The sequence below is a fragment of the Phytohabitans kaempferiae genome (genome assembly GCF_042433955.1).
In the GTDB taxonomy this organism is placed as follows: Bacteria; Actinomycetota; Actinomycetes; order Mycobacteriales; family Micromonosporaceae; genus Phytohabitans; species Phytohabitans kaempferiae.
Genome location: NZ_JBHLUH010000011.1, coordinates 1 through 57,671, shown reverse-complemented (window position 1 = coordinate 57,671; position 57,671 = coordinate 1). Strand labels below are relative to the sequence as shown.

Sequence of the window (57,671 nt, the reverse complement as noted above, 5' to 3'; positions counted from 1 at the left end):
GACGCTGGCCCGGGCCAGCGCCTCCGCGCCGGCCCACTCGACCAGCGCGCGCCGCAGCTCCGCCACGCCGGTCAGGTCGGGACCGACGTCGAACGTGGTGGCGGGGCCGCCGGAGCCGGCCACGAAGACCGCCGCCCCCGCCTCCGACACGCGGGCGAGCAGGCCCTGCTCGGGGACGCCGAGCGGGCGGTCACCTCCCGGCACGTACAGCAAGGCGCCTGCGCACCGGACCACGTCGAGGAGAATCCGCGTGCCTGCGGCATCCATTGTGGACATATCGGGCGTATGGATCAGCGCGAAGTGCCGCAGCAGCGGGTCGGGCAGCGACAGCTCGACCCGGCGGGGCGGGCGGACGAAGCCACCGGAACGCGGGCCGGCCAGATCGTACGGCTGGGGCAGCCGCGCCCCCGGCACGTATGCCCAGGCGGCGACCCGGAAAGCCGGCTGCACCACCAGGTAGGCCGCATCGGGCACCTCCGGCGCCGGCCCGTGCGCGCCGAGCAGCGCGTCGAGAAGCGGGCCGCGGCCGGCACCGGCGACCACGACCGCGGTCGGCTCATCCGGCACGGGCGCCACCGGGTCGACGTGTAGCCGGATCCTGCGCCGCCCCCCGGCTCCCGACTCAGCATCCACCGAGTCCACCGCTGCCCTCATCTTTAATTCACGCCTCCCCACGAGCGCATCAACCGCGCAACGGAACGTTATGGGCTCGCGGAGGCGCATGGCAGTCTAGCCGCTACTCACCGGTGACCGGTCCGCTACTCAACTTGGCACATATGGCGGTCCGCGTGTCGCGGAGAGGCTCTATATGCTCCGCGAGTGGGTCCGTGGCAATTCGTCGGCCGTGCCGATGAGCTGCGCCGCATCGTCGCGTCCGCCACGAGTTGCGACCGCCGCGGCCTAATCCTCAGCGGCACCGCCGGCATTGGAAAGACCCGCCTGCTGCGCGAGGCTGTGACCGACCTCCCCTCAGAGCGGTTCGCGGTGTGGACGGCGACCGCCAGCATCGCGGTGGCCGGGCTGCCCTTCGGCGGGCTGGCCCAGGTGCTCCCCGGTGACCAGCCGGTCGGCGTCTCGCCCGCCGGGCTGCTGCGGTGGGCGGTCGAGGCGCTGCACCGCGAGGCCGCGGGCCGCCCGATGGTGCTCGCGATCGACGACGCCCACCTGCTCGACCCCTCTTCGGCGGCGCTGGTCTACCTCGTCGCCCGCGACGCGCACGCCACGGTGCTCGGCACGCTGCGCACGGGCGAGCAGGTGCCGCTGCCCGTGCGTGCACTGTGGACCGACGATCTGGTCGACCACGACGAGCTGACCCCGCTCTCCGCCGCCGACACCAGCGCGCTGCTGACCGAGATGCTCGCCGGCCCGGTCGACACCGCCTCGGCCGACCGGCTGTGGCGCCTCTCCGCGGGCAATCCGCTGCTGCTGCGCGAGCTGGTGATCGCCGCCTCCGCCACCGACGAGCTGACCCGGCTTTACGGCGTGTGGCGCTGGACCGGCGAGTTCGATCTCGCGCCCCGCCTCACCGACCTCATCGACGCCCGCATCGGCGACCTCGGCGACGAGGTGCGCGAGGTGATCGAGCTGGTCGCGTTCGGCGAGCCGATCGGGCTGTCGCTGCTGATCCAGGCGGCCGGCGAGGCCCCAGTGGAGAGCGCCGAGGAGCGTGGGCTGATCCGGGTCGCGGCCAGCGACCGCCGCCACCACGTGCGGCTGGCCCACCCCCTCTACGGCGAGGTGGTGCGCCAGCGCTGCCCGGTGACCCGCGCTCTGCGGCTCAAGGCCCGGCTCGCCGCCCTGGTCGAGGGGGCCGGCACGCGTCGCCGCGACGACCTGCTGCGCGTGGCCGAGTGGCGGCTCGACTCGGGCACCGCCACCGACCCGGTCATGCTGCTCCGGGCGGGCGAGCAGGCGTTCAGCCGATACAACATGCATCTCGGTGGCCGTCTCGCGGCCGCCGCGCTGGAGATCGGCGGCGGCTTCGACGCGGCTGACCTGCTCGCGGCCGTGATGATGTTCATGGACCGCTCCGAGGAGGCGCTTCCGGTCCTCGAGTCGGTGCGCGGCGAGATCGACTCCGACCAGCGGCTCAGCCGGTGGCTGGTGGTGCGCGGGCTGGTCTCCTACTGGGGCCTCGGGCGAAAGTCCGCTGTGGACGAGATCGCCAAAGACGCGGCCACCGTCGCCGACCCGGCGTTCCGGGCGCGCGTGCACTCGTTCGAGGCGATCATGCGGCTGCACCGGCTCGACACCGCCGAGGCGGGCCGGCTCGCGCGGTCGATCGTGGACAGTCCGGTCGCGCCGGTCTCCGCCCGCAACCTGGCCCAGTGCGTGCTCGCCCACGCGCACGCCGTTCGCGGCCAGATCGAGGCCAGCGCCCGCATCACCGACCAGGTGCAGGCCGACGCGCCGCTGTGGCGGGCCGAGATGCCCTACCTCCAGCTCGCGCTGGAGCTGGCCCGGGGCACGCGCCTCGCCATCGCCGGCGACCTGGCCGGGATCGACGCGATCGTGGCGGACGAGTTCGCCGACCTGGCCGACGCGGGCGACTTCCGGCTCGGCTCCGGCTACCTCTCGGTCATCCGCGCCCAGGCCGCCCGGCTGCGCGGGCGCACCGCCGAGGCCCTGCACGGCAGCCTCCAGGCCTGCGCCGTGCTCGCCAGCAGCCGGGTCTTCGCCGGCCTCGCGCACGCCGAGCGGGCCCACGCCGCCGCGCTGCTCGGTGACGCGGAGGAGGCCCGGGCCGCGATGGCCGACTCCGACCGGACCCACCGCCCCGTCATGGCGGTGCTCTACCCCTGGCGGGAGCAGGCCAGGGCCTGGGTCGCGGCCTGCGGCGGCGACGTCGAGCAGGCGATCACCGGGCTGGTCTCGCTGGTCGAGCGGCTGCGCGCCGACGGCTTCGCTGCCCACGAGTCGCTCGTCCTGCACGACCTGGTGCGGCTGGGCTGCGCCACGCTCCCGATCCGCTGGCCCGAGGGAGAGACCGAGGCGCAGACCGTCGCCGGGCGCCTCGCCGAGCTGGCCACGGTCGTCGACGGCCCGCTCGCGGCCCTGATGGCCCGCCACGCGGCCGCGGTGGGCGACGGTGCCGAGCTGCTCGCCGTCGCGGACGCGTTCGCCGAGCGCGGGCTGCTCCTCTTCGCCGCCGAGACGGCCGCGATGGCGGTGGTGCGGCTGCGGGCGGCGACCGGCGCCGAGCGCTCCGAGGCCAGTGCCCGCCTCGGCGACCTCCTCGCCGGCTGTGACTCCCTCCGCACGCCCGCGCTGCGGGCGGCCCGCCCCGCGCTCACCGAGCGGGAGCGCCAGGTCGCCCACCTCGCCGCGGCGGGCGTGGCCAGCAAGCAGATCGCTGACCAGCTCTTTCTCTCCACCCGCACGATCGAAAACCATCTCCAGCGGGTCTACGGGAAACTCGGCGTGACCAATCGAAGCGAGCTTGCTCACGCCCTACAGGCCCTGCCCGAACAATAGGGTGGTGGCGTGACCGCCCTGCTGACCGACCACTACGAGCTGACCATGCTCAGCGCCGCACTCAAGGATGGCACCGCCGGCCGCCGCTGCGTCTTCGAGGTCTTCGCCCGCCGTCTCCCCACCGGCCGCCGCTACGGGGTCGTGGCCGGCACCGGGCGGCTGGTCGATCTCGTGCGCGAGTTCCGGTTCACCGAGGCCGAGGTCGACCACCTGCGGAGCAACGGCGTGGTCGACGACGAGACCGCCGAGTGGCTGGCGGCCTACCGCTTCACCGGCGACATCGACGGATACGCCGAGGGCGAGCTCTACTTCCCCGGCTCGCCGATCCTGACGGTGAGCGGCACGTTCGCCGAGTCCGTACTGCTGGAGACCCTGATCCTCTCCGTGCTCAACCACGACAGCGCGATCGCGGCGGCGGCCGCCCGCATGGTCACCGCCGCCCGGGGGCGAGCCGTGATCGAGATGGGCGCCCGCCGCACTCACGAGGAGGCCGCGGTCGCCGCCGCGCGCGCCGCATACCTGGCCGGCTTCGAGTACACGTCCAACCTCGCGGCCGGCTACCGCTACGGCATCCCGACGGCGGGCACGGCCGCGCACGCGTTCACGCTGCTCCACGACGACGAGCCGGCGGCCTTCGCCTCCCAGGTGGAGGCGCTGGGCAAAGACACGACGCTGCTCGTCGACACGTACGACATCAGCCAGGGCATCCGCAACGCCATCGCGGTCGCCGGCCCCGAGCTGCGCTCCATCCGCCTCGACTCGGGCGACCTCTCGGTGCTCGCCCAGCAGTCCCGCGACCTGCTCAACTCGCTGGGCGCCACGGAGACCAAGATCATAGTCTCCGGCGACCTCGACGAGTACGCGATCGCCGCGCTCGCCGCCGAGCCCGTCGACATGTACGGCGCCGGCACCGCGGTCGTGATCGGCTCCGGCGCCCCCACCGCCGGCCTGGTCTACAAGCTTGTCGAGGTCGAGGGGCGCCCGGTGGTCAAGCGCTCGGAAAACAAGGCCACGGTGGGCGGCCGCAAGACGGCGGTACGCCGCCACAAGCCCACCGGCACCGCCACCGAGGAGATCGTGGTCTCCCAGGGCGTGCCCGACCACCAGCTCGGCGACCGGCTGCTCCAGCACACTTACATCGTGGCCGGCGAACCCGCGCACCTCCCCGAGCTGACCGAGTCGCGGGCCCACCTGCGGCAGTGCCTGATCTCCATCCCATGGGAGGGGCTCAAGCTCTCCGCCGGTGACCCCGCCATCCCCGTCACCATCGTCCCCGCGTCTTGAGAGGTGTCGTATGAGCCGGGCGCTCATCATCGTGGATGTACAGAACGACTTCTGCGAAGGCGGCTCGCTACCCGTCAGCGGTGGCGCGGCGGTGGCGGCCGGCATCTCCGGCGCGCTGACCAACGGCCCCTGGGACCACGTCGTGGCGACGAAGGACTACCACATCGACCCGGGCGCCCACTTCGGCGATCCGCCCGACTTCGTCAACTCGTGGCCCCGCCACTGCGTGGTGGGCACCTCCGGCTCAGACTTCCACCCCGCGCTCGCCACCGGCCGCATCGAGGCGATCTTCCACAAGGGCCAGCACGCGGCGGCCTACTCCGGCTTCGAGGGCCACGACGACGAGGGCAGCGGCCTCGCCGACTGGCTGCGGGCCCGGGACGTGACGCAGGTCGACGTGGTCGGCATCGCCACCGACCACTGCGTGCGCGCGACCGCGCTGGACGCCGCCCGGGAGGGCTTCGCCACCACCGTCCTGGTCGACCTGACCGCCGGCGTCGCCCCCGCCACCACCGAGGCCGCACTCCGCCAGCTCCGGGCGGCGGGAGTCACGCTGACGCCCTGACGCCGGCTGGCGTGCGGAATGCCTTGGCGGCGCTCATCTGCGGGCGGCCCCGAACGCGAAGATCGCGGTACCCGGCAAGTGGGTACCGCGATCTTTTCGCGCGTGTTCGTCTAGCGGTCGATCTCGGTCGAGGTGTCCTCCTGGTAGGAGGCGCCGCCGCGGGACTCGCTGGTCAGCGGCTTGGCCCCGCCCTCGGGCGGACCAGCCAGCGACTGCCCACCGGCCGCCAGGTGCGGGAACTTCGCGTCGAAGGCCGGCCGCTCGGAGCGGATCCTCGGCATGCGGTCGAAGTTGCGCAGCGGGGGCGGCGACGACGTGGCCCACTCCAGCGAGTTGCCGTGGCCCCACGGGTCGTCGACCTCGACCACCGGGCCGGCCTTGTACGACTTCCACACGTTGTAGAGGAACGGCAGCGTGGAAGCGCCGAGCACGAACGACCCGACCGTGGAGATCGTGTTGAGCGTGGTGAAGCCGTCGTCCGGGAGGTAGTCGGCGTAGCGCCGGGGGAAGCCCTCGTTGCCGAGCCAGTGCTGCACCAGGAACGTGGCGTGGAAGCCGACGAACGTCAACCAGAAGTGGATCTTGCCCAGCCGCTCGTCGAGCATCCGGCCGGTCATCTTCGGGAACCAGAAGTAGATGCCGGCGTACACCGCGAAGACGATCGTGCCGAAGAGCACGTAGTGGAAGTGGGCCACCACGAAGTACGAGTCGGAGACGTGGAAGTCGACCGGCGGGCTGGCCAGCAGCACGCCGGAGAGGCCGCCGAAGAGGAACGTCACCAGGAAGCCGATCGCGAACAGCATCGGTGACTCGAAGGTCAACTGGCCGCGCCACATGGTGCCGATCCAGTTGAAGAACTTCATGCCGGTGGGCACCGCGATCAGGAAGCTCAGGAAGCTGAAGAACGGCAGCAGCACCTGGCCGGTGGCGAACATGTGGTGCGCCCACACGCTCATCGACAGGGCGGCGATGGCGATCATGGCGCCGACCATGCCCTTGTAGCCGAAGAGCGGCTTGCGGCTGAAGACCGGCACGACCTCGCTGATGATGCCGAAGAACGGCAGCGCGACGATGTACACCTCGGGGTGGCCGAAGAACCAGAAGAGGTGCTGCCACAGCATCGGGCCGCCGGTGGCGGGGTCGAAGACGTGGGCGCCGAGGAGGCGGTCGGCGGCGAGCGCGAAGAGCGCGGCGGCCAGCAGCGGGAAGACCAGGATCGCGAGCAGCGCCGTGATCAGGATCGACCACGTGAAGATCGGCATCCGGAACATCGTCATGCCGGGGGCGCGCAGCGTGAGGATCGTCGTGATCATGTTGACGCCACCGAGGATCGTGCCCAGACCGGAGATGGCCAGGCCGACGATCCACATGTTGGCGCCCACCCCGGGCGAGTGGACCGCGTCGTTGAGCGGCGAGTACGCGAACCAGCCGAAGTCGGCGGCACCGCCCGGCGTGACGAAGCCGGCCAGGGCGAGCGTGCCACCGAAGGCGTACAGCCAGTAGGCGAAGGAGTTGAGCCGCGGGAACGACACGTCCGGCGCGCCGATCTGGATCGGCACGACGAAGTTGGCGAAAGCGAACACGATCGGCGTCGCGAAGAACAGCAACATGATCGTGCCGTGCATCGTGAACAGCTGGTTGTACTGCTCGGGCGAGAGGAACTGCATGCCCGGGCGAGCCAACTCGGCGCGCATCAGCAGCGCCATCACGCCACCGATCATGAAGAACACGAAGGACGTGATCAGGTACATGATCCCGATCTGCTTCGCGTCCGTCGTACGCAGCAGGCGCGCGATCGCGGAGCCCTTGACCGGCTCTCGGACCGGCCACGGCCGCGTCACGATCGGCTTCGGTGCGACGGTGGTCACGCAGGGCCTCCGGATGTGTGCTGGCTCTTGATCTGGCGTACCAACGGGCAGGATAGCCTTCCGCCAGTCGCCTCCCACTACGGGGGTTAGTAGGAGAGCCGAACCGGGGTCAGTGCGGGCCCACCAGAGCCCGGTAATGGTCGGCGAAGATGTCGCCACCACGCTGGCGCAGCTCCGGGTCGCGCGTCTCCGGCGACACGTCGCGCAAGCGGTCGCGCTCGTGCGTGTGCTCCAGGACCCAGCTCGTGCGGGGCCGGCGGCGCCGCTCGTACTCGCTCAGGGCCTCGGGCACCGACGCGCACCGCCGCAGCGAGTCGGCGAGCACCACGGCGTCTTCCATGGCCATGGCGGCGCCCTGGGCGAGCGTCGGCGCGGTGGCGTGGGCAGCGTCTCCGACCAGCACGACCGGCCCGCGCGACCAGCTCCTGATCTCGACCTCGTCGGTGACCGCGACCTGCACCTTCTCCATCGCGTCGAGCACCGCGGGCACCGGGCCGCCGAACCCGCCGAACAGCTCGCGCATGCGGGCCAGCCCGTCGGCCGGCGCCGCGGTGGCGGCCTCGTCGGCGCAGACGAAGAGCCGCCCCGCCCCCATCGGCATGACCACGAACGCGGCCCGCTCGCCGAGCACCGCGGTCCACTCTGTGATCTTCGGCCCACCGGTCACCACGCTGCGGTACATCACCTGGCCGACCGGCACCGCGGCACCGCCAAGCTCGGCCATCAGCCGGACCGGGGAACGGCGGCCGTCGGCGCCGACCACCACGTCGTACTCCGCGGTCGAGCCGTCGCCGAACGCCACTTTGGCCGAGGCGCCCTCCACCAGGTCGACGCGGGTCACCTCGGTCTCGTGGCGCACCGCCCCGCCCGCGCCGCTGAGCATCACGCGGTGCAGGTCGGCCCGAGGCAGGGCACGGCACTCGCCGACGCCGTGCCACAGCCGGGCCAGGTCGACCTCGCACAGCTCGCCCCCGCGCGCGTCGAGGAAGCGCTGCCGGGTCACCACCTCACCAAAGGGGCGCACCGGCGCGTCGAGATCGAGCTCGCGCAGGGCCCGGGTCGCGTTGCCGGGCAGGTAGATGCCAGCTCCCGCCACTGTGGACGCGGGGAGCTTGTCGACCACTTCGGGGCGGAAGCCGACAAGGCGCAGTGCGCGGGCGGCTGCCAGACCGGCGATGCCGGCACCGACAACGAGGATCCGCAGACTGGATCCAAGCATGTGGGAACGCCTCCGGAGGTTTCGAGCCCCGGCGCCGGGGTAGGGGGCACGCTTTGAAGCCAAGAGACTACTCGGAGCGACCGACCAAGGGTAGGCCCCGATCGCGTCTAAGAGTAGTCCTCCAAACACGCAATTGCGCTACGCAAGTCTCACGTTTCGCGCGCCCCTGCCCTGACAAAACCCCACACACCGTCACCTTTGGACTCTTGCACTACCTCCACGCACCAACGCTTCCACCTCTTTGAGGCTCGCCATCGACGTGTCGCCGGGCGTCGTCATGGCGAGCGCGCCGTGCGCCGCGCCGTACTCCACGGCGGTCGCGAGGTCTCCGGTCGTGATGAGCCCGTAGATGAGGCCGGACGCGAAGCTGTCGCCGCCGCCGACCCGGTCCAGGATCTCCAGCCCCTGGCGGTGGGTCGCCTCGGCGAACGCCCCGTCGGCCCAGGCGATCGCCCCCCAGTCGTTGACCGTGGCGCTGTGGACGGTGCGCAGCGTGGTCGCGACGACGGCGAAGTTGCCGTACTCCTTCGTGACCGCCTCGATCATCCGGCGGAAGTTGGCAACCTCCAGCGTGGACAGTGACTCGTCGGTGTCCGGCACCTCGAAGCCGAGCGAGGCGGTGAAGTCCTCCTCGTTGCCGATCATCACGTCGACGTACCGGGCGAGCCGCTGGTTGACCTCCTGCGCCCGCTCCTTGCCACCGACCGCCTTCCAGAGGCTGGGCCGGTAGTTCAGGTCGTACGAGATCACGGTGCCGTGCCGGCGCGCGGCGGACATGGCCGCCTCGATGGTGTCCGGCGTGGTCTCCGACAGTGCCGCGTAGATGCCGCCGGTGTGCAGCCAGCGCGCGCCGAGCGTGCCGAAGAGGTGGTCCCAGTCGACGTCGTCGGCGCGGAGCTGGCTGGCCGCGGTGTGCCCGCGGTCGGAGGTGCCCACCGCGCCCCGCACGCCGAAGCCCCGCTCGGTGAAGTTGAGCCCGTTGCGCACCGCGCGGCCGATCCCGTCGTAGGGCAGCCACTTCACGAACGAGGTGTCGACGCCGCCCTGCAACACCAGGTCTTCGAGCAGGCGGCCCACCTCGTTGTCGGCGAACGCGGTCACCACCGCGGTGCGCATGCCGAAGCATCGGCGCAGCCCACGGGCCACGTTGTACTCCCCGCCGCCCTCCCAGGCGCGGAAGCTGCGGGCGGTGCGGACCCGCCCCTCGCCCGGGTCGAGGCGGAGCATGATCTCGCCGAGCGAGACCAGGTCGTAGCGGCACTCCTCGGCGGGCCGGACACGCAGCATCAGTTGCCTCCTGGTGACGTGAGCGCTACCGCCTCGGCGGTGAGCCGGGTGACCTCGTCCCACTTGCCGGCGGCGAGCAGGTCGGGCGCGACCATCCAGGTGCCGCCGACCGCGAAGACCGCGCCGAGCGCGAGGTAGTCGGGCAGGTTGCTGATGTTGACCCCACCGGTGGGGATGAACCGGACCGACCGGAACGGCGCGGCCAACGCCTTGATCATCTTGGCGCCGCCGACCAGCTCGGCCGGGAAGAACTTGACGGTGGAGAGACCCGCGTCGAGTGCCATCTGGATCTCGGTCGCGGTGGCCGCCCCGGGGTAGACCGGCACGCCGATCTCCTGGCAGTGCGCGACGACAGCGGGGCCGAAGCCCGGGCTGACCACGAACTTGGCGCCCGCCTCGACCGCCGCGTCGACCTGGGCCGGGGTCAGCACCGTGCCGGCGCCGACCAGCAGCTCGGGATTTGCCGCCATGATCCGGATCGCCTCGGCGGCCGCGTCGGTGCGGAAGGTCACCTCCACGCTGCGCAGACCTCCCGCGGTCAGCGCGGCGGCGAGCGGCTCGGCACCGGCCGCCTCCTCCAGGACGACGACCGGCAGCAACCGCGCCGCACCAATTGCCTGTTCGACATGCTGAACGTTGGTCACATCCTCGACCATAATGGAAAGCATGACTCCAGGCCAGCCAGTCAAGTCAGCCGACCGGACCCTCGAGGTGCTGGAAGCGCTGGCGGCATCCCCCGCCCGCCGCTCGCTCGTCGACCTCTCCCGGGAGCTCGACATCCCCAAAAGCAGCCTGCACGGCATCCTCCACACGATGGCCCGGCGCGGCTGGGTCGAGACCGACCCGACCGGCACGCGCTTCGGCCTGGGCGTGCGCGCACTGGCGGTGGGCGCGGCCTACCTTGACGCCGACGACGCGGTCGGCCTTGTGGCCGGCGTGCTCGACGACCTGTCGCGGCAGTTCGGGGAGGCGGTGCACCTCGGCCGCCTCGACGGCCCCGACGTGGTCTACCTCGCCAAACGCGAGTCGGTGCACCGGCTGCGGCTCTACAGCGCGATCGGGCGCAAGCTGCCCGCGCACGCCACCGCGCTGGGGAAGGCGCTACTCTCCCGCGGCACCGACCCCGAGGGCCAGTTGCGCTGGCCACTCCCCCGGCTGACCGCCCGCACCATCACCGACCGGAACGCACTCCGCGCCGAGCTGGCCGAGACGCGGGTACGTGGTTACGCCGTCGACCGCGAGGAGAACACCGAGGGGATCGTCTGCTTCGCGATCGCCGTACCTCTCGCCGACCCGCCCACCGACGCGATCAGCATCTCTGTGCCGGCCGCCCGGATCGGGCCGGACAGCGAGGAGCGGATCGCCGGCGCGCTGGCCCGGGCCATGGATCAGCTAAGGGCCGCGCGCAGCATATTTTCATACTCGTGAATATGTCCTAATCTCATGGGAGCGCTCCCGTCCCGACCCACCCGGACCCGTCCCCACCACGTGAAGGAGCACCCCATGAAACGCCCGATGCGCGCACTAGCCGCGATCGGCCTCCTCATCGCGGGCACCGCCGCGGTCATCGGCGTGGCCGCCGCACCGGCCCAGGCCGACGTCCGCATCTGTGAGCAGTACGGCACGACCACGATCCAGGGCCGCTACGTCGTGCAGAACAACCGCTGGGGTTCCAGCGCCGAGCAGTGCATCAACGTCACGGACACCGGCTTCTCGATCGTGAGCCAGCAGGGCAGCGCGGCGACCAACGGGGCGCCACTGTCGTACCCGTCGGTCTTCCTGGGCTGCCACTACACCAACTGCTCGCCGGGCACCAACCTGCCGATCCAGGTGAGCCAGATCGCCAGTGCCACCAGCAACATCAACTACACGTACTCGAGCGGCACCTACAACGCCTCGTTCGACATCTGGCTCGACCCGACGCCCAGGCGCGACGGGGTCAACCAGATGGAAATCATGATCTGGTTCAACCGCCAGGGCCCGATCCAGCCCATCGGCTCCTCGATCGGCACCGGCACGGTCGGCGGCCGCACCTGGGACGTGTGGCGCGGCAGCAACGGCTCCAACAACGTCATCTCGTACGTCGCGCCGTCGCCGATCACCAACTGGAACTTCAGCGTCCTGGACTTCATCAACGACATCCGCAACCGGGGCGCGATCACCAACTCCTGGTACCTGACCAGCATCCAGGCCGGCTTCGAGCCGTGGAACGGCGGCGTCGGCAACGGCGTCACCTCGTTCTCCGCCAACGTCACGCAGGGCACCCCGCCCACCATCCCGACCACGAGCCCGCCGGCCACGACCCGGCCGCCGGTCACCACGCCCCCGCCGGGCGGTGGCGGCGCCTGCCGCGTCGCGTACACGGCGAACTCGTGGAACAACGGCTTCACCGGCAGCGTGACCGTCACCAACACGAGTTCCAGCACAGTCAACGGCTGGACGCTGGGCTTCTCGTTCCCGAGCGGCCAGCAGATCACCAACAGCTGGAACGCGACCGTGACGCAGAGCGGCTCGTCCGTGACCGCCCGGAACGCCGGCTACAACGGCACGCTCGCACCGGGCGCCACCGCCTCGTTCGGCTTCCAGGGCACGCACAGCGGCACCAACGGCACACCGACCGGCTGGGCGCTGAACGGCACCGCCTGCACCACCTGACCTCGCTCCCTCCTCTGATCGGGGCGCCCTCACCGGGGCGCCCCGATCGTCTTTCAGGGCCCGCTGACAATGCGATAGCGACGCAAGGGGGACCTGGCCGGCGCGGTCGCCTCGACCTTTCCCACTGCGATCAAGGCGTCGAGCGTACGAAGTACGGTGATCTGCCCGAGTCCGGTCGCCACCTCGATGTCCCGCCGGGACATGTCCGGCCGCGCGGAGAGAACGGCGAGGACGATTCCTTCCCGATCAGTCTGCGAGACGTCCGAGATAGACGGCCGACCGGCGGACGGGACGAGAACGTATCGAGCGTGCCGTCGTTCACCAAGGCGCACCGCGAGTCCTCGCCCCACCAGGTCAGCCAGCTCGATCGTGGCACGGCGCCCTTCCAGGCCGAAGTTCCTCATCGATTGGTTGGTGATGGTGCGTCCCTCGCGCATCTGTGCGAGGGCCATCTGCTGCGTGGCCGTCAGCCCGGTCGCGCCCAACCCCTCGATCCACTCCATCGTCTCCGAGGTGAGCAGCGCATGGCGCGGAAAGATGACCTTGAAGCGGTTGATGCGGTTGTGAAATTCCGGAGGCGCCGAGCCCGCCCTGCGCATCTCCCTCAACATCGTCGGAATCCCACTCGCCCGGTTCTCGCAGACAGTTCGGTCGCTATCCGGCAGTTGTACGTCCTGGAGGAGCTTCACCAGGACCGGGTTTCTGGTGGAGGACACCCCCTCGCCGCCTAGGTCGTCCTCGGTCACCGCGCCGAACAGGCCTCCGGGGTTGGCTACGGCCAACCGGTCGGCGTACAGGACGATCTGCACCGGAGTTCCACGGGAGTAAGGCGAATAGTCGCGATGGATCAGGGCGTTGACGATGACCTCGCGCAGTGCCTCGACCGGGTAGTCGTAGACGTCACGCCGACCAGCGCCCTCGACGAACGACCTCAGAGATGTGTTCCGCAGCACCGCCGCCACCGCTTCGTCGACGATGTTGGGGATGGAGCCCTCGAAGGTGCGGTTGTCGAGAAACCGCGGGCCGCCGGCCGGAATGTCCTCCGCGGAGACGCCGGGATACACGGCGAAGGTCGCATTCAGCTGTGGGAAGAACTGCTGCGGGTACTGTCCGAGCGCGAGCAGGCCGCCAAGTGTCGGCACCAGGCGGTCGCCGGAGTCCGGTGTCAAGACGTTCAGTCGACGGAGGACGGCCTCATCACCGAGTCCGTCGAAAGCCCGGCGCTGGCGCTGGCGCACGCGACGCAGAAGAGAACCCAGAGACGCACCGTCGAGGTCGTCGATGGTCGCATCTGGGACAGGACGCCTGTCGTCGTCGGGCTGGCCTCGATTGGTGTGCAAGAGGTGGATCTCGAAGTCCGTTAGTTTTCGATCTCCGTCCCCACCTCGCGTGAAGGATCCGTTGTACTCCCCCCGACTCTTCACATAACAGGGCTTGAAGCGCGGATCCAGCTCGGGGACCTCGGCGACGACGACAGCCCCCTCACCGAAATCGACGATGTCGATGTCCGCTCGGACAGGTGGTTCGAGCTCGCCGGCGCAGGCACTGGCGAGAGCGTCTCGGATGGCAGCGGCCCGGAAGCCATCCGCCAAGGAGAAATCGGTGCGCTCGTCCAAACCCAGGATGATGGTGCCGCCTCGATCGTTGCTGAACGCGCTGATCGTGTCACGCAGAGATTTCGGCAGGCCCCCGACGGCACTCTTGGCCTCGAGGTCGGTCAGGTCTGTCGCGCGTGCGCGCAAGAGCGCGACAAGCCCGCGGAGCTCGACAAGGTCCATGCCACACCTAATGATCTTGATAAAGACTTTGCGATAAAGACTTTATCAGGATCGTACGGTGCCCTCAGCCGACGCGGTGATGCCGCCGGCGGGCGGCATCACGGTGAACGTCGGATGGTCAGGCGGCGGTCGGGTAGGCCCGGCCCATCACCTGGCGCAGCTGCGCCGCACCGGTCACGGTGAAGCGCTGCCCGGCGGCCAACCGCAGCTCCAGCCCCCGACCCTGCTGCGCCGCGCGCGAGGCGGCGGCCGCGAGGGCGGTGACGATGCCGTCGTTGACGGTGGGTACGCGGACGAGGTCGATGACAATCGGAGTGGCCTGCTCGTCGACGGCGTCGGCGAGCGCGTCGTGCAGGCTGGCGGCAACGGTGGCGTCGAGTGGCCCCTCGGCGTAGACCAGGGCGGCATCGCCGAGACGGATGACGGTGAAGAAGGACAACGCCCTCACCCCCGGGACTGGGTTTACTGTGCTCGCTCCGCCCCGGGATGCCGGCCGCGTCCCGCCTCGTCGCCGTGCTCCTCGGTCGGGGCGTCGCCTGTCCTGGGGCCCTTTGGCTGGGTACTTTCCACCGTACCCAGATACACCGCACGCGATACGCCTGCGACGCGGCGACAATTGCGACTATGGGCGACCGGCTCGACGAATACCGCCGTAAGCGGGATGCCAACCGCACGCCCGAGCCGGTGCCGGGAGGCCGTCCGTCCGAGGGCCGGCCTCCCCGCGATGGATGATCCACCGGATGGACCCGCCGCCGGCCGGGTTCAGCCCGACCGGGCGCGGAGATAGGCGGCCACCGCGCTCATGTCCCGATCGCCCAGCGCGGCGGCGATCGCGGCGGTCGCCACGCCCAGGTTGGCCCCGGCCTGCGGCATCGGCGCGCCGACCCGCTCGGCGAGCTGGCGTACCAGGTCGAGGTCCTTGGCGACCAGGTCGAGGCTGAACGCGACCGGCGTCTCGTCCGGCCGCTCGAAGGCCGCCCGCTTGTACGACACGAACGCCGAGCCGACCGCGCTGTTGACGAGCACCTCGTACGTGGTCTCGGGCGGCACGCCGGCCCGCTCGGCGAGTACGAGCGCCTCGGCGAGCGCCTGGTTGAGCGCGAGCACGACGGTGTTGACCGCCAGCTTGACCACCGCGCCGGAGCCGGCCGGGCCGACGTGGAAGACCTGGCGGGCCAGCCGGTCGAGCACGGGCCGCACCTGGTCCACCGCGGAGTCGGGGCCGCCCACCATGAAGGTCAGCTGCCCCTTCTCCACCAGCGCGATGCTGCCCGAGACCGGTCCGTCCAGCAGTGTCGCCCCGCGCGCGGCGACGAGCGGCTCGACCCGGCGTACCGTCTCCGGGTCGACCGTGCTGGTCTCCACGACGACCGTCCCTTCGCGGAGCCCGGCAACGACGCCGTCCGGGCCGTCGTAGGCTGCGTGCACCGCCGCGTCGTCGGCGAGCGACACCAGCGCGACGTCGGCCTGCGCCACCGCCTCGCGCGCCGTCTGCGCTACCGCGCAGCCCGTCGCCGCGGCCTTCTCCCGGGTACGGTTCCAGACCACCACGTCGGCGCCGGACTCGCGGAGCCGGACGGCCATGCCGGCGCCCATCCGCCCCGTGCCGATGACCGCGACCTTCGATGCGCTCACTTCAGCAGCCAGCCTCCGTCGACGGGCAGGTTGACGCCGTTGACGGCGCCGTTGCGCAGCAGGAAGACCACGGCGTCGCGGACCTCGTCCATGGCGGCGAGCCGGCCGAGGGGCGTACGCGCGACGACCCCGTCCAGCGGCTTGTCCCGCCAATACGGGCTGTCGCCCACGATCCCGGGATGGATGCCGTTGACCCGGATCGGCGCCAGCTCGCAGGCGAGCGTGTGCACGAGCCCCACCACGCCGCCGTTGACGGTGGAGACGGTCGTGGAGCCCGGGTACGGCCGCCGCATCGCCTGCCCGCCGAAGACCACGATCGAGCTGCCCGGATGCATCTTCGGCACGAGCGCGTGCACGACCTCGGTGTAGCCGACCAGCTTGAGCGTGACCAGCCGGATCGCCCGCTCGATCGCGTACTCGGCGGCGGTGTTGTGGTCCCGCTCGATCGCGGCGAGCACGAGGTGGTCGACGCGCTCGACCCCGGTGAGCGCGCCGGCGATCGTCGCCGGCTCCGCGAGGTCGAGTGCGACCCCACGCGCGCCCACCTCCTTGGCGACCCGCTCGGCCCGGCCGGCGTCGCGGCTGGTGAGCAGGACGTCGTCGCCGAGGTCGGCGAAGAACCGGGCGACCTCCAGGCCGATGCCGGACGAGCCGCCGACGACAACAACGCTCATGCCCTCTCCTCCTCCTGGAGAACATCCTTCAGGTACGTCCAGTCGCGCGCGAATCGGTAGGAGTGGCGCGGCGGGGGCTGCGGTGCCTGGGTCTCCAACCACCGCACCGGCCCGTCGCCCGCGTTGGCGAAGCCGTGCACGCAGCCGACCCCGGCCCACGCCACGTCGCCCGCCTCCAGGCGGTACGTCTCGCCGTCGAAGGTGGCGTCGGTGGCGCCTTCGAGGATCAGGTAGGTCTCCTCGAAGGGATGGTCGTGCGCGCCGGCCACGCCGTCCGGCTCGTACCGCACCATGAACATCGTGGACAGGTCGGCGCCGAGGTCGCTGTCGACCATCATCTTCACCGTTATACCGCTGTAGACGAGCAGCGCGGTACGCATACTGGCGGAGACGGCGAGCAGGTCCTGGCTCTGCTTGCCGGGGTCCATGTGCCGTGGCGAGATGTGCCCGAACGACTGCGTGCGCGGGTCGCGGGGGTCGACCGGTAGCACCGGACCGGAGGCCGCCAGTGCCACCGGCAGCGTGTCGCCGTCAAGCCGCCCGCGCGGCTGCGGCGCCTGCATCTGTGCCCAGCGGGCCGGCTCGTCGCCCAGGTTGCGCCAGGCGTACGGCACGCCGGTGTTGACCAGGCCGTAGTCGCCGGGCTCCAGCCGGTACGAGCCGCCCGGCGTGTCCAGCACGGCCGAGCCGCTGAGCAGGAAGACCGACTCCTCGAACCAGTTGACCCGGCTGGGCACCGAGCCGCCCGGCGCCAGCTCGCAGACCGCGAATCCGGTGTGCACCGCGCCCGGCACGCTCTCGTCCACAATGGACCAGCGCGAGTAGCCGCCGGAGACGGTGGTGAACACCGCCTCCGACGCCCGGCGTACGACGTGACGCGAAATCAAGCTGGGACCGCCTTCTTGTCGACCACCGCGCCGACCAGGCGGTCGCGGGAGTTCTCCACCAGCGTGCGGGCCCGCTCCACGTCGGCCAGCAGCCTGCCGTCGCGCTTGCGGAACTGCCCGGCCACCAGCACCGCCTCCACATTGGAGACGTCGGCGCAGAGGGTGACCGCGGTGACCGCGTCGTGTACCGGCGCGACGTTGATCGCCCGAGCGTCGATGAGTACGACGTCGGCCTGCTTGCCCACGGTCAGCGAGCCGGTGCGGTCTTCCAGCCCGGCCACGTGCGCGCCGTTGAGCGTGGCGATCTCCAGCATCTGGCGGGCGGTGAGGTGCCCCTCGGCCGGCTCGTCGCGCTCCCAGAACTCCGCGTTGCGCCGCGCCCGGTCGGTGCCGAACGCGCTGCGGATCTGCGTGAACATGTCGCCCGGCACCGTGGTGACCACGTCGATCGAGAGGCTGGGGCGCAGGCCGTACTCGATGGACTTGGCCACCGGCGGCCAGCCGTGCCCCATCTGCACCTCGACCTGCGGCGCGATGGAGACCGTGCCGCCGCTGCGGGCGACGAGCTGCCACTCCTCCTCGCTGAAGTAGCAGCAGTGGATGTACGTGGTGTCGGCGCCGAGCAGGCCCAGCCCGTCGAGCTGCTTGACCATGCCGAAGCGGCCGGCCAGCCGCCCCATCGCCACGTGCACCGTGATCGGGATGCCGAGGTCGCGGGCCATCTCCCACTCGGCGCGCACCACGTCGTCGGTGCAGAAGCCGGGGCCGCGCGTGGCGAGCGCCATCGTCAGGAGACCGTCCGATGAGGAGAAGTAGGTGTCCCGGATCCGCTGGACGTCCGCCCTCGGGATCACGATCCGGCTCTCGAACCAGTAGTCGGCGAGCGAGGTGTTCGCGCTGCCGTACGCGTACTGCGCCCGGATGCCCGCCTCCTGGAGCCCGCGGATGCCGGCGTCGGGATGGTCGGGCGTGTTGTTGATGTGCGACCAGTCGACGAGCGTGGTGATGCCCGCGTTGAGGCACTCCAGCGCGCCGGCGAGGTTGCTCGCGTACACGTCCTCCGGCGTGTAGACCGGCGCGAACGTGTCCAGGATGTCGACGAAGTAGTCGTCCAGCGTGGCGTTGGGCGCGACGCCGCGGATCGCCGACTCCCAGGTGTGACGGTGCGTGTCGACGAAGCCGGGGATGACGATGCGCCCGCTGGCGTCGACCACCTCGGCGTCGACGTCGGCGGCGATGCTCGGCGCGACCGCCGCGATCTTGTCGTCTTCGATCAGTACGTCACCGCTCGGCAGGTCGCCGAGGAGGGGGTCCATCGTGATGATATGTCCGCCACGGAGCAGGATTCGGTTGGGCATGTGGGGTCTCCCTAATACGCGGAAAGCCTCCGGATCGCCTCGGTGACCTTGTCGACGGTCGGGATCACCTCGGCTTCGAGCGAGTCGGCGAACGGCAGTGGCACGTTGGCGCCGGCGACCCGCTTGATCGGGGCGTCGAGCAGTTCGAAGCCCTCGTCGGCGACGACCGAGACGACGGTGCCGCCCCAGCCGCCCTGGTACGGGTTCTCCTCCACGACGACGAGCCGGGAGGTGCGCTCGAGCGAGCGCAGGACGGTGCGCATGTCGAGTGGGATGAGGCAGCGCAGGTCGATCACCTCGACCGAGATGCCCTCGCCGGCGAGCTGGTCGGCCGCCTTCAGCGACATCGGCACGGTGGAGGCCAGCGCCACGACCGTGACGTCGGTGCCCTCCCGCACCACCGCCGCCTCGCCGAGCTCGATCAGGTGACCTTCCGGCGGGCGCGGCCCGGAGCCCGCGAGCAGCGCCTTGTGTTCGAAGAAGACGACCGGGTCGTCGCTCCGGATGGCCGCCGCCATCAGGCCGATCACGTCGGCCGGCGTGGACGGCGCCACGATCTTGAGTCCGGGTACGGTGAGCGCCCAGTTCTCCACCGCCTGCGAGTGCTGGGCGCCGAAGCCCAGCCCGCCGCCGTTGGCCGTGCGCACCACCAGCGGCACGGTCACCTGGCCGCCGGTCATGTAGCGCGCCTTGGGGATCTCGTTGGCCAGGTAGTCCCAGCAGCAGGCGAGGAAGTCGCTGAACATGATCTCGGCGACCGGCCGCATCCCGGTCATCGCCGCGCCCATGGCGGCGCCGACGATCGCCTGCTCCGAGATCGGCGTGTCCCAGATCCGCTGCGGCCCGAACTCCTTGTACAGCCCGACAGTCGTCTTGAACACGCCCTCCGCGGCACCGATGTCTTCGCCGAGGCAGACCACGGTGGGGTCCCGCCGCATCTCGCGCGCGATCCCCTCCGCGACGGCGTCGCGATACGAAATCAGGTCCGCCATGCCGCTCCCCCGTCCGCCCACACGTCGGTGAAAGCCAGGGCCGGCTCCGGCTCCGGCGCCTTCCTGGCCGCCGCGACCGCCGCGTCCACAGTGGCCACCGCGCGCTGGTCGCGGTCCGCGATCTTTTCCGGTGGTACGCCGAGCGCCTCCAGCCGCGCCCGGGCCACGTCGAGCGGGTCGTGCTTCATCCAGCGCTCGACCTCGTCGGCGGGGCGGTACTTGGCCGGGTCGGCCCGGCTGTGCCCGAAGTGGCGGTAGGTCTGCGCCTCGATCAGCGTCGGCCCGTCGCCCTTGCGCGCCCGCTCGGCCGCCCGCGCCACCGCCTCGTGTACGACCACCACGTCGTTGCCGTCGATGATCTCGGCGGGCATGTCGTATCCGCCGGCCCGGTCGGCGGCCGGGTTGGGCACCGCGGTCACCGCCTCGATCGGCGTGTACTCCATGTAGAGGTTGTTCTCGCAGACGAAGATGACCGGCAGCGACCACACCGCGGCGAGGTTGAGCGCCTCGTGGAACGCGCCGATGTTGGTCGCGCCGTCGCCGAAGAACGCCACCGCCACCTGGCCGCTGCCGCGCAGCTTCGCCGACCACGCGGCCCCGGCGGCCATCGGCAGGTGGGCGCCGACGATCGCGTACGAGCCGAGCATCCCGCTGGCCGCCTTGGTCAGGTGCATCGAGCCGCCCTTGGCCTGGCACAGCCCGGTGGCCCGGCTCATCAGCTCGGCCAGGCACTCCTCCGGCGTCGCGCCGCGGGCCAGCGCGTGGTGGTGCCCCCGGTACGTGGCGAACACGTAGTCGTCCGGGCGCAGCGCGGCGCTCGCCCCGACCGCCACCGCCTCGTGCCCGGCCGCGAGGTGCGTGGTCCCCTTGACCAGCCCGGACATGAACAGGTCGTGGGCCGCCTTCTCGGTGCGCCGGATCAGCACCATCTCCGCGTACGCGTCGAGCAGCTCCTCCGGCGTCATCGGCTTCCCCCATCGAGCGTGTTGAGGTGGGACTGGGCCTCGCGCTCGCTCGGCAGCGGGCCGTCCACCGCCCAGTACCGGCGACCGGCGACCAGCAGCTTCTCGGCGGGAAACTTCGTGATCACCTCGCAGCCGTCGGCGGTGACCACGACCTCCTCCTCGATCCGGGCCGCGGAGTAGCCGTCCCCCGCCGGCCAGTACGTCTCCAGCGCGAAGACCATGCCCTCTTCGAGCACTTCCGGATGGTCCAGCGAGACGAGGCGGCTGAACACCGGCTTCTCCCAGATGGAGAGCCCGACGCCGTGCCCGTACTGGAGCGCGAACGCGGCCATCTCGTCCGGGAAGCCGAACTCCTCGGCGCGCGGCCACAGCGACACGATGTCGGCGGTCGTGGTGCCCGGCTTGACGAGCGCGATCGCCTGGTCCATGTACTCCCGGCACCGCGTGTACGCGTCACGCATCCCGCGCGACGCGCTGCCCACCGCGAAGCAGCGGTAGTAGCAGGTGCGGTAGCCCATGTGGCTGTGCAGGATGTCGAAGAACGCCGGGTCGCCGGGGCGGATCAGCCGGTCGCTGTAGACGTGCGGATGCGGGGCGCACCGCTCGCCGGAGATCGCGTTGACCCCCTCGACGTACTCGCTGCCGAGGTCGTAGAGGACCTTGCTGACCAGGCCCACGCACTCGTTCTCGCGGACGCCGGGCCGAAGGAACTCGTACAGCTCCTCGTAGGCCGCGTCGACCATCGCGCACGCCTGGGCCAGGAGGCTGATCTCGTCACGGGTCTTGATCCGGCGGGCCTCCAGGAAGAGCTGCTGACCGTCCACAACGGTCAGTCCCTCGGCCTGGAGCGCGGCGAGCACCGGCATCTCGATGAGGTCGACGCCGACCGGCGCGTCGGCGAGGCCGTGCTCGCGCAGCACCGTGGCGACCTTCCTGGCGACGTCGGCGGCGATGCCCGCGTCCGGATGGAACGCGCCGCGCAGCGTGGAGATGCCGGCCCGGGCCCGCTCGGCACCGTCGAGCCACGGGTTGTAGAGCTGGTGGTGGCGGGCGGCGGAGCCGAAGTCCCAGATCACCGGCTCGCCGCCGCGCGGAAGCACGGCGAACCGGATGAGCTTGTCCATCGCCCAGGTGCCGATGTGCGTCGACGTCAGATAGCGGATGTTGGAGAAGTCGAACGTGAGCAGTGCGCCGAACTCCGACGCGTCCAGCTTCGCCTTGAGCCGGTCCAGGCGCTCGCGGCGCAGCCGGCCCAGGTCGACGCGCTCTTCCCAGTCGACGGCGTTTGTCCCGAACGTACGGATAGCCACCGCGTCCTCCTCACTGAGGCGACACCTCAGTGAAGGACGTGTTAAGGGCTTGTGTCAAGCGTCACTTAACGGTCGCCCGGCGTTCAGGGCTCTTCGTGCACGTACCAGACGCCGATCGCGGGCGTCACGCCATCGTTGCGGTAGCGGTGCGGAGTGCTCGACGGGAACGAGACCGCGTCGCCGGGACGCAGCAGGTGCTCCTCGAAGCCGAGCGTGAGGGTCAGCTCCCCTTCGACCAGGAAGCCATGCTCCAGGCCGGAGTGGCGCATGAGCTGGTCGCCGCTGGACGAGCTGCCTCCCGGCGCGTACGTCACCAGCAGGAAGTCGACCCGCGTGCCGGGCAGGTGGCCAAGCCGCTCCCAGGTCACGCCGGAGTCGAGCTGGAGCACCTCGCGCGCCTCCGGCCGCACGACCGGGCCGATGCGATGCCCGGCCGGCTGGGTCACCCCGTGCGCCGCCTGGAGCATCACGCCGGAGAGCGGCCCACCGACCGGGCCGACCCGCACCTGGGCGCCGGTCGCCTCCACCTCGCCACCGTCGAAGACGTCCTCGACGGAGATCCCCAACGCCTTGGTGATCGCGTACAGCGTGCTGACCGACGGGCGGCTCTTGCCCGTCTCGATCTGGGAGATCAGGCTCGCGGAGACGCCCACCGCCCGGGCCAGGGCGCGCAGGCTCATGCCGTGCCGCAGCCGCGCCTCGCGGATGCGCTCGCCGACCGGCGGAAGAGCAGTGGCCACGCCCGCATCGTACAGCGCTGTTGAACAAAATCACGGAGCCCATAGATCGCTTTGAGTCATACAATGGCTACGCATCGGATAGGAGGTGGAGGTGGCCGGCGAGAAGCGATATACGCCAGTCGTCGGCATGCGCGCCATTTTCACCGCCGCCGCCGCATTGTCCCTCCTGTTTGGATACATTGGGCTTCATCAGTATATGGGCGATTCAGCCCAGTTCACCGACGTGCTGTACGCCTCCTTGCAGCTCTTCGTGCTCGAGTTGCCCGCGTCCGGCGACACCGGCCCCTACCCGGTGCCCCTGGAGATCGCCCGCTTCGCCGCGCCCGGCGTCACGTTCTACGCGCTGGTCGAGGCGCTCCGGCTGCTCTTCGCGGCGGAGGCGCAGCGGCTGCGCGCCCGACGTGCCCGCGGTCACGTGGTGATCTGCGGCGACGGCCCGATGGCGACAAGCCTCTCCCGGCAGCTGCGAGCGACCGGCCACCGGGTCGTACAGATCGCCGAAAGCCGGGTCGAGAGCTCCGGCCGCCGGGCTCCGTTGCAGGTGCTCGGCGACGCCCGCAACCCCGACGTGCTCCGGGCGGCCGGCGTCGCGCACGCCAGCGCGCTGTACGCCTGCACCGAAGACAGCGCCACCAACACCGCCATCGCGCTCGCGGCCGGCCGGCGGGATCGTGGCGAGCGCCCTCTGGCGGTGTACGCCCAGGTGCAGGACCCCGAGCTCTGCCTGGCCCTCCAGGCCCGCCACCTCGGCACGAGCGAGCCGCCGGCGATCCGCCTCGACTTCTTCAACATCGACGACCTGGCCGCGCGCCACCTGCTCGCCAAGGAGCCGATCATCCCGCCGCTCGACCGGCCACCGCGGTTTCTCGTCGTCGGCGCCACCACGTTCGGCCGCGCCATCATGGTGGAGATCGCCCGGCAGTGGCGCGTGCTCGCCCCGGCCGGGATGTGGCGGGTCGAGGTGGCGGTGGTCGACGACGCGGCCACCTCGGTGATCGACGAGCTGACCTTCCGATACCCGTTCCTCAGCAAGGCGTGCGAGCTGACGCCGTACGACGAAAACCTGCTCGCGATGCTCGCCGAGAAGACCGCACCGGAAGCCCCCGACCGGGTCTTCATCTGCTACGAAGACGAGCAGTTGGCGCTGAAGACCGCGCTGATCGCCGACCGCCTGTGGCAGGGCGGCCGGGGCTCGGTGATCGTCCGGCAGGATCAGCTCGCCACGTTGCAGACCGCCTTCGACGGCGCCCGTGACGAGCGGATCTTCGACGAGGTCTCCGGCACGCTGCGCCTCTTCGGCGTGGTCGACGCGGCCTGCGCCCCCGGCCTGATCCGCGACGACCTCGGCGAGCGACTGGCCCGTGTGATCCACGAAAGCTACCTGGTCGCCCGGCAGCGGCGCGGTGAGGGGCCCGACGAGGCACCGTCCATCGTGTCCTGGGGGCGCCTGCCCGACCGGCTCAAGCAGGAAAACCGCGCCCAGGCCGCCGACATCGGCCGCAAGCTGCGGGCGATCGGCTGCGTACTGGCGCCACGCGTGGCCGCCGGCGGCGAGCACACGCTCACCTCGCCCGAGCTCACCCTGCTGGCCAGCATGGAGCACGAGCGGTGGCTGGCGGCCCGCCTGCGCGACGGCTGGCAGTTCGCCGAGGAGCGCGACGACGCCCGTATGCTTCATCCGGCGATCCGAGGTTGGGCCGATCTGCCGGACAACATCCGGGCGGTCAACGCCGACGCCATCCGCGAGCTGCCCTCGATGCTCGCCGACTCCGGCTTCCGCATCGTGCGGATGAGAAAGGGATCGTGATGGCGCGCATCGGGATCACCGGACACGCCCGCCTGGCCAGGGGCACCGCCGAGCTGGTGTACGACGCACTCACCGCCGAGCTGGCGCGGTACGCGGGAGACGGGCTCCGCGGCATCACCTGCCTGTGCGACGGGGCCGACCAGATCTTCGCCCGTGCGGTGATCGAGCGCGGCGGCGAGCTGGCGGTCGTACTCCCCGCCGACGACTACCGCGAGCGACTTGTCGACCAGGACGACTTCGACCGTCTGCTGGGCAAGGCGACTCACGTGTCCCGCATGCCGTTTCGCAGCTCCGACCGGCGGGCCTTCAAGGCGGCCAGCGAAGAGGTCGTACGCCAGAGTGAGCTGCTCCTCGCGGTGTGGGACGGCCGCCCGTCACGCGAGCTGGGCGACACCGCCGACGTGGTCGGCACCGCGCACTCCGCGGGCCTGCCGGTGGTCGTGCTCTGGCCCGCGGGAGCCCGCCGGGCCTGAGCATTTTGGGGTCTGTCGCCCTTGGTTCCGGCATTTATACTCACCGTTAAGCGTCTCGCTGCCGGAGCGCTTCAGGCACGGCGGAGCCGGGCTGACCGGCTCGACCCGAGCTGAGCCCCGCCCTCGACTGGCCCACCCGTCTCTGGCCGGAGACGGGTCCCCGGTCGAGGCTCTGTCGAAGGCTCGGAGGTGCGGTTGCTGTACTTTTTTCTCAGCTACGCCCGAGGCGACGAAGACGATCTGGTCCGGCAGTTCTACAACGATCTGAGCGTGGAAGTGCGCGTCCGCGCGGGTCTGCACAAGGACGCCGAGGTGGGGTTCATCGACTCCCGCATGAAGGCGGGCACCGTGTGGTCGGCCGAGCTCGCGGATGCCCTCTCCCAGTGCCGTTCGTTCATCGCGCTGCTGTCCCCGCGCTACTTCCTGAGCCGCCCCTGTGGGCAGGAGTGGCAGATCTTCGCCGATCGCGCCGCGCGCTACCAGGAAGAGATCGGCATCGAGCCTTCAGCGCTCAAGCCGTTACTCTGGGTTCCTCTCGCGCCCGGCAAGATGCATCCCGTCGCGGCGCGCATCCAGTTCTCCTCCGACCTGCTCGGCGACACGTGCGTACGCCAGCTGATGCGGCTGCAACGCCATCAGGACGCCTACCGCGAGTTCGTCTTCGACTTGGCCGGCCAGATCGTGGAGAGCGCCGAGACACATCCGATCCCAGAAGGACACCGATACGCCGACCTCGAAAGCGCACCGAGCATCTTCCACGCACCACCGCCCAGCCGCACCGAGTCGCTCAACGGATCTGAGGGGGCAGCCGCCCTCGACCCTCTCACGGTCCACTTCGTCGTCGCGGCCCTGACCCGGAGCAAGGCGCTGTCCGTCCGCTCCGACCGCCAGGTCTACGGTGACCGCCCGCGCGACTGGGCTCCGTACCATCCCGTTCGGTCCAGCCCGCTCGCCGAGTACGCCTCCGGCATCGCGGAGAGCCGCAGCTTCGCCTCCCGGGTCGCCGACCTGGAGGAGCTGGCCGAGCGGGCCGAGCTGGCCAGCCAGCACAACCAGATCGTCGTGTTGCTGGTCGACGCGTGGGTGACCGAGTTGGAGGAGGCCAGCCAGGTGCTGACCGCCTACAACGCCCGGGAGATCCGCGAGCGCGAGCCGACCACGGCCGTGCTGATCCCGCGGAGCCTCGAAGACCGGGAGACGGTGCAGCACTGGCGGCGCCTGTCCGAGGAGTGCCGGCGGATCTTCCGCCGCACCTCCGACGACGACGAGCTCTACCGGTCCAACATCCCCACCTTCCAGGCGTTCGAGCACGACCTGCCGGCCGTGCTGGAGGTGGCGATGAACCGCATGTTCGTCAACGGCACCATCCAGCGCCAGCCCGGTGGGGAGACCAGCGCCGACCGACCCATGCTCGACGCGCCATGACGGCGGGGTCCACACGACAGGAGGCACGTTCGTGACGGAGAGCAACGGCGGCACCATCGTCACGTTCTACTCGTACAAGGGCGGCACCGGCCGCACCATGGCCCTCGCCAACGTCGCGTGGATCCTGGCCAGCCAGGGCAAGCGCGTGCTCGCGGTCGACTGGGATCTCGAGTCCCCCGGGCTGCACAAGTACTATCACCCGTTCCTGCTCGACAAGCACCTGCGCACCTCGCCGGGCGTGATCGACATGATCCGCGACTACGCGACCGCGATGATGCAGCCGATCCACGACTCGGAGACCACCGAGTGGCTGGCGTCACACGCCGACGTCCTGCGCTACGCGGTCTCGCTCGACTGGCAGTTCCCTGACAAGGGGTTCCTCGACTTCCTCCCGGCCGGCCAGCAGGACTCGTCGTACACGCGGATCGTCAGCACGTTCGACTGGTCGGCCTTCTACGAGCGGATGGCGGGCAACACCTTCCTCGACGCGCTGCGCCGCAACATGCGGGAAAACTACGACTACGTGCTGATCGACAGCCGCACGGGCGTCAGCGACAGCGGCGGCATCTGCACGGTGCGCCTGCCCGACGTGGTCGTCGACTGCTTCACCATGAACGCGCAGAGCATCGACGGCGCCCTCTCCGTCGCCAAGTCGATCAACCGGCAGCGCGCCGATCGCCCGGTGCGGCTGCTCCCCGTGCCGATGCGGGTCGAAGACGCCGAGCAGGTCAAGCTGGAGGCGGGTCGCGACTACGCGCGGCAGAGCTTCGCGCCCTTCCTCGGGCGGCGCTCCGCCGAAGACGTCAACGAGTACTGGGGCGACGTCGAGATCCCGTACAAGCCGTTCTACGCGTACGAGGAGATCCTCTCCGCGTTCGGCGACCGGTCCCGGCAGGAAAACTCGCTGCTCGCGGCGTACGAGCGGCTGGCCAATGTGATCACCGAGGGCGAGGTGCAGCAGCTCGCCCCGCTCGACGAGCGCGTACGCCGGCGGTGGCTGGCCGCCTTCGAGCGGCGCCGCCCCGCGGGCACGTCCGACGTGTTCATCAGCTACACGGCGGTCGACCGGATGTGGGCGGAGTGGATCAGCGGCGAGCTCGACGACGCCGGGCTGCGGGTCGCCATGCGCGAGGTCGACTTCCCAGCCGAATCCGACTCCGGTGGCGACGTCTCCGCGATCCTCGCCGACGCGACCCGGGCGATCGTGCTGCTCTCCCAGGACTACGTGCAGTCGCCCAACGCCGCCGACCTGTGGAAGCTGGTCGCCAGCCGCGACCCGGTGAGCGGCACTCCGTTCCTCGTACCGGTGCGGCTCGACAACGTGCGGGTCGGACCGCCCTTCCACGACCGTGTGCCGGTCGACTTCGCCGGGCTCACGGAGCAGCGCGCGACCGAGGTGCTGCTGGAAGCACTCGACCAGCCGATCTACCCGCGCCCCACCACCTCGCCGGCCGGGGAGGAGGGCCAGACCCCGCGCCGCCGCTTCCCGGCCCTGGAGCCACCACTGTGGAGCGTGCCGCAGCGCAACGGCACGTTCACCGGGCGCCGCCGCACGCTGGAGGCACTGCGCAACCGCCTCTCCGCGACCGGCACGGCCGTGGTGCCGCAGGCGCTGCACGGCCTCGGCGGCGTGGGCAAGACCCAGATCGCCCTGGAGTACGCGCACCGATTCCGCGCCGACTACGACGTGGTGTGGTGGGTCTCTGCCCAGCTCACCAGCGTCGTGCGCTCCTCGCTGGCGTCCCTCGCCGATCAGCTCGGCCTCCCCACCGGCGACAGCGTGACCGAGCGCGTGCGCGCCGGGCTGGAGGCGCTGCGCCAGGGGCGTCCCTACCGGCGGTGGCTGCTCATCTTCGACAACGCCGACGATCCGGCCCAGCTTCGTGAATACCTCCCGCAAGGCCCGGGCCACGTGCTGATCACGACCCGCGACCAGGCGTGGGCGCGCGAGGCGCACGTGGTGGAGGTCGGCGTCTTCACCCGGGAGGAGAGCATCGCCTTCCTGCACCGGCGCATCCCACACCTGTCCGACACCGACGCCGAGCTGGTCGCCGAGCGCCTGGGCGACCTCCCGCTCGCCATCGAGCAGGCCGGCGCCTGGCTGGCCGCCACCGCGATGCCGGTCGCCCACTACCTGGAGCTGCTGGAGACCCAGCCGCTGAAGATGCTCGAAGAGGAGCTGCCGCCCGACTACCGCTCCAGCTCGGCGCAGCCGTGGCTGGTCTCGCTCGACAGCCTCCGCCAGCGCAGCCCGGCCGCCGCCAAGCTGCTGGAGATCTGCGCGTTCTTCGCGCCGGAGCCGATCCCGGTGTCGCTCGTCTACAGTGACCGGTTCATCGAGGCGCTGCTGCCATACGACCCGTCGCTGCGCGAGCGGATGCTGGTGGGGCGGGCCATGCGGGAGATCAGCCGCTACGCGCTCGCCCGCGTCGACTCCGGCCGCCCCGGCCCCACCTCCTCCGTCCGCCGCCGGATCGCCGACCGCGGCGACGACGGCGGAGGCCAGAGCATCCAGTTGCACCGCCTGATGCAGACCATCATCCGGGCCACGCTCACCCCCGAGCAGCGGGCGGAAAACCAGCACCAGGTGCACGAGATCCTCGCCGCGGCCAATCCGGGCGACGCCGACAACGCCGAGCACTGGCCGGTCTACGCCGACCTGTGGCCACACCTGATCCGCTCCGGCGTGCTCGACTCCGACTCGCCGCACGTCCGCCAGCTCGTGCTCGACATGGGCCGCTACCTGTGGAAGATCTCCGACTACCCGACCGCGCAGGCGTTCGCGGAGCGGGCGATCACGCAGTGGGACCGCACGCACGGGCCCGACGACCAGCCGACGCTCATGATGCGCTACAACCTCGCCTGCGCGCTGCGCCTCCAGGCCGACTACACCGCGGCGTACGCCATCGACGACGACGTCTACGGCCGGCTGACCCGCACCGCCGGCGACGACCATCCGTACACGCTGATGGCGGGCGGCGGGCTCGCGGCCGACCTGCGCGCGCTGGGGCAGCTGGCCCGGGCCCGCGACCTCGACGAGCAGATCGAGTCGCGGTGGCGGGAGGCGTTCGGCGAGGAGCATCCGCGTACGCTCACCGCCGGCCACAACCTGGCGATCTCGCTCCGCCTCGCCGGCGACCTGCGCAGCGCGCTGATCCTCCAGGAGCGCACGCTCCAGCGCCGCCGGGCCGTACACGGCGAGCTGCACCCCTGGACGCTCTACTCGGCCGGCAACTACGGGCGCGACCTGCGCGACACCGGCGACCTGCGGGAGTCCCGCCGCGTGCTGGAGACCGCGCTCAACGGTCACCGCCGCGTGCTCGGCGAAGACCACCCCGAGTCGCTGCGGGCCGCGAAAAACTTCGCCGTGACGCTGCGCAAGCTCGGCGAGTTCGAGCAGGCGTACGCGCTCAGCGCCGACACGCTCGCCCGCTCGCTGCGCGTACACGGTCCGCAGCATCCCGACTCGCTCGCCTGCTCGATCAACCTCGCCTCCGACGAGTCCGCCCTCGGCCAGGATCTGAGCGCCCGTCGCCGGGCCACTCCGGTGTACGAGTGGTACCGCTCGACGATGGGCGAAGACCACGCGTTCACGCTCGCGTACGGCAACAACCTCGCCATCTTCATGCGCAAGGCGGGCGACCTGGCGGCCGCACGCGAGCTGACGAGCATGGTGGTCGAGCGCTTCACCGCGACGGTCGGGCCGGACCATCCGTACACGCTGGTGGCCGCGGTCAACCTCGGCGACGAGCTGTTCCAGTCCGGCGACTTCGGCGGCGCCCGGGCCAGCGACGAGCAGGCGTACCCACGGATCCGCCAGGTGCTCGGCGCCGAGCATCCGGACACTCTCGCCGCGGGCAGCAACCTCGCGATCAGCCGGCGGGCCGACGGCGATCGGCCCGGCGCCAACGCGCTGATGGAGTCGCTGATGGCCAGCTACCGCCGTGTGCTGGGCAACGACCACCCCAACACCGTGGCGGCGGCCAACTGGTCCCGGCTGAGCTGTGACCTCGAACCGCCGCCCACGTGACGCGTCCCGCGTGTCGGTCAGCCGACTCTCCCCGCCCGAGGTTGATGGCAAGGTGCCTGCATGCCAGTTGACGTATTTGTCAGCTACGCGGGTCCGGACCGTCCGTGGGCGGAGTGGGTCGCGTCCCAGGTGGAGGCCGCCGGCCGCACGGTGGAGCTGGATGTGTGGGATTGGGCGCCGGGCAGCAACGCGGTGCTGAAGATGAACGACGCGCTCACCGCGGGCCAGGTGGTCGCGCTGTACTCGAAGGCGTACTTCGAGCGTGACCGGTTCACCGGCGACGAGTGGACCGCCGTGCTGGCGCAGCGCCCGGACGCGGAGGGGCGGCGGCGCCTGGTGCCGCTCCGCCTGGAAGACGTGAAGCCGCCGCCGGTCCTCGCGCCACTGGTCTATGTGGACCTGTTCGGGCTCGACGAGGCGCACGCCCGCGACGCCGTGCTCTCCGCGGTGCTCGGCCCGAGGCGCCCGACCGGCCCGGTGCCCTTCCCGGGCGCGGTAGCGGTCTCGCGGCTGCCCGGCTCGCTGCCCCAGGTGTGGAACGTGCCGCCCCGGCTGAGTGCCTTCACCGGGCGTACCGCGCTGCTGGCCGGGCTGCGCGAGCGGCTCACCAGTGGCGACCGCGCGGTGGTGCAGGCGCTGCACGGCATGGGCGGTGTCGGCAAGACCCAGCTCGCGATCGAGTACGCGCACCTGTTCGCCGGCGACTACGACCTGGTCTGGTGGATCGACGCCGAGCGGCCCGAGCTGATCGGCGAGCAGGTCGCCGCGCTCGGCTCGGAGATGGGCTGGGTACAGGCGGGCACCGCCGACGCCACCACCGCCCGCACCGTGATGGCCCGGCTGCGCCGGCTGTCCCGGTGGCTGATCGTCTTCGACAACGTGGAGACCGCGCACGACCTGGAGCCGTGGCTGCCCCCGCAGACCGGCCACACCGTGATCACCTCGCGGAGCGCGGGATTCCGCGGGATGGCGGCGGCGGTGAGCGTCGACGTGTTCGCCCGCGCCGAGTCGGTGGCGCTGATCCGGCAGTACCTGCCGACCCTCTCGCCGGGGGACGCCGACCGGCTGGCCCACGCGCTGGGCGACCTGCCGTTGGCGCTGGCGCAGGCGGTCGGCCTGATGGAGGAGATCCGCATCCCGGTCGCCGCGTACCTCGCCGAGCTGGACGGCCAGGCGCACCGGCTGCTGGCGGAGGGGCGACCGCTGGGCTATCCCGTACCGCTCGCGGCGGCGGTCGAGCTGTCGACCCGGCGCCTGGCGGCCAAGGACCCGGCGGCCGTACGCCTGCTTCACCTCTGCGCCCACCTCGCGCCGGAGCCCATCCCGCTGCCGTGGTTTTCGGCCGCCCCGGAGGAGGTGCTCGGCGAGACGCTGGCCGCGGTGGCGGCCACCTCGTTCGCCTTCCACCGCAGCCTCGGGCGGCTGGCCCAGCTCGGCCTGGCCCGGATCACCGAGCACACCATCCAGTTGCACCGGCTGACCCAGGCCGTCCTGCGTGACCAGCAGGCGCCGGCGGAGTGGGCCGAGTACCGGCAGCTCGTCGAGCGGCTCGTCGCGGCGGCCGAGCCGGGCGACGACGGCACCGATCCGCGCTCCTGGCCGGCCTGGACCGCGCTGCTGCCGCACCTGCTCGCCCTCGACCCGGCGACCGCCGGCGAGAAGATCCGTTCCACCGCCTGCAACGCGCTGTGGTACCTGCTGATGCGCGGCGACTACGCCACCGCCCTTCTCTGGGCCGCCGCCTGGCACCGCGGCTGGCTGGAACGCCTCGGCCCGGACGATGTCCACACGCTGTGGGCGGCCAACCAGGAGGCGGAGGCACACCGCAGCCTCGGCCACTACGCACAGGCGCGGGCGATCAACGAACAGACCCTCGCCCAGCGTCGGAAGAGCCTGGGCGACGACGACGCCCGTACGCTGGTCTCCGCCAACAACCTGGCCGTCACGCTCTGGCAGATGGGCGAGCACGAGGCGGCCCGCGTCCTCAACGAAGACCTCCTGGAGCGCCGCCGCCGCACGCTCGGCGAAGACGACCAGTCCACGCTGGTCTCCGCGCACAACCTGGCCACCAACCTCTGGGAGGCCGGCGAGTACGAGCAGGCCCGCGCGCTCAACGAAGACACGCTCGAACGGCGACGGCGCACCCTCGGCGCCGACCACCTGTACACGCTGACCTCGGCCAACAACCTCGCGGTAAACCTGCGCGGGCTCAACGACCACGAAGGCGCCGCGGCCCTCGACGAAGACACGCTCGAACGGCGGCGGCGGGTCCTCGGCCCCGACCATCCGGACACGCTCGTCTCGGCGGAAAACCTCGCGTCCACGCTCCGTCAACTTGGGCGGAACGAGCGGGCCCAGGCCCTGGAAGACGACACGCGGGCCCGGCGGCGCCGGCTACGCGGCGAGGAGCCCGGCGATCACGAGTGAGCCGCAGCGTGCGGTCACTCCAGGTGATAGCGCAGCCACCGGAGCTGCCGGCGGACGTGCACCGCCTCGCCTCCCTCGTGGTGGTTGAAGGGGTACGCGTACAGCGCGCGGTCGTCGGCGCCGTACTGGTTGTAGGCGGCGTACACGGTGCTGGGCGGGCACACCGTGTCGCGGAGCCCCACGCCGACGTGCGCCGGCGCGGTGGCCCGGCGGGCGAAGCACACACCGTCTACGTAGGACAGAGTGCGCCGCGCCGCCTCCTCGGCCTCGCGATGCACGGCCAGGAACGTGACGATCTCGCCGTACGGCGCGGCGTCGGTGATGTCGATCGCCCGCTGGATGTGGCACAGGAAGGGCGCGGTGATGACCAGCCCGGCCAGGTCGGGCACGAGCCCGGCGACCGCGAGCGCGATCCCGCCGCCCTGGCTGTTGCCGGTCACCGCGACCCGCTCCGGGTCGACGCCGGGCAGAGCGCGGACCGCCTCGACCGCGCGTACGGCGTCGGTGATGAGCCGGCGGTAGTAGTAGTCGTACGGGCTGAGCAGGCCCCGCGTGACGGGACCCGGGCCGCCGAGCGCGTTGCCGTGCGGATCGGGCGTGTCGCCACCGGTGCCGTACTGCCCGCCCTGTCCACGCGAGTCCATCAGCAGGTGGGCGTATCCTGCGGCCGACCACGTCAGACGCTCGTGCGGAAGCCCGCGCCCCCGGCCGTATCCGAGGTATTCCACGACGGCCGGCAGCGGATCGTCCACCCCGGCCGGTCGCGTGTACCAGGCGCGCACCGGGTCGCCGTCGAAGCCGGCGAACGTCACGTCCCAACTATCCACAAGCGACAGCTCGTTTCGGTGCGGCCGTACGTCGACGAGGACCGGCTTGACCGAAGCCTGATCCAGAGTGGACTGCCAGAAGGCGTCGAAGTCGGGCGGCTCGATCACCGCGGGCGCGTACCGCTCCAACTGGTCGAGGGGGAGGTCGAAGAGCGCCATCAGACCGCCCGCCCGTCGCGCACCGCACCGTCCGAACTGCTCGCTTCGCTCCTGCGCTGCGGCCCTTCCGGCCCTGGGGGCGCTGTGCTCTCCCGCACGACCAGCTCGGTGACCAGGTCTATCCGGCTTGTCGCCGGCTCCTCCCCGCGCGCGAGGTCGAGCAGCATCCGGGTCGCGGTGCCGGCCATGTCGCGCAGCGGCTGGTTGACGGTGGTGAGCGCCGGGCCGACCCAGGTGGCGACCGGCAGGTCGTCGTAGCCGACCACGGACAGGTCGCGTGGCACGTCCAGGCCGAGCCGGCGTGCCGCGCGCATGACCCCCAGGGCCTGGATGTCCGACCCGGCGAAGATGGCGGTCGGGCGGTCGGGGCGCTGGAGCAGCTCCAGCCCGTGGTCGTTGCCGCTGTGCGCGGCGAAGTTGCCGTAGCGCACCAGCTCCGGATCGACCGGTACGCCGACCTCGTCGTGCGCGGAGCGGAAGCCGGCGACCCGGGCCCGGCTGCACAGCACGTCTTCCGGGCCGGAGATGACCGCGATCCGGCGGTGTCCGAGCGCCAGCAGGTGGCGGGCGGCGAGGAGCCCGCCGTTCCAGTTGTTGGAGCCGACGGTGGGCACGGAGGCCGACGTCGCGCTGTCGGTGTCGACCACGACGAACGGTATGCGCTGCCGCTGGAGCTGGCGCTGCTGTGCCTGGGAAAGGTGGCAGAGCACGAGCACCACGCCGAGCGGGCGGCGGGCGAGCACGGCGTCGAGCCAGTGCTGGGGCGGGCTGTGCGCGCCGTCCAACTGGGAGAGCACGATGTCGACCTTGGCGGCGGCGGTCACCGTCTCCACGCCACGGATGATCTCCATGGCCCAGGCCGTGCCGAACTCGTGGAACACCAGGTCGATCTGGTGGGCGGTGGGCGGCTGGCGCGTGGCGCGGCGGCGGTACCGGTGGCGCTCGAGGCTGGCCTCGACGCGCGCGCGGGTCTCGGGCGCGACGTCCGCGCGTCCGTTGAGGACCTTGGACACGGTCGTGACGGAGACGCCGACCTCGCCGGCGATGGTCGCGATGGTGGCGGATCCGGGCTTGGTGACCGGACGGGGAACAGTCATCGAAAACTCACGCAGCCTACTCGGAAGTTTCGGCAGACTCCGCCACGGGCGACCCGACCAAGGCCAGCCTCGCCAAGGCCGGGGGCAGCCGCGCCCAGGGCATGACCCACGGACCATACACCAAGTTGACCATTGCAATCGAGCCTCTTGACATCGATCGGCGACGACGCCTAATTTGCCGCTAGATGTAACGGAGTTTTTGCGGAAACTTTCGAAGGCTTTCGCACGGAGTGGCGTTCTCTCGCCGCTCGTCGATCGAAGGGTTGGCATGGCAGGTCAGGTACCGGTCGAGACCGAACTCGCGCCCGCGACCAGGCGGTGGCGGGACCCCGCGCTCTCGCCCGCCGAGCGAGCGGACGCGCTCCTGCCAGAGATGACGCTCGAAGAAAAGATCGCCCAGCTTGTGGGGGTCTGGGTAGGTGCCGACGCCTCGGGCGGTGGTGTCGCGCCACACCAGGCCGACATGATGGACGGCGTGCCGTGGAGCACCGTGATCCAGCACGGTCTCGGCCAGCTGACCAGGCCGTTCGGCACCGCGCCGGTCGACCCGGTGCAGGGCGCCCGCTCGCTGGCGGTCTCCCAGGCGGAGATCGTCGCGAAGAGCCGCTTCGGCATCCCCGCGCAGGTGCACGAGGAGTGCCTGACCGGCTTCGCCACCTGGCGGGCGACCGCCTACCCCACGCCGCTCGGCTGGGGCGCCGCGTTCGACCCCGAGTTGGTCGAGGAGATGGCGGGGCACATCGGCCGGTCGATGCGGGCCGCCGGCGTGCACCAAGGGCTGGCACCGGTACTCGACGTGACCCGCGACTACCGGTGGGGCCGCACCGAGGAGACCATCGGCGAAGACCCGTACCTGGTGGGCAGCGTCGGCGCCGCGTACGTGCGAGGGCTCGAGCGCGCCGGTGTCGTCGCCACGCTCAAGCACTTCGCCGGCTACTCGGCCTCCCGGGGCGGGCGCAACCTGGCGCCCGTACCGATGGGGCGACGCGAGCTGGCCGACGTGGTCCTGCCGCCGTTCGAGATGGCGCTGCGGCTCGGCGGTGCCCGCTCGGTGATGAACTCGTACACCGACGTCGACGGCGTACCGGCCGCGGCCGACGAGGCCCTGCTGACCGGGCTGCTGCGCGCCGAGTGGGGCTTCACCGGCACGGTCGTCTCCGACTACTTCGCGGTGAAGTTCCTGCTCACGCTGCACGCCGTCGCCGCCGACGCGGTGCACGCGGCCGCGCTCGCCCTGCGCGCCGGCATCGACGTCGAGCTGCCCACGGTCGACGCGTTCGGGCCGGCGCTGGTCGAGGCCGTCCGCGCCGGCGCGGTCGACGAGGCGCTGATCGACCGCGCCGCCCACCGCGTACTCGCCCAGAAGGCCGAGCTGGGCCTGCTCGACGAGGGCTGGCAGCCGCTCCCCGAGGACGCCGACGGGCTGTGCCTCGACGACGAGACCGGCCGCGACATCGCCCTGCGCCTGGCCCGCCAGTCGATCGTGCTGCTGCGCAACGAGGGCGCCGTGCTCCCGCTCGCGCCGGCGGCCCGCGTGGCCCTGATCGGCCCGGTCGCCGACGACCCGCTCGCCATGCTCGGCTGCTACGCGTTCCCCACGCACGTCGGCGTACGGCACCCCGACCACGAGGTCGGCGTGGAGATCCAGACGCTGCGCACGGCCCTCGGCCGGCTCGTGCCCGGCCTGGTGTACGAGCCGGCCTGCGAGATCAGCGGCGACGACGCCTCCGGCATCGCCGCCGCCGTGGCCGCCGCGGCCGCGAGCGACGTCTGCGTGGTGGCCGTCGGCGACCGTGCCGGGCTCTTCGGGCGGGGCACGTCGGGCGAGGGCTGCGACGCCGTCGACCTGCACCTGCCCGGCGTCCAGGCCGAGCTGGTACGGGCCGTGCTCGCCACCGGCACGCCGGTGGTGCTCGTGCTGCTCACCGGCCGGCCGTACGCGATCGGCGACGAGTACGCCGCGGCGGCGGGCATCGTGCAGGCCTTCTTCCCCGGGCAGCGGGGCGGGGAGGCGCTGGCCGAGGTGCTCACCGGCGCGGTCAACCCCTCCGGCCGCCTGCCGGTCGGCGTACCTCGGGACGCCGGCGGCCTGCCCGCCACCTACCTGGCGCCGCCGCTGGGCCGCCGCACTCAGGTGTCCTCTGTGGACCCGACGCCGGTGTTCCCGTTCGGGCACGGCCTGAGCTACACGACGTTCGAGTGGTGCGACGCCTCCGGCGACACCGAGTGGCCGGTCGACGGCGAGGCGACCGTACGGATGACGGTCCGCAACACCGGCGAGCGGGCCGGCACCGAGGTGGTCCAGCTCTACCTGCACGACCCGGTCGCCCAGGTCACGCGCCCGGTGGTCCGGCTCGTCGGCTTCACCCGCGTGTCGCTGGAGCCGGGCGAGGCAGCCCGCGTGACGTTCACCGTTTCCGCCGACCTGACCGCCTTCACCGGTGTGGACGGGCGGCGCGTCGTGGAGCCCGGCGACGTGGAGCTCCGCTTTGGACGGTCGAGCGGCGACCTGGTGACCGCGCTGCCGCTGCGCCTCACCGGCACCGAACGCGAGGTCGGCCACCACCGCCGCCTCCTGGCCCTGGCGCGTGTGGATCGCGCCGTGCCGGCGCCGCAGGCCGCTCGGGAGGGGCACGGGGCGAGAGAGGGCACCGCATGAGTGAGCGAAGCGACCGAGTCATCAGGCACGGCGTTCTTGAAACCTCGTGGTCGCCCGCGGCGAAGCGGGGACGGCCATGAGTGCCCCGAAGATACTCGACCCACCGCCGACAGCGCTGGCGGAGCCGCCGCTCCCGCCCGTGACCCGCAAGGTGCGCAAGCGCCGGGGCGGCTGGCGGCGGGCGATCCGCAAGGACTGGCAGCTGTACTCGCTGGCGATCCTGCCCCTGGTGTTCTTCGCGATCTTCCGGTACGCGCCGATGATCGGCAACGTCATCGCGTTCCGGCGGTTCCAGCCCGGTGGCAGCATCCTCGGCGAGTACTGGGTCGGCCTGCGCTACGTGAAGATGTTCGTCAACGACCCGACGTTCTGGGACGTCTTCACCAACACGCTGATCCTCGGCACGGCGACGCTGATGGTCTGTTTCCCGCTCCCGATCGTGCTCGCCCTGCTCCTCAACGAGGTGCGGACCCGCTACCTCAAGCGGTTCGTGCAGTCGGTGTCGTACCTGCCGCACTTCCTCTCCATCGTGATCGTGGCCGGCATCCTCGGCCAGATGCTCTCCATGGACGGCGTGATCAACCAGGCGGTGCAGGCGTTCGGCGCCGATCCGGTCCCGTTCCTCCAGCGGGCCGAGTGGTTCCGCACGATCTACGTCTCGTCCGAGGCGTGGCAGACCGTCGGCTGGGGCACGATCCTCTACCTCGCCGCTTTCACCACGATCGACGAAGACCTCTACGAGGCGGCGCGGATCGACGGCGCGAACCGGTGGCGCCAGACCTGGCACGTGACGCTTCCGGGCATCCGGCCGACCATGATCACGCTGCTGATCCTCAACATCGGCACGTTCATGGCGGTCGGCTTCGAGAAGATCCTGCTGATCTACAACCCCCTGACCTATCCGACCGCTGACGTCATCGCCACCTACCTGTACCGGGTCGGCATCGTCTCCGGCAACCTCAGCTACGCCGCCGCCATCGGCCTCTTCGAGGCGCTGATCGGCCTGGTGCTCGTGCTGGCCGCCAACACCATTTCCCGTCGCACAGTGGGGACGAGCCTGTGGTGACCATCGCCAAGCCCCGGCTCACCGTCCGCCGGAAGCCGCGGGGTCCGCGGGACAGCCGGGGATACCGCGTCTTTCGTGGCTTCAACGCGGTCATCCTGACCGGCGTCGTGATCGTGACGCTGTACCCCTTCGTCAACATCGTGGCCCGCTCGCTCAGCGACCAGTCGTACATCATCGCGGGCAAGGTCAACCTCATCCCGAAGGGCTGGGACATCACCGGCTACCGGCACGTGATGTCCGACTCCCTTTTCTGGATCAACTACCGCAACACCGTCTTCTACACAGTCGTCGCCACCGCCGTCGCGATCGTGTTGACGACCTGCTACGCGTACGTCCTCTCGAAGAAGCACCTCAAGGGCCGCAACTTCCTGGTCGGCGTCGCGGTCTTCACGATGTTCTTCAACGGCGGCCTGATCCCCAACTACGTGCTGGTGACCAGCCTCGGCCTGAAGAACAGCGTCTGGGCGATCGCGCTGCCGAACGCCATCAGCGTCTTCAACCTCCTGGTGATGAAGGCGTTCTTCGAGAGCCTGCCCCTCGAACTCGAGGAAGCCGGTGCCGTCGACGGGCTCAGCACGTACGGAATCCTGCTCCGGATCGTGCTGCCGCTGTCGAAGGCGATCGTCGCCACGATGGTGCTCTTCTACGCGGTCTCCTTCTGGAACTCCTGGTTCTCCGCGTTCCTCTACATGGACCGGTTGGACCTCTTCCCGGTGACGGTCTACCTACGCAACCTCATCGCCGGGGCAACGGGCGCCGAAAACGCCGGCGCCATCGCGGAGGCGGACGAGGTGCAGGTCGACGCCACCATCCAGTCGGTCACCATCATCCTCACCACCCTGCCCATCCTCGCGGTCTATCCCTTTGTCCAGCGGTACTTCGTCTCCGGCATCATGCTCGGCGCTGTGAAGGGTTGACCGCGCAAGCCCTTTCACCCCCACCGAAATACTGATCCTCCAGAAAGGACAGTGCTGATGTTCCTACGAACCCGGCGTCGCGCGGCGGCCGTAGCGGCCGGCGCGCTCGCTCTCACGCTGGGGCTCACCGCCTGCGGTGAGGACAGCGATCCCGCCGAGGAGATTTCCGCCAACAAGGCCGGCTCCATGGAGAACTATGGCGTCGGCGTCCAGTTCAAGGCGACCGAACCGCTCACGTTCTCGATGCTCTACAACAACCACCCCAACTACCCGTACAAGGCGGACTGGCTGTTCTGGCAGGAGCTGAGCAACCGGACCAACATCAAGATCGACGCGGTCACCGTGCCGCTGAGCGACTACGAGCAGAAGCGCAGCGTGATGATCAGCGCCGGCGACGCTCCGCTGATCATCCCGAAGACCTACCCCAACCAGGAGGACGCATTCGTCTCCTCGGGCGCGATCCTGCCGGTGAGCGACTACGTCGACCTGATGCCCAACTACAAGGACAAGGTCGAGAAGTGGAGCCTCGGGCCGGAGATCGACACGCTGCGGCAGGCGGACGGTAAGTACTATCTACTGCCCGGCCTGCACCAGAACCCATGGCAGGACTACTCGCTGGCGATCCGCACCGACATCCTTGAACAGCTCAACCTCGAGGTGCCGAAGACCTGGGACGACCTCTACACGGTGCTCAAGGCGATGAAGGCGGCGCACCCCGACGTCTACCCCTTCTCCGACCGGTGGAACATCCCCACGCCCGGCGGCGCGCTCTTCAACGTGCTCGGCTCCGCGTACGGCGCGCCCGGCGGCTGGGACTACCAGCACGCCAGGTGGGACGCGAGCACCGGCAAGTACTTCTACGCGGGCGCCAGCCCCCAGTACAAGGCGTGGGTCGAGTACCTCAACAAGCTCGTCACCGAGAAGCTGATGGACCCGGAGAGCTTCACCCAGAACGACGACGAGGCCCGGCAGAAGCTCGCCAACGGCAAGTCCTTCGTGATCAGCTCGAACGCGCAGACATTGGTGAACGACTACCGGCCGGACCTGGCGAAGACCATCCCGAACGCCAAGCTCACGAAGATCCCGCTGCTCATCGGCGCGGCCGGTGAGATCAACCCGCAAAGCCGCCTGGAAAACGGCGTGATGATTTCGTCGAAGGCCAAGGACAACAAGAACTTCGTGGCCATGATGCAGTTCATCGACTGGCTCTTCTACTCCGATGCCGGCCAGGAGTTCGCGAAGTGGGGCGTCGAGGGCACCACGTTCACCAAGGACGCCTCCGGCAAGCACCAGCTCGCCGAGGACGTCAACGTCATCGGCCTGCGCCCGAACGCCCCCAAGCACCTCCAGAAGGACTTCGGCTTCTACAACGGCGTGTTCGCGTACGGCGGCAAGCCCGAGCTGGTGCAGGCGTTCTTCTCGCCGGAGGAGCAGGAGTACCAGAAGGTCGTCGGCCCGCGGAAGCAGGCGCCGTGGGTCCTGCCTCCGCCGGCTCCGTTCACCGACGAGGAGCGCGAGCAGGCCTCGCTCTGGGAGACGGGGCTCAAGGACTACGTCTTCCAGCAGACGCTGAGGTTCATCCTCGGCCAGCGGCCGCTTTCCGAGTGGGACGCGTACGTGACCGAGCTGAAGAGCAAGAACATGGACCAGTACATGGCGCTGGTCGACAAGGCACAGGAACGGTACAAGAAGGAACACGGCTAAACCGAATCGGAGGTCCGGCCGCGCTCACCGGCGAGCGCGGCCGGCCGCATCGCACGAAGGACGGGAATGCGGATCAAGGTGCCACGGCAGCCTTCGGGCCGGCTGACCGACGCCTGGCGCGTCTGCGTCGGCACCGGCCGGTTCGAGCTCGCCCTCCGGCGTGACTACCAGGACTCGCTCGCGCTGATCCAGCGCGAGATCGGCTTTCGGCACATCCGCGGCCACGGGCTGCTGAGCGACGGCGTCGGGATCTACCGGCCGTACCAGCACGGCGGCGAGCGGCGCGTCCACCACTCGTTCACGTACGTCGACCAGGTGATCGACGCCTACCTCGACCTCGGCGTCAAGCCCTTCGTGGAGCTTGGCTTCATGCCCGCCGAGCTGGCCTCCGGCGACCAGACGATCTTCTGGTGGGGCGGCAACGTCACGCCCCCGCGCTCCTGGCCCGAGTGGGCCGACCTGGTCCGCGCCACGCTCGCCCACCTCGTCGACCGGTACGGGCTCGACGAGGTCCGCGGCTGGCCGATCGAGGTGTGGAACGAGCCCAACCTCAAGGAGTTCTGGGCCGGCGCCGACCAGGATGCCTACCACCGTCTGTACGAGCTGACCGCGCACACCGTCAAGGAGGTCGACGCCGGCCTCCAGGTGGGCGGCCCGGCCCTCGCCCCGTCGGCCGGCGACTGGCTGATCCGCTTCGCCGACTTCGTCACCGCCCGCTCGGTGCCCGTCGACTTCGTCAGCCAGCACGCGTACACCTCAGGGCCGGCCCAGCACGTGCCCTTCGGTACGCACCAACGGCTGGCGCCAGCGAGCCGCCTGCTGGAGCAGTTCGCCGGGCCGGGCCGGCAGTTGCACGACACACCGCTCGCCGGGCTGCCGGTACACATCACCGAGTTCAACTCCTCGTACCGGCCGGACAACCCGGTGCACGACACCGCCTTCCACGCCGCGTACCTCGCCCCGGTGCTGGCCACCGGCGGCGACCTGGTCGACTCCTTCTCGTACTGGACGTTCAGCGACATGTTCGAGGAGGTGGGCGTGCCGGCCGCGCTGTTACACGGCGGCTTCGGGCTGCTCACCCACTGCCAGATCAAGAAGCCGACCTACCACCTGTACGCGTTCATGGCCCGGATGGGCTCGCTGGTCCTCTCCCGCGGCCTCGACCACCTGGTGACGCGCGACGAGAGCGGCCGGGTCACGGTGCTGGCGTGGGCGCCGGTGGACGTGAGCGGGCTCGACCTGTCGCCGGTCGGGCACACCATCCGCCTGTCGATCCCGCTGGGCGCTCCACAAGGGACAGCGTTCGCGCTCCGCTCGTCGGTGAGCGAGGAGGCCGGCAACGCCTGGGCGGCCTGGTCGGAGATGGGCCGGCCACGCTCCCCCGACCGGCGGCAGCTCGACGTGCTGCGCGAGGTGGCCGAGCCGGTGCGCCGCCACCAGAGCCTGCCGATCGCGGCCGGGCGGATCGACCTCGATCTCGTCCTCGACCGCCACGAGGTGACCCTGGTGGAGATCGACCCGGTCGCCGACGAGACCCCGCCGTGGTGGGACGACAACCGGCTACTGGGCCTCGGCGAGGATCAGGAGGCAGCGGGATGAGCACCACCAGCGCGCGGCGGCGCCACTTCGGCAACGGGCCGCTCTCCCAGGCCGCGGCACTTGTCTACACGCTCCTGGTCGTCGAGCTGCTCTTCCTGCTCGCCACGCTGCCCGGGCTCGTACCGCTGGTGCTGCTCGCCGCCGACAGCAGCAACCTCCCGCTGGTCGCCGCCTGCGCGCTGCCGCTGGGCCCGGCGCTCTCCGCCGCGCTGTACGCCCTGCGCCACCGCAGCGGCGACCTCACCGACCTGCGTCCGGCCGCGGCGTTCTGGCGTGGCTACCGGCTCAACGCGCTGGCCAGCCTGAAGGTCTGGGCCCCGTGCCTCGCCTGGCTCACGGTCATCGGGCTCAACCTCGCCAACTTCGGCGCGGCGGACGTGCCCGGCTGGTGGGCCGGGCTACTCGTCGCGGTCGGGATCGCGGTGACGCTCTGGCTCGGCAACGCCCTGGTGATCACCTCGCTCTTCGACTTCCGGACCGTCGACGTCGCCCGCCTCGCGCTGCTCTTCCTCGGCCGGGCGCCCGGAGTCACGCTCGGCAACGCCCTCCTGCTGGTGCTGACCGCCCTGCTCACGGCGGCCACGTCGGAGGCCGTGGTCGCCCTCCTCGGCTCCCTCCTGGTGCTCGTGCTCCTGCTGACCTCACGCCCGATGATCACGACGATCCAGGAGGAATTCACCACATGACCGGCCTTCCGCGTACGTCAAAGGTGCCGTACGGCGGGGACTACAACCCCGAGCAGTGGCCGGAAGAGGTCTGGAAGCAGGACCACCTGCTCTTCGACAGCGCCCGCATCGACACCGTGACGCTCGGCGTCTTCACCTGGGCACAGACCCAGCCCGCCCCGGACGTGTACGACTTCACCACGCTCGACCGCATCGTCGAGCGGTCCGCCGCCGAGGGGCGCCAGATCTGCCTCGCCACCGGCACCGGCGCGCTGCCGCCGTGGCTGGCGAAGGCGCATCCGGAGGTCAACCGCACCGACTTCGAGGGGCGGCGCCACCGGTACGGGCAGCGGCACAACGCCTGCCCCAGCTCCCCGGTCTTCCGCCGGCTCTCCGCCGAGATGGCCCGCCGCATCGCGGAGCGGTACGCCGCGAACCCCGCCGTCATCGCCTGGCACGTCGGCAACGAGTACGGCGGCGCCTGCTACTGCGACCTCTGCGCGGCCGCCTTCCGCGGCTGGCTCCGCGACCGGTACTCCACATTGGAGCGGCTGAACGCGGCCTGGAACACGACGTTCTGGTCGCACACGTTCACCGACTGGGACGAGATCGAGCCGCCGTCCGCGCTGACAGAGCACTGGCGCGGGCCCGACCACACCGCCTTCCAGGGCATCACGCTCGACTACCTGCGCTTCATGTCCGACGCGATGCTCGCCAACTTCCGCGACGAGAAGCGGGCGATCCGCGAGTACGACCCGCACACGCCGGTGACCACCAACTTCATGGGCATGTACCGGCCGATCGACTACCATCGCTGGGCGCCGCACCTCGACTTCGCCTCGTGGGACAACTACCCGCCGGACGACACGTCGCAGGCGCGGATGGCGCTCACCCACGACCTGATGCGCGGGCTCAAGGACGGGCAGCCGTTCTGGCTGATGGAGCAGACGCCGAGCTACACCGCGTCCCGCGACGTCAACCCGCTCAAGCGCCCCGGGCTGATGCGGCTGTGGAGCTGGCAGGCGGTGGCGCACGGGGCCGACGCCGTGCTCTTCTTCCAGATGCGCGCGTCGCGGGGCGCCTGCGAGAAGTACCACGGCGCGGTCATCGGGCACGGCAGCCGCTCGGACACTCGGGTCTTCCACGAGGTCGCCGAGCTTGGCGCCGAGTTCGACCGGCTGGGCGGAGTCACGCTCGGCGCGCGCACGCCGGCCCGGGTCGCGCTGCTCTTCGACTGGGACAGCTGGTGGGCGCTGGAGATCTCCGACGGGCCGAGCCGGCTGGTCCGGTACCAGCAGGTGGTCCTGACCTATCACCGGGCGCTGTGGGACGCGGGCGCCGACGTCGACGTGGTGCCGGTGACCGCCGACCTGTCCCGCTACGACGTGGTGATCGCGCCGGCGCTGCACATGGTCAAGGGCGACCTCGCCGAGCGCCTGGAGGAGGTCGCCAGCCGGGGCGGCTCGGTGGTGACCACGTTCCTCTCCGGGCGGGTCGACGAGGACGACAACGCCTTCCTGACCGACGTGCCGGGGCCGCTCGGCCCGCTGATGGGCGTACGGGTCGACGAGTGGGACGCGCGCGGCCCGGATGTGGTCAACCCCGTACACCTCGACAACGGCCCGATCGTCGAGTCGCGGCTCATCTTCGAGCTGGTGATCCCGCAGGGCGCCGAGGTCGTCGGCACCTACCGGGAAGACTTCTACGCCGGTACGCCAGCGGTCACGCGCAACGTGTTCGGGGCCGGCTACGGCTGGTACGTCGCGGCCGGGCTGGACCAGACCGGCGTCTCCTGGGTCATCCGGCACGTACTCGACTGGCACAACCTCAGCGGCCCGTACCCGGACGTGCCCGACCTGGAGACGGCGGTGCGCGTCACGCGGGACGGCACACACCTGCTCTTCCTGCTCAACCACAATCCCGAGCCGGTCGAGGTGGTGGCCCGGGCTGGCGGCGAAGACCTGCTCACCGGCGCGCGCGTCCACATCGGACAGGTGATGACGCTGGACGCGCGCGGGGTGATGGTGCTGCGTCAGTGAGCGAGCCCGCGAGCGGTCAGTGGATGGGCCGACCCTTGGCGTCCGGCACTCCCGACTTGCGGAAGAAGTAGGTGTTGATCTGGTCGCGCCACTCCGCCGCCGAGCGCACCTGCTCGTCGAGGCGCTCCCGGACCCGTGCGAAGAGGTCGGGCGCCACCTGCCCGTCCAGCCGCTCCCACAGCCGCCGCGTCTCCACCGCCCTCTCGGCGCCGGCGAAGTGCGTGTCGTAGATGTGCTGGATGACCGTCGAGCCGCTGTGCAGCACGTGGCCGTACGGCACGTGGTGGAAGAAGAGCAGCAGCTCGTCGGGGCAGCGCTCGACCGACTCGTACACCTCCGACCACGGCGCCGGGTACTGCCCGGTGAAGCCGGTGCCGGTGGCGCGGGTCCGGTCGACGCCCACACCGTCCCGGTCGGCGAAGTGGTAGGTGCCCCAGGCCGTGTACTCGTACCCGTCGACGTCCGGGCCGTAGTGGTGACCCGGCCGCACCATGAACCCCACGCCCAGCGGCGCGGTGTACGACTCGTACGTGCGCCACGACTCGTCCAGCATCGCGTGCAGCGCCGCCCGATCGACCTCCGGGCCGAGCGTGAGGTCGATCCATTCATCCAAGATGGACAGTGGGTCGAGCGCCGGGTCCCAGGCGAGGCGGCCGAAGGCGTAGAGGTTGGCCTGCGCCAGCGGATGCCCGGTCCAGAAAGGGTCGTCGCCCACGCTGGAGACCGCGACCAGCTCCCGCGCGAGCGCCGCCACGTCCGCCCCCTCGGCCAGCGGGAACCGGAGGATCTCGCTCCACATCGGACCGAGGTAGACCGCGTGCCGCTGCTGCCCGGTGTACTCCTGGGTCACCTGCAACTCGACCGCCACCTTCGTACGCGGCATCGCGGCCACGACCGGAGAGACCGGCTCCCGCGTCTGGAAGTCCATCGGGCCGTGCTTGACCTGGAGGATCGCGTTGTCCCGAAACTGGCCGTCGAGCGGGGCGAAGTGGTCGTACGCCGCGCGTGCCCGGTCGGTGCTCCGGTCGCGCCAGTCCTGCCGGTGGTCGTAGACGAACGCGCGCCAGTGCACCACTCCCCCGAAGGGCGCCAACGCGTCGGCGAGCGCGTTCGCCCCGTCGGCGTGGCTGCGCCCGTACCCGAACGGGCCCGGCTGCCCCTCCGAGTCGGCCTTGACGACGTAGCCGCCGAAGTCCGGGATCGCCTCGTACACGCGCTGGCTGGTCCGCGCCCACCAGGCGCGCACGCCCTCGTCGAGCGGGTCGGCGGTGGGCAGCCCGCCGAGGGTCACGGGTGCGGCGAAGCTGACCGAGAGGTGCACGCGGATGCCGTACGGCCGGACCGCCTCGGCTATCGCGGCGACCTCGCCGAGCCGGTCGGTGAGCAGGCGCGCCTCGGTCGCGTGCACGTTGACGTTGTTGACGGCGATCGCGTTGACGCCGGTGGCGGCGAGCAGCCGTGCGTACGCCCGCACGCGGTCGAGGTCGCGCAGTGCCCCGTCGCGCCAGAAGATCGAGCCGCCGGAGTAGCCTCGCTCCACCTGGCCGGTCACCGGATGCGTGTCGACGTTGTCCCAGTGGTCGAGCATCCGCCGTGGCATCGCCGGCACGTGCCGCGCCAGCGGCCACTCGCCGGTGAACGCCGCCTCGCCGCGCCGCACCACGTGGAAGAAGCCGTAGAGCAGGCCGGCGGGCCGGTCGGCCAGCACGACCGTGACGCCGTCTCGCCGGCCGATCGCGTACCCCTCGTCGCCGAGCGCCCCGACCTCGCCAACATGCCAGGACGCGGCGGCGTCTTCGCTGGTCAGTGTGAGGACGAGGGCGGGCTCGCCGGTCTCGGGCGCACCGGCCGCCGCCACCTCCCGCCGTACGGTGTCGACCAGCGTGCCGGTGCCGTGCACGAGCGTCCGGCGCGACCCGAGCGGCTGCGTCGCCCGCGACGGCAGCCAGGCCGGATGCACGCCCGGCGGGCCCTCTGTACTCACGGAAACCTCCCCGGTGGCAGGGTTTCCGTAAATTTACCGGAATCTCAGTCCATCCCGGCATACCCCTCTGGTGACTCCGGCTCGGGGGCGCCTTCCGGCCCGCCCTCCTGCTCGTCGGCGAAGGTGGCGGAGGAGTGCTCGTCGGCGAAGTCGCCGTCGTCGTCCGGCTCCTCGGGCTCTCCGATCGGCGGGATCTCTTCGTCGCTCATCGCGCCTCCATACCCATACCCCCTGGTCTTTGAACTGTTGCCGCTGGCCAGCCGTTCTAGTTGTCGTGCGGACCTTGACATCCCGCGCCGCGCCGGCCACGTCGCCGGCCCCGGCACGGGAGCCCTCCAGGCCGCAGTGGCGCGCGCGCGTACGAAGGGTCGCCGCCCGCGTGGTAACCGCCCTGGCCTGGCTCCTGGTGCTCGCCGCGCTCCTGCTGCCAAACGAACTCGCCCGGGTCACGCCGTGGACGTTCCTGCGGATCCCGGTCGAGGCCATCCTCGGCGTCGCGGTGCTGCTCGCGCTGCCAGCGCGCCCGCGCCGGCTGGTCGCGATCCTCGGCGGCGCCGGACTCGGCCTGGCGACGATCCTCAAGGTCGTCGACATCGGCTTCTTCACCGTGCTGGACCGTCCGTTCGATCCGGTCTTCGACGGGAGCCTCTTCGACCCGGCGGTGGTGTTCCTCACCCAGTCGGTCGGGCGGGCCGGCGCGATCGGCGCGGTGATCGGGGCCGTGCTCCTGGTCGTCGCCGTGGTCGTGCTCATGACCTTCGCGGTCCTGCGCCTGACCCGCCAGGTGGTCGCGCACGAGCGCACCGCCACGCGTGCCACGGCCGCGCTGGTGCTGGCCTGGTTCAGCTGCGCCGCGCTGGGCGCGCACGTCGTACCCAGCGCGCCGATCGCCGCCAGCGACACCGCGATGCTCGTGAAGGGGCACGCCGTGCAGACGCGGGCCAGCCTGCGCGACCAGCGGGCGTTCGAGGCGCTGGCGGCGGTCGACGCGTTTCGGGACACGCCCGGCGACCAGTTGCTGACCGCGCTGCGAGGCAAGGACGTGCTGCTCACGTTCATCGAGAGCTACGGGCGCGACGCGATCGAGGACCCGTTGTACGCGGCCAAGGTCGGCGCGGTGCTCGACGACGGCAACCGCCGCCTCGCGGCCGCCGGCTACGACTCACGCAGCGCCTTCCTCACCTCGCCGACGGCGGGCGGCGGCAGTTGGCTCGCGCACGCCACGCTCAACTCCGGGCTGTGGGTCAACAACCAGCAGCGGTACCGCACGCTGGTCTCCAGCGACCGCCTCACGCTCACCAGCGCGTTCCGCCGGGCGGACTGGCGCACGATCGGCGTGAAGCCGGGCGTGACCCAGGCGTGGCCCGAGGGGCGGTTCTACGGGTACGACCGCGTCTACGACGCCTACAACGTCGGCTACCAGGGGCCGCCGTTCCCGCTCGCCACGATGCCCGACCAGTACACGCTCACGGCGTTCGAACGGCTGGAGCACAGCACGCCGGGGCGGGCGCCGGTGATGGCGGATATCGCGCTGACCTCCAGCCACGCGCCCTGGGCGCCGCTGCCACACCTGATCGACTGGAACGACGTCGGCGACGGCTCGGTCTTCGGCCCCATGGCGACAGCCGGCGAGTCACCGGAGGAGGTGTGGCGCGACCGGGACAAGGCCCGCGACGCCTACCGCCGGACGATCGAGTACTCGCTCAGCACGGTCGTCTCGTATGTTGAACGCTACGGCGACGATGACATGGTGCTGATTCTCCTTGGCGACCACCAGCCCGCGCCGTTCATCACCGGCGACGGCGCCACTCACGACGTGCCGATCACGATCGTCAGCCGCGACCGCGCGGTGCTCGACCGCGTCGCCGCATGGCAGTGGCGCGAAGGCATCAAGCCCGACCCGGGCGCGCCGGTCTGGCGGATGGACATGTTCCGCGACCGCTTCCTGAGCACCTTCAGCTGACGTGTGGCGGTGGTTGGGGGCCGGCCACGACGTGGTGGCCGGCCTGCCCTACTCCTCCGCCTTCCGGTACGCCGACAGGAACTTATCGATCTCTATCTCCGCCGCCTTCTTGCCGACGCCGAGGCTGGCGAGGAGACCGCTGCCGTTTTCGTGCTCCAGGAGCGCGAGCAGCATGTGCTCGGTGCCGATGAAGTTGTGCCCCAGCCGCAAAGCCTCCCGGAAGGTCAGCTCCATGACCTTCTTGGACTCCGCGTCGTACGGGATCAGGCCCTCCACCGGCGCACCGCCGGACGGCAGCGTCGCGGTCGCCGCCTCCCGTGCCCTCTCCAGCGGCACGTCCAGCGCGACGAGCGCCTTGGCGGCCAGCCCTTCCGGCTCGGTGAGCAGGCCGAGCAGGATGTGCGCCGGCTCGATCTGGGGGTTGGCGGCGGCGCGGGCTGCCTCCTGCGCGGCCATCACCGTCTGGCGGGCGCGCGGCGTGAACCGGCGGAAGCCCTCCTCCGGGTCGAGCGTGAACGGCTCGCCCTTGCCCACGAAGCGCTTCTGCGCCGCCTGCTTGGTGACCCCCATGCTCTTGCCGATGTCGGTCCACGAGGCGCCCGAGCGCCGGGCCTGGTCGACGAAGTGCCCGATGAGGTGGTCGGCCACCTCTCCGAGGTGCTCGGCGGCGATCACCGCGTCACTCAGCTGCTCAAGGGGCTCACTGTGCACCTTCTTGATGCCGGCGATGAGGTCGTCGAGCTTGATGTGTGGTGTCGTCATACCGTCAACCCTAGGTTGACGCAGACGCCTCGTCAACCTTAAGTTGACGCACATGTGGTGGACAGGACCGGCCAAGTGGTGGACCGCCGTACTCGGCGACGCCACGGCGTCCAGAGGTCAGCCGAGCCTGTGCTCCAACCAGCCAAGCGACGCCCGACCGAGCGCGGTCGCCATGTCGACGAGCTTGCCATCCACTGTGGACCCGCAGTCAGCACGAGCCGCTGCTGACTGACGTGGTCCTCGCCGAGTCGAAGGCCAATGTGGAGGGTCAGCCCTGCACGGCCTGACCTGACACGCCAGGCGCGGCCCCGGGAGCCTGCTGGCCCCCGGGGCCGCGTCCCCGTGCTCAGGCTCCTTCGACCTGCGGCGCCAGCCAGCTGAACATCCGCTCCTCGGTCAGCCGCCGGGCCAGTGGCTGGCAGTGGAGGTTGGCCCCCTCGGCGGCGGTGAAGTCGGCCAGCTCGGCCCGCTCGCCGAGCATCTTCGCCAGCCGCTCCGACTGGCCCGGCCAGAACTGCTCCCCCTCTGGGTTGGTCACCATGACCGGCGTCGTGATCCGGCCGATCGTCTCCTCGTCCAGCACGTACCTGCGTACCTCCGTGAAAAGGTCGAACCAGTCCTCACGGGCGCCATACGGGCGGCTGCGGCTGGTCAGCGTCTGCCGCAGGCCGGGCAGGAGCGTCGCGACCTGCATGTCCCGGTTGAACGCCTCCCGCTCGCCCTGATCCAGCAAGCCGCGCAGGCTCAGGCCCAGCGCGTGCATCCAGCGGGTCGAGACGTCGACGACGCCCGGGTCGACGACAGCGGCTACGAAGCGGTGCTCGTACGCGAGCGCGCGCGGCAGCCAGTAGCCGCCCTGGCCCAGCCCGTACGCGGCAAGGCGTCCGCCGTCGATGTCCGGGCGGGCGACCAGCGCGTCGACGACCGGCGTGAGCACCGCCTCCCAGTCCGGCCGGGCCGGCACGCCCCGCTCGTACAGCATCGACTGCTGCCCCGGCCCGTCGTAGACGAACGCGTTCCACCCCCGGGCCAGGGCGCCGGCGGCACCGCTGCTCCACAGGCCGCTGAGCGCGCCGCCGCTCCCGTTGGTGAGCACGAGCGTGGGCCGGCGCGCACCGCCCGCGTCCGGGCGGAGCAGGTAGCCAGGGAGCGCGCCGTCGCCGTACGGCACCTCGATCCGCACGTGCGTGCCCTCCGAGGAGTCGATGAACGAGTCCCAACACGCCCGCTGCGTCCGGAACACGTCCATCAGTCCGCTCTCGTCGCCGTGTTCCATGTACACGTCGACCACGCAGGACCAGTAGGTGGCGGCGCGCAGGTATGCCGGTCGCGCCGCGCTCAGCTCGCCGCGCGCAGCGAGGCTGTCGGCCACGGCCCGGGCGCGGCGCGCGGTCCGCGTCCACTCGCGCCGCCAGTCGTCCCGCCCGCCGATGCGGTCGACGGTCGCGAGCACCTCGCCGATCTCGCTGCTGCCGTGCACCGCGCGCCCGAGGATGACGCGGGTCTCGTAGTCCAGATCCTTGTCACGGAAGAAGCCCCGCGAGAAGACCTGATGCGAGTACATCTCACAAACGCTAGACCAACAGAGGTAGGCGCGGCGACGGTTCCGCGGAAAAGGCCACCGCCGTCGCGGTCATCCTCCGCGCCATTTCTGGTACGAATTGACGGCTCCCACTACCATGCTGCGGTGGCCGAGTTCGAGTTCGATGTCGCCCTCTCCTTCGCCGGAGAAGATCGGAAATATGTCGAGCGAGTGGCGCAGGCGCTTATGTGCGACGGGGTCCGCGTGTTCTACGACGAATTCGAGCAGACCCGGCTCTGGGGCGAAGACCTGGTCGGCTATCTCGATGACGTCTACCGCAACAAGTCACGCTATGCGGTGGCATTCGTGTCAAAGCACTACGCGGCCAAGATGTGGACGTCGCACGAGCGCCGCAGCGCCCAGGCCCGCGCACTCCTGGAAAGGGCCGCGTACCTTCTGCCGGTGCGCCTCGACGACGCTCCGATGCCCGGCCTGCCGCCGACGATCGGCTATCTCGACGGCCGTACGCACGACTCCGCGCGCATCGCCGAATTCATCAAGGAGAAGCTCGGCGCCTACCGGACGGACGCGCCCGAGGCGACCATGGAGCGCGCCCTGCTCGGCGTCCCGCTCACCGCGAGCGACTTCCAGGCCGTGGTCAACGCCCGCCCGCGTGGCTGGGAATGGCTGCTCCTGGCCGGTGGCGTCTGGCAGGGCGTGACCCGGCTGGAGCAGAAGGCGCTCGACCACGAGCTGAAGTTCGCCGCCCTCACCGGCCTCCACCTGGAGGCCGACCAGATCGCCGGCTTCATCTCGATGTCGCGCGACCGCCTACAGGGGCTGATAGCCAAGCTCATGCAGCTGGTCAACGCCGAGTCCCTGGAGTGGGCGATCGGCCCGGCCGGCGAGCCCGGCAACCCGACCCGCATCTCCCACCTCTGCGCTCGGTTCGCCTCCACGTACGAGGAACTGCTCGACTGGGCCGCCGGCGTCCGCGGCACGTCGCGTCCCAGCGAGTTCAACCGGCTCTTCGAACTCATGGCCAAGTGGGCCGACGAGCCCGTCAGCAAAGTCCGCGCCTTCGCCGACGAACTCGTCGCCGAGGCGGGACGGATCCCGGCCCACTTCGCCGAAGACACTCCCGACCGCCCGCGCCTGGAGATCGTCGTCGCGCTGAACATGGGCGTCGACGCCGAGCTGCTGAAGGAGTTCACCGCCGAGCGCAACCGGCTGGGGCTCTGACGCGAAGCTATCCGCTTCGGGCGCGTATGAGAGCGTCAGGGGTCGGCACGGCTCCGCCAGAGCTATCGATTCGATCGGGGCGATCCAAATCTATGCGATCCGGTGGTCGGCGCGCTTGCTCGCTGCCCGCTTGTCGACGCCGGGCAGCATGTGATTTGGGTCGGCGCGGCGAGGGCCGCGCCGAGCGCGCCCGGTACGCCGTACCCGATGGAGGCGAGCCTCCGGTCGGCGATGTAGCCGCGGCCGGGCCGTTTGGTGTCGTAGAGCAGGCCGGTCCAGTGTGCCGCGAACCCGCCGTCGGCAATGAGGATGGCGTCCTCCGGCAGCGTCTCGTTACGGAGATCCGCCGCAAACTGTCGCTGCGCGCGTCCAGCTTCCCGGGTCGGCGGATGCTGCCCGAGGCCCGCGGCCTCTCCGCCCCACTCTCCTGCCTCAACGAGGCCCGCTTCGGCATCGTCTTCGGCGCGGTCGGCGCCGCGCGCGACTGCCTCGACACCGCGGTCGCGTACGCCTGCCAACGGGAGATCTTCGACCGTCCACTGTCGAGCTTCCAGGCGACCCAGTTGAAGCTGGCCGACATGGCCGTGGAGTTGCGCAAGGCCTGTCAACGGCGCGGCGTGTTGGCGACGGCTCGTCCGAGGTAAGCCAGTGCCACACCGGCCGTGAGTACCGCGAGTGCCGCGAAGCCGTAGGTGAGTGTGGTGAGCGAGGCGACCGCGGCGACGAGGAGCGGGCCGCTGACGTCGCCGAGTTCGCGGCCGAGTTCGGCGGAGCCCATGGTTTGGCCGAGGCGTTCGGTGGGCGTGCTCGCCGCCAGGGCGGCGAAGCCCAGTGGGGTGATCAGCCCGGTGCCGACGCCGATCAGCGCGGCGCCGCCGAGCACGCCGGCCAGTCCCGGCAGCATCGCCGCCGCGAGTCCGCCGGCGGTGAGGACCAAGCCGGCGGCCAGACCGGTGCGAGTGGTGAGGCGTCCGCCGTCGAGGGCGCGGCCGGCTCGTGGTTGGACGATGGCGGCGCTGGCCGCGAGCAAAGATACGGCGGCGCCGGTGGCGATCGTGCCAAGCCCGGCTTCGCGACCGGTGACGGGAAGGAAACCGACACCGGCCGACAGTGCCGCCGTCGCGGCGGCCAGCGCGCCGGTAGGGGCGAGGAACGCGGGGTCGGCCAGCCTCCGCACGAGGTCGAGCACCGTCTGCCGGGCCTTGGGCAGCGGCGCGACGACCGGGACAGCCAGCACCGCCCACGCCGCGACCGCCGCACCGAGCACCGCGAGTGCCACGAAGAGCAGCCGTAGTCCGCCGGCCCACACCAGCAGGCCGCCCAGCAGCGGGCCGAGCGTGTAGCCGATGGACTTGTAGAAGCCGTAGGAACCGAACGCCCGACCGTGTCTCGCGGCCGGATTCAGCCGGGCGACCAGCGCGGACGCCGACGGGGAGAACGCGGACGCGGCAGCTCCCTGGCCGAGGCGGGCGGCCCACAGCCAGGCGGGGCTGTCCGCGACGACGTACACAAGGGAGGCTGCGGCGAACGCGACGAGACCGCCGAGCAGCACCGGACGCGCGCCGACGCGGTCGGCGAGACTGCCGAACAGCGGTTTGAGCAGAACTTCCGCCCCGTCGTAGAGGGCGAGCAGCCCGCCGAGTACCAGCAGTGAGGTGACCGCGTCCTCGGAGAAGCCGCCGAGGTTGGCGGCGATGCCGTGCGCGCCGAAGGCGGTGGTGAACCCGGCCGCGTACAGCGGCCACATCTGCCGGGCCGGCGCCGTGGACACTGCCGTCGGCGAGGTCATCGCCCCTTCTCGGAACCGTCATGCAGGACAGCGAAAACCCGCTCGGCGTAGTCTTCGCAGACGGCGGCGCACTCCTTGAGCCGCTGAGCGGCCTCGGCTGCCTCGGGCGCGCCGAACACGTCGCGGGCGGTCAGATCGCGGTGCCAGCGCCGCAACCGCTCCAGCGACTGCTCCTCTTCCTCCAACTCGGCCAGCGTGAACTTGGCGGTGCGGATCTCCTTGGCGATCTCCTGCTCGAACTTGCCGCAGTCGGCCAGGAACTCCGCCCAGTCCGCCGAGCGCGCAGCCGTGAACAGTGCCTGGAAACGAGCGGCGTCCTGCGGGCCGCGCCCCGCCGCGGTCAGCGATATGGACTGGCCGCCGGCCTGTTCGGTCAGGTCGATGGCACGGGCGATGCCGTCACCGAACACAGGCACGTCCGGCACAGCCCACACACCTTGGCCCAGCGAGATCGCTCCGATCCTGCGCAGCTCGCGCCAGACCGCAACCCGATGCCGGGAAGGTGCCGCCGGCAGCTTCAACACCAGCAGCAGCCAACGCCCAGCTTCCTCCACACCTGACACAGGCTGAAATGTAGCAGGCGTTACAGGTCGAGATGTAGTGGGCGGTCCGCGCGGGCTTGTTCTGCCTTGGCGGGTAGGCGCGAGGCGGCCGCCCGGTCAGGACAGCGAGGAGAGCGACGCCGATCAAGCCGCGACGCGGTTGTGCGGGCGGAACGCGATATCGAGATCGGCGTTCAACGCCGCAGCCAGGCGGGCCAGCAGCGGCACAGTCGGCGTAGCTCCGCCGGACTCCAAGCGAGAAAGCTGGGGCTGCGTCATGCCCGCACGCTCCGCCAGCTCTGTCTGCGTGAGACCGAGCTCGACGCGCCGGTCGTGCACCATCTGACCAAGCATCAGCGACGCTCGCGCCTCCTCGTACGCGGCGGCATGCTCGTCGGCTCCGCTGCGCTCCCACCGCACATGTCGTGTCGTCATGTCCCGTTTCCCTCCCGATGTCACAGCCACTTTCGCTCGTAGATCTCCTCGGCCGGCGCGTGCGCCTCGTGCCCCGCCTCACACCCCTGTTGCGCAGCCACCGCTCGATCGACTTCTGCCCGCTCGACCTGTCTCGTCTTCCGAAACACCGTCAGTAGCACCACCCGCCTGGCTGGCGCGAGCCAGTAGCTGATCCGTACCGCTCTGCGCTCGAGATTGAACCGCAGCTCACGAGTCTTGCCCGACAGATGCCGTGAATACGGCTCGCCAAGGGTGCCGGCTCGATCGGCGAGGATGTCGGCCATCGCTTCGACCTTCGCGTAGTCCCTCAGCGAGAGCGTCTCCAGCCACTCCCGAACCTCTGGCTCCAACTCGATCACATAGCGATCCAGCACCTACCGACGATATACCATCATCGGTATATGATCCAGGCCGACGGACCCAGCCTCAGCCTCACGGTGACCACTGCCGATACGCAAGGAGGTCGAGAAGGACCGACTCAGAAAAGGCGCAACGCATCCCCGCGAGGACACAACTGGGCCACCATCCTGACCCCTGGCCCGCGGTGCTAGCGTTTCAATCCATCTTGACCGATGGAAAATATGCCCTGACCTGCGGTTTGTTTGGTGGAGCCGAGGGACTCGAACCCCTGTTCTTCCCCCGATAGCGTGGAGGCCAGAGCTTAAGGGATAGAGGTTCATGGCTGAGACGAGACGACGGTTCGACCGCGAGTTCCGTGAGGGCGCGGTCCGGATCGTGCGGGAGACCGGCAAACCGATCGCCCAGGTCGCCCGCGACCTTGGGGTCAATGAGGGCACGCTCGGTAACTGGGTGAACCAGGACCGGCGGGCCCGGGGCGAGGCCGCCGCGTCCGGTGGGCTGGGTGAGGACGAGCGGGCCGAGTTGGCCCGGCTGCGTAAGGAGAATGCCGAGCTGGCGATGGAGCGGGATGTCCTCAAGCGCTCCGTGGTCCTGTGGGTGAAGGAGGCGATGAAGTAGCCGTGGCCGGCTTCATCAGCTCCCAGAGGACCGAACACGGCGTGTCACACGCGGTGACCTGCCGCGCACTGCAGGTGTCGCAGTCCTGGTACTACAAGTGGCGCGACCGCCAGCCCACCCCAGTGCAGCGGCGCAGGGCTGAGCTTGACGAGGCGATCCGGGATGTCTTCGACGCCTCCGGCGGCACCTATGGCTCGCCGCGGGTCACCCTCGACCTGCGGGCAGCCGGGTGGCGGGTCGGTGAGAACACCGTCGCGCGGCGGATGGCCGCGCTCGGCCTGGCCGGGCGTGCGCCCAAGCGGCGCCGCAACCTCACCCGGCAGGGCAAACGGCCGGCCGCCCCAGACCGGGTCGGTCGCAAGTTTGGTGCGCCAGCGCCGGACGTGCTGTGGTGCGGCGACCTGAAATGCCGACGTCGGCATTTCAGGTCGGCGACCCACATCTGGTTCGGGCCCGTCGCGGTGAAGTCGCGGTTGACCAGGTCAGCGGGGCGGCTGGTCTCGGCAGCGGGCCGGGTCGTGCGCGGCGTCTTGTCGCGTAGCAGCCCGCGCAGTCCGGACTCACGCATCAGCCGCTCGACGGTGCACCGGGCCACGTCGACGCCCCTGTCGGTGCAGTTCGTGCCAGATCTTGCGGGCCCCGTAGATGCCGTAGTTCTCCTTGTGGGCCTGTTCGATCATCGCGGTCAGCTCCTCGTCACCCCGCGATCGGGCCGAGGCGGGGCGGGCCGTGGCGGCGTAGTAGGTCGATGGTGCGATCTCGGCTGGCGTGTCTTCAAGCGCCCGCAGAACCCGGCTGGACACCGTGTTCGGCCTTCTGGGAGTCGACGAACTCCACTCTCATCGCGA

General features: G+C 70.8%; 46 protein-coding genes and 1 pseudogene (1 of these 47 running past the window's edge). 22 read left to right on the top strand and 25 right to left on the bottom strand.

Going from position 1 to position 57,671, the window contains the following annotated elements; genetic code table 11:
* A protein-coding gene (locus ACFFIA_RS09575; RefSeq protein WP_377248735.1) for a hypothetical protein crosses the window boundary here: on the bottom strand, positions 1–567 show its 5' end (the start). Its footprint begins 714 nt before the window's first position; only the first 567 of its 1,281 coding nucleotides appear in the window; its start codon is at positions 565–567; its stop codon lies off the left edge, out of view.
* A 252-nt stretch (positions 568–819) separates the two neighbouring features.
* On the opposite strand from ACFFIA_RS09575, the gene ACFFIA_RS09570 reads away from it, so the two are divergent.
* The 3 genes from ACFFIA_RS09570 to ACFFIA_RS09560 are packed head-to-tail and all read left to right on the top strand — an operon-like array spanning position 820 to position 5,323.
* Positions 820–3,474: a helix-turn-helix transcriptional regulator gene (locus tag ACFFIA_RS09570; protein WP_377248732.1), complete on the top strand. Its 2,655-nt coding sequence runs from the start codon at positions 820–822 to the stop codon at positions 3,472–3,474.
* A 9-nt stretch (positions 3,475–3,483) separates the two neighbouring features.
* On the top strand, positions 3,484–4,758 hold the full coding sequence (locus tag ACFFIA_RS09565) for a nicotinate phosphoribosyltransferase (RefSeq protein WP_377248729.1): 1,275 nt from the start codon (positions 3,484–3,486) through the stop codon (positions 4,756–4,758).
* Between the two features lie 10 nt (positions 4,759–4,768).
* Entirely contained in the window at positions 4,769–5,323 is a 555-nt protein-coding gene (locus ACFFIA_RS09560; RefSeq protein WP_377248726.1) for a nicotinamidase, read from the top strand.
* A gap of 110 nt (positions 5,324–5,433) precedes the next feature.
* Here ACFFIA_RS09560 and ctaD read toward each other — a convergent pair whose 3' ends face one another.
* The 4 genes from ctaD to eda all read right to left on the bottom strand — a co-directional run bounded on the left by ctaD (position 5,434) and on the right by eda (position 10,341).
* On the bottom strand, positions 5,434–7,191 hold the full coding sequence (gene ctaD, locus ACFFIA_RS09555; RefSeq protein ID WP_377248723.1) for an aa3-type cytochrome oxidase subunit I: 1,758 nt from the start codon (positions 7,189–7,191) through the stop codon (positions 5,434–5,436).
* 109 nt (positions 7,192–7,300) lie between these two features.
* Positions 7,301–8,410: an FAD-dependent monooxygenase gene (locus tag ACFFIA_RS09550; RefSeq protein ID WP_377248720.1), complete on the bottom strand. Its 1,110-nt coding sequence runs from the start codon at positions 8,408–8,410 to the stop codon at positions 7,301–7,303.
* Positions 8,411–8,602: 192 nt separating this feature from the next.
* Complete coding sequence (locus ACFFIA_RS09545; RefSeq protein ID WP_377248717.1) at positions 8,603–9,697, bottom strand: sugar kinase; 1,095 nt, start codon at positions 9,695–9,697, stop codon at positions 8,603–8,605.
* The gene (gene eda, locus ACFFIA_RS09540; protein WP_377248714.1) at positions 9,697–10,341 is read right to left on the bottom strand and encodes a bifunctional 4-hydroxy-2-oxoglutarate aldolase/2-dehydro-3-deoxy-phosphogluconate aldolase; all 645 of its coding nucleotides are present in this window, start codon (positions 10,339–10,341) and stop codon (positions 9,697–9,699) included. Before eda ends, ACFFIA_RS09545 begins: the two co-directional genes overlap by 1 nt.
* Before the next feature lie 22 nt (positions 10,342–10,363).
* Between eda and ACFFIA_RS09535 the strand changes: the two genes are divergently transcribed.
* Both ACFFIA_RS09535 and ACFFIA_RS09530 read left to right on the top strand, forming a co-directional pair.
* Positions 10,364–11,125: an IclR family transcriptional regulator gene (locus tag ACFFIA_RS09535; RefSeq protein ID WP_377248711.1), complete on the top strand. Its 762-nt coding sequence runs from the start codon at positions 10,364–10,366 to the stop codon at positions 11,123–11,125.
* A gap of 75 nt (positions 11,126–11,200) precedes the next feature.
* On the top strand, positions 11,201–12,352 hold the full coding sequence (locus tag ACFFIA_RS09530; protein ID WP_377248708.1) for a glycoside hydrolase family 12 protein: 1,152 nt from the start codon (positions 11,201–11,203) through the stop codon (positions 12,350–12,352).
* Between the two features lie 53 nt (positions 12,353–12,405).
* On the opposite strand, the gene ACFFIA_RS09525 is transcribed toward ACFFIA_RS09530, so the two are convergent.
* From ACFFIA_RS09525 to ACFFIA_RS09480, 10 genes are all read right to left on the bottom strand, one after another.
* Positions 12,406–14,130 (bottom strand): ATP-binding protein, encoded by a 1,725-nt coding sequence (locus ACFFIA_RS09525; RefSeq protein WP_377248705.1) that lies wholly within the window; start codon positions 14,128–14,130, stop codon positions 12,406–12,408.
* 118 nt (positions 14,131–14,248) lie between these two features.
* Positions 14,249–14,578 carry an STAS domain-containing protein gene (locus tag ACFFIA_RS09520; protein ID WP_377248702.1) on the bottom strand — a complete coding sequence of 110 codons (330 nt, stop codon included), beginning with the start codon at positions 14,576–14,578 and terminating at the stop codon, positions 14,249–14,251.
* A gap of 314 nt (positions 14,579–14,892) precedes the next feature.
* Positions 14,893–15,777 carry an NAD(P)-dependent oxidoreductase gene (locus tag ACFFIA_RS09515; RefSeq protein WP_377248789.1) on the bottom strand — a complete coding sequence of 295 codons (885 nt, stop codon included), beginning with the start codon at positions 15,775–15,777 and terminating at the stop codon, positions 14,893–14,895.
* Positions 15,762–16,439, bottom strand: a complete 678-nt coding sequence (locus ACFFIA_RS09510; protein WP_377248699.1) for an SDR family NAD(P)-dependent oxidoreductase — start codon at positions 16,437–16,439, stop codon at positions 15,762–15,764. The genes ACFFIA_RS09515 and ACFFIA_RS09510 overlap by 16 nt, the downstream gene beginning before the upstream one ends.
* Positions 16,436–17,326, bottom strand: a complete 891-nt coding sequence (locus ACFFIA_RS09505) for a cupin domain-containing protein (RefSeq protein ID WP_377248696.1) — start codon at positions 17,324–17,326, stop codon at positions 16,436–16,438. The genes ACFFIA_RS09510 and ACFFIA_RS09505 overlap by 4 nt, the downstream gene beginning before the upstream one ends.
* Complete coding sequence (locus ACFFIA_RS09500; protein ID WP_377248693.1) at positions 17,323–18,684, bottom strand: amidohydrolase family protein; 1,362 nt, start codon at positions 18,682–18,684, stop codon at positions 17,323–17,325. The genes ACFFIA_RS09505 and ACFFIA_RS09500 overlap by 4 nt, the downstream gene beginning before the upstream one ends.
* Before the next feature lie 11 nt (positions 18,685–18,695).
* Positions 18,696–19,676, bottom strand: coding sequence for an alpha-ketoacid dehydrogenase subunit beta (locus ACFFIA_RS09495; RefSeq protein WP_377248690.1), 981 nt, complete (start codon positions 19,674–19,676; stop codon positions 18,696–18,698).
* The gene (locus ACFFIA_RS09490; protein WP_377248687.1) at positions 19,664–20,641 is read right to left on the bottom strand and encodes a thiamine pyrophosphate-dependent dehydrogenase E1 component subunit alpha; all 978 of its coding nucleotides are present in this window, start codon (positions 20,639–20,641) and stop codon (positions 19,664–19,666) included. Before ACFFIA_RS09490 ends, ACFFIA_RS09495 begins: the two co-directional genes overlap by 13 nt.
* Positions 20,638–21,951, bottom strand: coding sequence for a M24 family metallopeptidase (locus ACFFIA_RS09485; protein ID WP_377248684.1), 1,314 nt, complete (start codon positions 21,949–21,951; stop codon positions 20,638–20,640). The genes ACFFIA_RS09490 and ACFFIA_RS09485 overlap by 4 nt, the downstream gene beginning before the upstream one ends.
* 83 nt (positions 21,952–22,034) lie before the next feature.
* The gene (locus ACFFIA_RS09480) at positions 22,035–22,691 is read right to left on the bottom strand and encodes a helix-turn-helix domain-containing protein (protein WP_377248681.1); all 657 of its coding nucleotides are present in this window, start codon (positions 22,689–22,691) and stop codon (positions 22,035–22,037) included.
* Between the two features lie 196 nt (positions 22,692–22,887).
* Here ACFFIA_RS09480 and ACFFIA_RS09475 point away from each other — a divergent pair, with 196 nt between their 5' ends.
* The 5 genes from ACFFIA_RS09475 to fxsT (ACFFIA_RS09455) all read left to right on the top strand — a co-directional run bounded on the left by ACFFIA_RS09475 (position 22,888) and on the right by fxsT (ACFFIA_RS09455) (position 32,853).
* Positions 22,888–24,498 (top strand): NAD-binding protein, encoded by a 1,611-nt coding sequence (locus ACFFIA_RS09475; protein ID WP_377248678.1) that lies wholly within the window; start codon positions 22,888–22,890, stop codon positions 24,496–24,498.
* Positions 24,498–24,971 (top strand): hypothetical protein, encoded by a 474-nt coding sequence (locus ACFFIA_RS09470; RefSeq protein WP_377248675.1) that lies wholly within the window; start codon positions 24,498–24,500, stop codon positions 24,969–24,971. The genes ACFFIA_RS09475 and ACFFIA_RS09470 overlap by 1 nt, the downstream gene beginning before the upstream one ends.
* 195 nt (positions 24,972–25,166) lie before the next feature.
* Complete coding sequence (locus ACFFIA_RS09465; protein ID WP_377248672.1) at positions 25,167–26,396, top strand: TIR-like protein FxsC; 1,230 nt, start codon at positions 25,167–25,169, stop codon at positions 26,394–26,396.
* 31 nt (positions 26,397–26,427) lie between these two features.
* A complete protein-coding gene (fxsT, locus tag ACFFIA_RS09460) occupies positions 26,428–30,426 on the top strand; it encodes an FxSxx-COOH system tetratricopeptide repeat protein (protein WP_377248669.1) in 3,999 nt (1,332 codons plus the stop codon).
* Positions 30,427–30,486: 60 nt separating this feature from the next.
* Positions 30,487–32,853 (top strand): FxSxx-COOH system tetratricopeptide repeat protein, encoded by a 2,367-nt coding sequence (gene fxsT / locus ACFFIA_RS09455; protein WP_377248666.1) that lies wholly within the window; start codon positions 30,487–30,489, stop codon positions 32,851–32,853.
* A gap of 14 nt (positions 32,854–32,867) precedes the next feature.
* Here fxsT (ACFFIA_RS09455) and ACFFIA_RS09450 read toward each other — a convergent pair whose 3' ends face one another.
* The gene (locus ACFFIA_RS09450; protein WP_377248663.1) at positions 32,868–33,839 is read right to left on the bottom strand and encodes an acetylxylan esterase; all 972 of its coding nucleotides are present in this window, start codon (positions 33,837–33,839) and stop codon (positions 32,868–32,870) included.
* Positions 33,839–34,936 (bottom strand): LacI family DNA-binding transcriptional regulator, encoded by a 1,098-nt coding sequence (locus ACFFIA_RS09445; RefSeq protein ID WP_377248660.1) that lies wholly within the window; start codon positions 34,934–34,936, stop codon positions 33,839–33,841. The genes ACFFIA_RS09450 and ACFFIA_RS09445 overlap by 1 nt, the downstream gene beginning before the upstream one ends.
* Before the next feature lie 268 nt (positions 34,937–35,204).
* Between ACFFIA_RS09445 and ACFFIA_RS09440 the strand changes: the two genes are divergently transcribed.
* From ACFFIA_RS09440 to ACFFIA_RS09410, 7 genes are all read left to right on the top strand, one after another.
* Positions 35,205–37,595, top strand: coding sequence for a beta-xylosidase/alpha-l-arabinosidase (locus ACFFIA_RS09440; protein WP_377248657.1), 2,391 nt, complete (start codon positions 35,205–35,207; stop codon positions 37,593–37,595).
* 76 nt (positions 37,596–37,671) lie between these two features.
* Positions 37,672–38,661, top strand: coding sequence for an ABC transporter permease (locus tag ACFFIA_RS09435; RefSeq protein ID WP_377248654.1), 990 nt, complete (start codon positions 37,672–37,674; stop codon positions 38,659–38,661).
* Positions 38,658–39,578 (top strand): carbohydrate ABC transporter permease, encoded by a 921-nt coding sequence (locus ACFFIA_RS09430; RefSeq protein WP_377248651.1) that lies wholly within the window; start codon positions 38,658–38,660, stop codon positions 39,576–39,578. Before ACFFIA_RS09435 ends, ACFFIA_RS09430 begins: the two co-directional genes overlap by 4 nt.
* 57 nt (positions 39,579–39,635) lie before the next feature.
* A complete protein-coding gene (locus ACFFIA_RS09425; RefSeq protein ID WP_377248648.1) occupies positions 39,636–41,282 on the top strand; it encodes an ABC transporter substrate-binding protein in 1,647 nt (548 codons plus the stop codon).
* A gap of 66 nt (positions 41,283–41,348) precedes the next feature.
* Positions 41,349–42,881, top strand: a complete 1,533-nt coding sequence (locus tag ACFFIA_RS09420; protein ID WP_377248646.1) for a GH39 family glycosyl hydrolase — start codon at positions 41,349–41,351, stop codon at positions 42,879–42,881.
* Entirely contained in the window at positions 42,878–43,567 is a 690-nt protein-coding gene (locus ACFFIA_RS09415; RefSeq protein WP_377248643.1) for a hypothetical protein, read from the top strand. Before ACFFIA_RS09420 ends, ACFFIA_RS09415 begins: the two co-directional genes overlap by 4 nt.
* The gene (locus ACFFIA_RS09410) at positions 43,564–45,585 is read left to right on the top strand and encodes a beta-galactosidase (RefSeq protein ID WP_377248641.1); all 2,022 of its coding nucleotides are present in this window, start codon (positions 43,564–43,566) and stop codon (positions 45,583–45,585) included. Before ACFFIA_RS09415 ends, ACFFIA_RS09410 begins: the two co-directional genes overlap by 4 nt.
* Positions 45,586–45,601: 16 nt before the next feature.
* On the opposite strand, the gene ACFFIA_RS09405 is transcribed toward ACFFIA_RS09410, so the two are convergent.
* Positions 45,602–47,569: an alpha-glucuronidase gene (locus tag ACFFIA_RS09405; protein WP_377248639.1), complete on the bottom strand. Its 1,968-nt coding sequence runs from the start codon at positions 47,567–47,569 to the stop codon at positions 45,602–45,604.
* A gap of 44 nt (positions 47,570–47,613) precedes the next feature.
* Complete coding sequence (locus ACFFIA_RS09400) at positions 47,614–47,778, bottom strand: hypothetical protein (RefSeq protein ID WP_377248637.1); 165 nt, start codon at positions 47,776–47,778, stop codon at positions 47,614–47,616.
* A gap of 170 nt (positions 47,779–47,948) precedes the next feature.
* On the opposite strand from ACFFIA_RS09400, the gene ACFFIA_RS09395 reads away from it, so the two are divergent.
* Positions 47,949–49,532, top strand: a complete 1,584-nt coding sequence (locus ACFFIA_RS09395; RefSeq protein ID WP_377248634.1) for an LTA synthase family protein — start codon at positions 47,949–47,951, stop codon at positions 49,530–49,532.
* A gap of 48 nt (positions 49,533–49,580) precedes the next feature.
* Here ACFFIA_RS09395 and ACFFIA_RS09390 read toward each other — a convergent pair whose 3' ends face one another.
* A complete protein-coding gene (locus ACFFIA_RS09390; RefSeq protein ID WP_377248632.1) occupies positions 49,581–50,294 on the bottom strand; it encodes a Clp protease N-terminal domain-containing protein in 714 nt (237 codons plus the stop codon).
* A gap of 346 nt (positions 50,295–50,640) precedes the next feature.
* Positions 50,641–51,858 (bottom strand): alpha/beta hydrolase family protein, encoded by a 1,218-nt coding sequence (locus tag ACFFIA_RS09385; protein ID WP_377248629.1) that lies wholly within the window; start codon positions 51,856–51,858, stop codon positions 50,641–50,643.
* Between the two features lie 123 nt (positions 51,859–51,981).
* Here ACFFIA_RS09385 and ACFFIA_RS09380 point away from each other — a divergent pair, with 123 nt between their 5' ends.
* The gene (locus tag ACFFIA_RS09380; RefSeq protein WP_377248627.1) at positions 51,982–53,058 is read left to right on the top strand and encodes a toll/interleukin-1 receptor domain-containing protein; all 1,077 of its coding nucleotides are present in this window, start codon (positions 51,982–51,984) and stop codon (positions 53,056–53,058) included.
* Positions 53,059–53,390: 332 nt separating this feature from the next.
* A pseudogene (locus ACFFIA_RS09375) lies at positions 53,391–53,657 on the top strand (acyl-CoA dehydrogenase family protein); the annotation flags it as partial.
* A gap of 5 nt (positions 53,658–53,662) precedes the next feature.
* Here the strand turns inward: ACFFIA_RS09375 and ACFFIA_RS09370 are convergent.
* From ACFFIA_RS09370 to ACFFIA_RS09355, 4 genes are all read right to left on the bottom strand, one after another.
* Complete coding sequence (locus tag ACFFIA_RS09370) at positions 53,663–54,847, bottom strand: MFS transporter (protein WP_377248624.1); 1,185 nt, start codon at positions 54,845–54,847, stop codon at positions 53,663–53,665.
* Positions 54,844–55,410, bottom strand: coding sequence for a Chromate resistance protein ChrB (locus ACFFIA_RS09365; RefSeq protein WP_377248621.1), 567 nt, complete (start codon positions 55,408–55,410; stop codon positions 54,844–54,846). Before ACFFIA_RS09365 ends, ACFFIA_RS09370 begins: the two co-directional genes overlap by 4 nt.
* A gap of 123 nt (positions 55,411–55,533) precedes the next feature.
* Complete coding sequence (locus ACFFIA_RS09360; RefSeq protein WP_377248619.1) at positions 55,534–55,824, bottom strand: helix-turn-helix domain-containing protein; 291 nt, start codon at positions 55,822–55,824, stop codon at positions 55,534–55,536.
* A 20-nt stretch (positions 55,825–55,844) separates the two neighbouring features.
* On the bottom strand, positions 55,845–56,219 hold the full coding sequence (locus ACFFIA_RS09355) for a type II toxin-antitoxin system RelE/ParE family toxin (RefSeq protein WP_377248617.1): 375 nt from the start codon (positions 56,217–56,219) through the stop codon (positions 55,845–55,847).
* A 304-nt stretch (positions 56,220–56,523) separates the two neighbouring features.
* On the opposite strand from ACFFIA_RS09355, the gene ACFFIA_RS09350 reads away from it, so the two are divergent.
* On the top strand, positions 56,524–56,823 hold the full coding sequence (locus ACFFIA_RS09350; protein WP_377248615.1) for a transposase: 300 nt from the start codon (positions 56,524–56,526) through the stop codon (positions 56,821–56,823).
* Between the two features lie 2 nt (positions 56,824–56,825).
* A partial coding sequence (locus tag ACFFIA_RS42500) for an IS3 family transposase (RefSeq protein WP_446686961.1) occupies positions 56,826–57,671 on the top strand: 846 nt, incomplete at its 3' end.

Bases quoted from the DNA above. Each gene is read 5' to 3' on its own strand.
- ACFFIA_RS09530 (WP_377248708.1), top strand. From the start codon at position 11,201: ATGAAACGCCCGATGCGCGCACTAGCCGCGATCGGCCTCCTCATCGCG.
- ACFFIA_RS09475 (WP_377248678.1), top strand. From the start codon at position 22,888: ATGGGCGATTCAGCCCAGTTCACCGACGTGCTGTACGCCTCCTTGCAG.
- ACFFIA_RS09510 (WP_377248699.1), bottom strand. From the start codon at position 16,439: ATGAGCGTTGTTGTCGTCGGCGGCTCGTCCGGCATCGGCCTGGAGGTC.
- ACFFIA_RS09435 (WP_377248654.1), top strand. From the start codon at position 37,672: ATGAGTGCCCCGAAGATACTCGACCCACCGCCGACAGCGCTGGCGGAG.
- ACFFIA_RS09415 (WP_377248643.1), top strand. From the start codon at position 42,878: ATGAGCACCACCAGCGCGCGGCGGCGCCACTTCGGCAACGGGCCGCTC.
- ACFFIA_RS09360 (WP_377248619.1), bottom strand. From the start codon at position 55,824: ATGACGACACGACATGTGCGGTGGGAGCGCAGCGGAGCCGACGAGCAT.
- ACFFIA_RS09525 (WP_377248705.1), bottom strand. From the start codon at position 14,130: ATGGACCTTGTCGAGCTCCGCGGGCTTGTCGCGCTCTTGCGCGCACGC.
- ACFFIA_RS09535 (WP_377248711.1), top strand. From the start codon at position 10,364: ATGACTCCAGGCCAGCCAGTCAAGTCAGCCGACCGGACCCTCGAGGTG.
- ACFFIA_RS09400 (WP_377248637.1), bottom strand. From the start codon at position 47,778: ATGAGCGACGAAGAGATCCCGCCGATCGGAGAGCCCGAGGAGCCGGAC.
- ACFFIA_RS09445 (WP_377248660.1), bottom strand. From the start codon at position 34,936: ATGACTGTTCCCCGTCCGGTCACCAAGCCCGGATCCGCCACCATCGCG.
- ACFFIA_RS09370 (WP_377248624.1), bottom strand. From the start codon at position 54,847: ATGACCTCGCCGACGGCAGTGTCCACGGCGCCGGCCCGGCAGATGTGG.
- ACFFIA_RS09500 (WP_377248693.1), bottom strand. From the start codon at position 18,684: ATGCCCAACCGAATCCTGCTCCGTGGCGGACATATCATCACGATGGAC.
- ACFFIA_RS09425 (WP_377248648.1), top strand. From the start codon at position 39,636: ATGTTCCTACGAACCCGGCGTCGCGCGGCGGCCGTAGCGGCCGGCGCG.
- ACFFIA_RS09490 (WP_377248687.1), bottom strand. From the start codon at position 20,641: ATGACGCCGGAGGAGCTGCTCGACGCGTACGCGGAGATGGTGCTGATC.
- ACFFIA_RS09495 (WP_377248690.1), bottom strand. From the start codon at position 19,676: ATGGCGGACCTGATTTCGTATCGCGACGCCGTCGCGGAGGGGATCGCG.
- ACFFIA_RS09450 (WP_377248663.1), bottom strand. From the start codon at position 33,839: ATGGCGCTCTTCGACCTCCCCCTCGACCAGTTGGAGCGGTACGCGCCC.
- ACFFIA_RS09560 (WP_377248726.1), top strand. From the start codon at position 4,769: ATGAGCCGGGCGCTCATCATCGTGGATGTACAGAACGACTTCTGCGAA.
- ACFFIA_RS09385 (WP_377248629.1), bottom strand. From the start codon at position 51,858: ATGTACTCGCATCAGGTCTTCTCGCGGGGCTTCTTCCGTGACAAGGAT.
- ACFFIA_RS09390 (WP_377248632.1), bottom strand. From the start codon at position 50,294: ATGACGACACCACACATCAAGCTCGACGACCTCATCGCCGGCATCAAG.
- ACFFIA_RS09350 (WP_377248615.1), top strand. From the start codon at position 56,524: ATGGCTGAGACGAGACGACGGTTCGACCGCGAGTTCCGTGAGGGCGCG.
- fxsT (WP_377248666.1), top strand. From the start codon at position 30,487: ATGCCAGTTGACGTATTTGTCAGCTACGCGGGTCCGGACCGTCCGTGG.
- ACFFIA_RS09470 (WP_377248675.1), top strand. From the start codon at position 24,498: ATGGCGCGCATCGGGATCACCGGACACGCCCGCCTGGCCAGGGGCACC.
- ACFFIA_RS09420 (WP_377248646.1), top strand. From the start codon at position 41,349: ATGCGGATCAAGGTGCCACGGCAGCCTTCGGGCCGGCTGACCGACGCC.
- ACFFIA_RS09440 (WP_377248657.1), top strand. From the start codon at position 35,205: ATGGCAGGTCAGGTACCGGTCGAGACCGAACTCGCGCCCGCGACCAGG.
- ACFFIA_RS09410 (WP_377248641.1), top strand. From the start codon at position 43,564: ATGACCGGCCTTCCGCGTACGTCAAAGGTGCCGTACGGCGGGGACTAC.
- ACFFIA_RS09550 (WP_377248720.1), bottom strand. From the start codon at position 8,410: ATGCTTGGATCCAGTCTGCGGATCCTCGTTGTCGGTGCCGGCATCGCC.
- ACFFIA_RS09545 (WP_377248717.1), bottom strand. From the start codon at position 9,697: ATGCTGCGTGTCCGGCCCGCCGAGGAGTGCCGCTACGACCTGGTCTCG.